Raw genomic sequence first — 54,834 nt, forward strand, 5'->3', positions numbered from 1 at the left:
CAAGCGCGGCATAGTCGCCTGTATCCCGTCCAAAGCCAACCGCAATCTGCCGATCCCGCACGACACCTTGCTCTACAAAAGCCGCCATAAGATCGAGAACATGTTTGGCAGGCTCAAGGACTGGCGGCGCATCCACACACGCTATGACCGCTGCGCCCACACCTTCATGTCCGCGATCTGCATCGCTGCAACCGTAATCTTCTGGCTCTGATCAATGAGTCCTGAGCCTAAGTTACGAGAAGTTTCCTCCCGTCAGCCCGCCGGTTCATACCGGCGGGTTTTTTCTTAGCCCGTCACACCGCAGGCAACAAAAAAGCGGAGCCAAAGCCCCGCTTCCTCGATATCGAGATTGCCGCCGGTTCATCCGCGGTCGGCCAATCGATCGACAATCGCTTTTTATCGTATCTATGCGACGGGAGTACGACAGAACTCCTGTCGACAACCTTTGCCCCTATGCGCGCTCGATACGGCATTGATAACAATTGTTGCGCGCCGAGCGGACATGCAGGTAGGCAATATCGTCGCGTTCGAACAGCGCCTCGGCCCGCGCAGCAATCGCCTCAGTCGGGATGACACCGCCGCTGCCGTAGACGATGCGGTTATCCCTGCCATAGCCGCGCACAATGTAGTCCGGGCTTTCGAGAATCTCGGGAAGCGCCCCGGTCACGTTGGCGCGGCCGCATTCCTCGGCATGCAGAAAAATCGGCCCGGTTTCAGCATAGGGCTGAAGGTCCGGAAATGGCCGGTAAGCCAAAATGAGATAGGCGTCGCCCGCGGCGATGTTCTTCAGACAGTGCCGGCAAGGCATGCCGTCACCGTCGGAAATCTTTCGCTCGGGCGTGTGGCCGTAGGCATCCGGGCCGCCAAACTGCAGGGCTCTAACATCCTGGGTCGGCAGGGCTTTGAACTGAATGGTCATGGTGAAATCTCCGTGTCGTTGCCGGAAATTATCCACTCAGGCCGAAACTTCCCACCCGATTCCTGCCAAGTGACGAAGGACCGATCGAGATCCTACGATCAGTCCTGGCCCGCTCAGTTCGAATTGGCGACCTCCCAATTCAAATAAATAAAGCCGGCTAATAAATTGGAATGAACGCTCGCAGGTCAACGGATAAAATCGTCAAAGCGGCGAAGCGTCACCCGGCGATTCTGCCAATTTTCGTTCTGCGTCTGGACGAGCAAAAACTCCTCACCATAGCCGACCGTCTCGAGTGCGTAGCCGGGCACGCCGAATTCGCGCACCAGCGTGCGCTTCAGCGAAGCGGCGCGCTGTTCGGACAGCGCCTGGTTCGACTGGGAGGAGCCGACGGCGTCGGTATGCCCCTCGATCAGCACACGGGCGCCGGGATCGCGGCGCAGGATGCGCTGCAGCGCGTCAGCGATATTCTCGATCTTGTCGTATTGCGAACTGGAGATGGCGGCCGAGCCGAAGGCGAAATTGATCGACTGGATATCGATGGAGCGCGCCATGCGGCGCAAATCCGGCCGGCGCTTGAATTCACGGATGGTGACGCGCTCGTTCGGCCGCAGCTTCACCCGGGGCGCGGCCTCGAGCTTTCGCTCGATCGTCGCGGCCGAAGGCGTTGTCGCTTGGGCTGCAGCAAGGCTCGGCAGGGCAATCGCTGCGATCGGCGCTGCGGCAAGTGTACGGCGGGTCAGCATGTCGTTTTCTCCTTCGGCGTCAGCCGCATTGATGGTGCGGGCAACATGCCAAAGGCAGGCTGAAGCGGCGATGAACGACGGGTTCAAGATCCGGCTGACGTCGGATTCCGGTTGAAATCAGGGCCGCATGACGCTGGCCGAGCGTTCGAGGAACGGCAGCGGATGCACAGTCTCTTTCTTTTGCGCCACCGGTGCAAAACCGAGCTTCTGGTAGAGCGGCAGAGCCGCGGGATGATCGAGCGTGCAGGTCTGCACCGTCACCCGCTTCGGCCCATACGACCATGCGGCGGCAATCGCAGAGCCCAGGAACCAGCGGCCGAGGCCCAGGCCGGTGGCATGTTCCATCATGCCGAAATAGGCAAGCTCCACTTCTTCGGGCAAATGCGGCTTGAGATCGAAGAACCCTGCCGGCGCGCCGTCGAGATAGAGCACCCTGATGTCGCGATCCTCACGGTGGATCCCGGCCGAAAGCTCGTCGTCGTCCAGCCTCAGAACATTCACCCAATGCCATTTGCGGCCGACCCGATCCATCAAATAACGGTAGAAATGCAAGGGAATGTCCTTGGTCTTCAGCAGTGCGACCTGCCTGTTATAGGGCACCGGCGGCGTATAGGTCGGCGGCACATGCATCTCGAGAAATGTAACGGTCACTTCTATGTCTTCCAGCACGCCATTTTGCATCGTCTTTATTCCTTGCCGGTCACCACAGGCGTGTCGGAGAGCCCGCCCCACTCGGTCCATGAGCCGTCATAGAGCCTGTTGTCTGTGTGGCCAAGCGTCTCCAGCGCCAGAGTGATCACCGCGGCGGTGACTCCGGAGCCGCAAGATGTGACGACGGGCTTCGAGAGGTCAATGCCGGCCTCCTCGATCACTTTGCGCAAACGGTCATTCGACAACAACACGCCGTTTTCCGACAGTGCGGAGTACGGCACATTGCGCGCGCCTGGCATGTGGCCGGAGCGGATACCCGCACGGGGCTCTGGCTCAGCCCCAGTGAACCGGCCCGGTCCACGGGCATCGGCGATCTGGCTCTCCCTGGTGTCGACGATCCGGCGCATGTCAGCGAGACTGGCAACGCGACCGGCGTCGCAATCAGCATGAAAGACGCTTGGCGCGATCTTCGTCGGTTCCGTCGTCACCGGTCGGCCGGCCGCTTTCCAGCCGTCGAAGCCGCCGTCCAGGATAAAGGTCTGGAAGACGCCCATAATCCGGAACATCCACCATGCCCGCGGCGCCGAGAAGAAGCCCGGACCATCATAGACGACGATGGTGTCATCCGCCGAAACGCCCATCGCACCGACATACTGGGCAAAATGCTGCGGTGACGGCAGCGTATGTGGCAAAGCAGAGTCCGGATCCGACACCGCGTCCTGATCGAGGAACCGGGCACCTGGTATGTGTGCCGCCTCGTATTCGGCGCGAGCGTCGCGTTTCTGCGCCGGAAGGTACCAGGACGTATCGACAATCGTCAGGCCCGGCTCGCCGAGGCGCGTCTGCAGCCAGTCCGCGTCGACGGTGAAAGGGCTGTCTTCGGCCATTCTTGTTCTCCTGCTTCGTCTTCGGCAAAACTTTGTTTAGCTTGACAATTTGGATGCGTTCCGGCCAGGCGACATTCTGTTTTGATACGCGACACAGTCAGCCGCAGCAGTCCATTGATTCCGATTGTTTTCATGTTTCGTGGCGAGTACGGATTGATCGTTATGATCTGGGGTGGGCGGGGTCAACAATCTCGGCATGAGCAATCTTCTGTTTTCGCGTATTCCCAGCAATCCGGTTTCGCTGGGACTCGTTTGCAACTTCATCGCGCATTATCCGCCGTTCGACGGTTACGAGTTCGGCCTGATGGTGAAGACGCTGCGCTACCAGTTGGATCAGCAGACACACATGATCGGCTCGATCGACGACGCCATCGTCGCCTATGTCGGCTGGATCCAGACCAGCCGCGAGATAGCCGAGGCCTGGGCGACGAATGGCGGGCCACTCAATCCCTTTCCCGGCGGCGACGCCACCGCGGTGACCGTTCTGGCAACGCGGTCCTCGTCCCACATGCTGCCGATGATCAAGGAAGCCAAGCGCATCAACCTGGACAGATCGGTATTCTGGAAACGCGACTTCATCGACAATCGCGGCTCGGTCAAGCGTGCCGTCCGCAAGCGCGACCTCTGATGCACCCGACCGGTACCGCCGAGGCACTGACGCAAGAGATCCTCATCCGGCTAGATGACCGCTACGCCGCGATGTTCGTGCGCATCCGGCGGCCGGCCGGCACGCCGCGCGCAACAGTGTTCTGCCTGCACGGTTTCACCGGTAACGGTGCCGACTTTGATTACCTCGCCACCTTCCTGTGCCGCAACGGCTTCCTGGTCGTCTGCCCCGATATGTTGGGGCGCGGGCGCAGCGCCTATCTGGGGTCCGGCTACGACATCAATGTCTATTCCAAATGCCTGCGTGCGCTGGGCGAGTTCGCCGGCACGGAAAACCACTTTATCGGCACTTCATGGGGCGGCACGATCTTGCTGTTGTTTCTGCACATGACCCGCTCCAAGGCCTCGAAGATCGTTCTCAACAATGTGCCCATGCTCGGCGGACCTAAGGTTGACGAGATGAGAAACGAGGTTCTGAAAGAGAGCGTGCTTGTATTTCCAACCCGCGCGGCGGCCAAGGAATATCTAAGCTCCACCAGAGACGTTATGGGGCGGGTCGAGGACACGGTGTTCAACCGCTATGTCGAGAATAGGATAACCGCCGGTCCGGATGGCTTCCGACTTGCCTTTGATCCGGCCACCACGGGAAAGTTCGGCGCCATGGCCAGCCGCGAATACGATCTGTTCCCGATCGCCGGCAAGATCGACGCCCACATCCTGCTGATGTACGGCCGCAACAGCCAGATCATTGCCCGGCAGGCCATCGAGCGCTCACGGCTGGCGCGCCCTGATCTGTGGCTTGTCGACAACATTGATGCGGGCGATCCACCATCGCTGATGTCGCTGGACCAGGCCCTGCTTATCCTGGGGTTCCTGTCCGCAGTCTGAAATTTGGATTCTAGTCGTGGCGGAGTTGGTTCCAAAAATGCATTTCGACGATTTGTACAGTGAATATGTCGCCGCGACCTATGATCGCCAAAGCTCAATCGAAAATCCCGCCAAGATCCTGATTTGCACGACCCCGCGAACGGCGGGGCATTCCTATTGTCAGGTGTTGCAGCAGTTTGGCCTAGGAATACCTACCGAGTATTTTCAGTGGCTGTATGCCTTGCCGTTGATGAGACGCTGGTCGGCTGACAACACCATGGACCTTGAAACACTCAATGAGCAGGGGCCGGCATACGGTCGCCATCTCATGGAGAAAAGAACCGAGAACGGCGTCTTCAGCGCAAAGATATTTTATGAGAACCTGCCATTCGCGCGCAGTTCAATCGGCGTCGACGACGACTACTCGTTCTACGTTTTCCTCTCCAGGAGAAACAAGGTCGATCAAACCATAAGCTTGCTCTCGGTGCTTCAAACGGGCCAGCCATTCGACAGCCAGGAGACACTGCCTGGAATTCCAAGGGTGACAGTTTTGAACGAGAGGGTGGTCCGAGATGCCGCGCAACACATTTTGAATGGCGAGATCAGGTGGAAGAATTATCTGAACACCGTTGATAAAAACAGAGTGGCTCACGTCTTCTATGAGGACTTTATCGCGAACCAACAGGAAAACGTATCCGCCACAATGAGCAACTGGCTCCCGGGCTTCGAGCTGAAGTCAAATGACACGTCGACAAGCAGACGCTATGCGCAAGGTGTCGACTTCAAGGACATGATCGGAAGGCAATTCGGCGCCTTGATCCGACGGTTTTGGCGAGACCATGCCTGATCTAACCTGTCATCTCATCGACACGAAACACCAACCGAAGATTCCTGCGCGGGCCGCAACGCCAGCGCATAGTCGAACCGGATTATATCGTCGGCACGACTGAATGCGAACTGCCGCACAACGGCCAGAATCGCCTCCTTGACTTCCAGCCGGCCCAGACGGGCACCACCACACATGCGCGGTCCGGTGAGAAATGGAATAAAAGCCCGTCGGTCGAAGCTGTTCTCCATGAATTCCTTGCGGCTGGCGTCGAAGACACGCGGGTTTGACCAGAAAGCCGGATGCTGGTGCACGCCGACGATCGATACCATGATCAGTTGCCCGGCGGAGAGGTCCCGGCCGTCGAGAACTGTATCGGCGCCGACTTCCCGGGTCAGGAACGGTATCGGAGGGAAATAGCGCATCGTCTCGTTGATGATGCAATCGGTGTACGGCGTTTGCGCCTCGCCCGAGAGAACCTCGGCATGGATGCGCTCCTGCACCTGCTGGTTGGCCCCCAGCCGATCGATCACCCAAAGTGCGGTCGTGACCGTTGTCTCGACGCCGGCGAAGAAATTCATGACGAACTCTTCCACCGGCGAAAAGCCTTCTACATCAGTGGCTTCGCTTCTGAAGCGGTCCATCTCCGCAGCGGCCCGGGGATCTACCATTAGCAGCGATGCGAAATCGGCGACCACCGCGCGAGCATCCTGGATGGCGTTCGCACGTTCGGCGGTCGTCGGCGTCACCCAGGAATAGTATTGGAGACGCCTCAGCACGTCGCGGGCCCTGTTGAGCAGCAACAGCGTCGCCGCCATGTCGGGAACAAGGCCGAAGGCCCGGTAAAATATCGTCATCGACGCGGCGAACAAAGCTTGCTGGATGGCTGGTAGCGTGGAGGCGCTACTGGACAGACAGGCGGTGAAGATTTCCGCCACGGCATGCTGCTGCGCTGGCCTGGCGGCCGCCAGATAAATATCCTGGGTGACGGCGCGCCGGACCGACCAGTCCTCATCATTGGTGTTGAAGCGGCTGAAACCCAGGGCCGAGATCAGGGAGAAGTTCTTTCGGAAGAGCTCCGGCGCCTTGACGATGACGTCGACGGTCTCGGGATTGTCGAAGACAGTCAGATTGCCGAGATCTCGGGCTTTCCCGTTCGGCCCCACCTGCCCGCTCTGGCCGAAAAGCACATAGACGAGGTTGTTGAGCACGCTTTCGATTTGCGCTGGATTGTCCACCAAACCCCCTGTCAGTCGCGGCTCGGTCAGCCCCAGCGCGACGCTTATCACATCTGTCCAACGGCGCTACCGAGCACCGTGGCAAAGCAGCAACATCACCTGGTAAAATTTCTGGCCAGACTTGCTGCAATGTGCCGTTAGGATATGTCTGTAATGTTAGATTCTGGGGCAGAATTTGGGCGGGGTTAAGTAATGCGCGCTAGGGCATCAAGTAAACTGTTGGCGACGGTCGCGGCATCCGCCGCTTCGGTGACTTCTGCGGGCGTGGTCGCGGCGCATGCAGAGGATGCGAAGGTCACGGACCCTTCGGTCATCGATTCGCGCGTCAAGATCGCCTTCGAGGGTGCGTTCTTTCAAAACAACGTCCACAGCGACGACAAGACCGGCGGCAGCGACAAGCTTGGAAACAGCAATGGTGACTTCTCAGGTTCGATCGCGCTAACCAAACAGATTTCTTCGGACATGGACTGGCGCCTTGCAGGTGCGTTTCACTTGGGCAAGAACCGGTCGTTCGATCGCAGCGGCCCGACAACCGGGTTCGGCAATCCGGGCACATTGACTATTGGCTACGGCGACGACTACAGCTTCCAGGCGTTCGATTTCGATGTCGGCAAGCACGTCAAGGTTCAGGCCGCCGATATCCGCTTCTTTGGCGGTCTACGCCTGGTGCATTCGGATGAAACAGGTGTTGTCTCCGAAAGCTTCGCCCCGGACAATCCGACCGACAAGGGGGGCTCAGCCGACAAGGTAGGATCGTCGGAATATTGGGGCATTGGGCCGCGTGTCGGTGCCGAGGCATACTACCCGCTGAGCGAAACCTGGGGGCTGACAGGCGCGGTTTCCGGCTCCGTCATGTGGGGCCGCCGCAACGACCGTGTCGGCGTGAATGTCACGAGTACCAATCCGGATAATCACGCATCCGTTACACTGTTCAGCCAGTCCTCCAGCCAGACAGTCACCAATCTCGACGCCTCGGCCGGCCTGAGCTGGACCCCCCTTGCCGGCGCCACCTTTACGGCTGGCTACAAGGTCGAGCAGTGGCACAATCTGCTTATCAATGCGGACAGCACCACCCAGACCTTCCACGGACCGTTCCTTCGTCTCGAAGTCAAAATGTGACCATAGCAACCGGCATACGGTGAGCTTGGGCGCGATGTTCGAATCCAGGATCGCGGTCAACGGCAACGTCAAATTGCACTACACGGCGGCGGGCTCTGGCCCGCCGATCGTCTTTCTACACGGCTTTCCGGATCATGGAATGGGCTGGCGCCGGCAGATGCAAGCGCTTTGCGACCGCTATCGCGTGATCGCTCCGGACCTGCGTGGCTTCGGACAAAGCGATGCGCCGCAAGGCTACGGCAACTATGTGCTGACCAATCTGGTCAACGACGTGCTGGCCGTTCTGGCCGCTGAAAAGCTGACCCAGGCCGCCATTGTAGGCCACGATTGGGGCGGTATCATCGCATGGTGGCTGGCCATACGAGTGCCGCAGGTCGTGCGCCATCTCGTCCTGTTGTCGACGCCGCACCCGCGCAATCATCTGCGTGCCCTTGCCGACCCGGCCAATGCCGAGATCACCGGCTATATACGCCGCTTCCAGGTACCGGGCGCAGCCCAGATGCTGGACATCAACGAACTCTGCGCCTGGGTCACCGATCCGGAGGACAGGCAAGCTCTGGTGGACTCCCTCGGTCGATCCGATCCGGAGGCGATGTTGGGCTACTATAGAGCCAATATACCGCTTGGCAGAGTGCCTGACTTAGGGCAGTTGCCTCTCGTCAAGGCGCCGACCCTGGTGCTGTTCGGCACCGATGATCCCTATGTCCCAGCCAGCGCCTTCGATGGCACGTTTCGCGAGGTCGACAATGTAACCGCGCTGGTGGCGCTACCCGGCGCCGGTCATTTCATCCACCATCAGGCAGCCAAGTTCGTCACCGAGCAGATCGAAGCGTGGGTGGAGCGACCACTTTCCAGTTTCCGACACCTTGGGTAGGCAAGGAGTCTCCGGACAGCCTGAGCAATTATAGACGGCTACACGATTTTAGTTCGCCGGCGCCGGACCAAAGCGTATCCGGAAGCGCCTGTTCTCGCGGCCCTTCTTTTCGATCTTGCCGATGTGGATTTCGCCGATTTCGCCGGTGCTTTTCACATGCGTGCCACCGCAGGGCTGGCTGTCCACCGTGCCGTTCTCACCGATGCAGACCAGGCGGATCTTGCCGGTGCCGACCGGCGGCCGGACATTCTTCGACTTCACCAGGCCAGGGTTCGCGGCGAGTTCCTCGTCGCTGATCAGCCTGGTGAAGATCGGATGATCGGCCCGCACCAGCTCCATCAGGCTCGCGGTTACATCTTCCCTGGTGAAGCCGGCGTCAGGAATATCGAAATCGACACGGCTGTCGTCCTCAGAAACGGAAGCGCCGGTGATCGGAAACGGGCAGACGACGGTGAGAAGATGGCAAGCCGCGTGCATACGCATCAGCAGATGCCGCCGCTCCCACAGAACCGCCAGTTTAACCTTCTCGCCGACCGTCAGGGCCGCCTGCGCCGGTGCCGGCACATGGATGATCTCATCCTTGGTCTCACCGGTGATGGTGGCGGCAATCTCGATGCGATTTCCGTCATCGCACTCCAATAGCCCGGAGTCACCCGGTTGGCCGCCCGAGGTGGCATAAAAGATCGTCCGGTCGAGGATGATGCCACCACGGTCGTTGATGGCGACAACCGTGGCGTCCGCTGTCTTCAGGTAGGCATCGTCGCGAAACAGTGTTTCGGTCTTGTACGCCATCAAGCGACCTTTTCGAATGGCACCGAAATGGTGCTCTTCAGCTCCATCCAATCCGGCACCGGCAGGTTCTTCTCGCGCAGGAATTCAGGGTTGAACAGCTTCGACTGGTAACGTGTGCCGTAGTCGCAAAGAATGGTCACGATGGTGTGGCCGGGACCCAATTCCCTGGCCAGCCGGATCGCGCCGGCGATGTTGATGCCGGTCGAGCCGCCGACGCAAAGGCCTTCTTCCTGGATCAGGTCGAAGACGATCGGCAATGCGTCCTCGTCCGTGATCTGGAAGGAGAAATCCGGGGTGAATCCTTCGAGGTTTGCGGTGATGCGCCCCTGCCCGATGCCTTCGGTGATCGAACTGCCTTCGGCCTTCAATTCGCCGCTGGTGTAGAAACTGTAGAGTGACGCACCCAGCGGATCGGCGAGCGCGATCTTGACGTTCTTGCTCCTGGCCTTCAGTCCGAAAGCGACACCGGCAAGCGTGCCACCCGACCCAACCGCCGAGACGAAACCGTCGACCTTGCCACCCGTCTGGTTCCAGATTTCCTCGGCGGTGGTGCGGACATGGCCGTCGCGATTGGCGACATTGTCGAACTGGTTGGCCCAGATGGCACCGTTCGGTTCGGTCCGCGCCAGTTGCGTAGCGAGCCTTCCCGACAGCTTCACATAATTGTTGGGATTCTTGTACGCCACAGCCGGCACCTCGATCAGCTCGGCGCCAAGCAGCCTGATCGTGTCCTTCTTCTCCTGGCTCTGAGTATCGGGAATGACGATGACGGTGCGGTATCCCAGCGCCTTGGCGACCAGCGTCAGCCCGATGCCGGTGTTGCCGGCCGTGCCCTCGACAATGACGCCGCCTGGCTGCAACAGGCCACGCTGTTCGGCGTCGCGGATGATGAACAGGCCGGCGCGATCCTTGACCGACTGTCCCGGATTCATGAACTCGGCCTTGCCCAGTATCTCGCAGCCGGTTTCTTCGGACGCTTTGTTGAGGCGGATCAGAGGCGTGTTGCCGATCGCGTCGATCACAGAACGAGGCATTCAGGATTCCTTGTGTGCATGCGCCGAAACCCTAGAAACCCGACGCTTCGGTTTCAAGGCAAGAATTTGTCTGGTCCAGTCGCATTTCCAGCACAGCCGAGCATGGACACCCCCAAGACCGGGTGGATATCGCACAGTTCATTTACACCTGGCGTCGAAAAGCACTCTTTTCATTCGATTCCTTCGTCGCTAGAGCAAGACACCAACAAGTGGCAGGGCACAGCATGACACTCTATAGGGCCGATCCGAAACACGGCGTCGCCTGGGTCACGGGCGGCTCAAGCGGCATTGGCCGCTCGCTGGCCAGGGATCTGGCGTCCCAGGGCTATGCTGTGGCGGTGACCGCGCTGGACGACGATCCGATCGACACGCTCATCGTCGAGACCGCGCAGATGCCAGGCAGCGTCACGGCTTTTCCCTGCGACGTCAGCGACGAGCCGCGCATGGAAAAGACGGTGGCCGCGATCGAGAAGGAACTCGGCCCCATCGTGCTCGCCGTCTTCAACGCCGGAAACTACATTTCCACGCCTGGAGAGGCTCTCGTCGTCAAGGATTTTCGCCGCTCCTTCGAGGTCAATTATTTCGGCATCATCAACGGGTTGGTACCGGTCGTGGACTATATGCGCGTTCGGTCGCGCGGCCATGTCGTGCTGGTTGGATCGGTCACCGCCTATTTCGGCTGGCCGACCACGGCCGCCTATGGCGGGACCAAGGCGGCGATCAACATCCTGGCCGAGTCGCTGAAATACGATTTCGACAAGATGAACATCCGCGTCCAGGTGATAAACCCCGGTTTTGTCGACACGCCGCTGACCGAGAAGAACATGCTGCCGATGCCCGGCCTGATGCCGGTTAGCCGTGCGACGCGCCGCATGATGAAGGGCATCAAATCCGGTGGCTTCGAAGTCACTTTTCCATACAGGACAAGCTGGCCGCTGAAATTTCTCAGCCTGTTGCCCAGGCCGGTGTGCAGAGGAGTGATCAGCCTGATGACCAGTTGGAAGGCAAGGCCGCTGAACTACGACCGCAAGCCACCAGGCGAATAGTACGCTGCCGAAATTGTTGTGTGCCGCGCTCCGGCCGGCCGTTGCCTGATTGTGGCCGCCGCCATACGTTGAGATCATCTTGCGTGGAGTTTGCCATGGGGCGACAGATCGTGCTGGCTGTGCTGGGTCTCGTCGCCATCCTTTCACTGGCCTTCCTGCTTGGCCCACGCGTTCCCGTCGACACCACGATCCGCTTCGATCCCTCCGTCATCGGTGACGATCCGCAGGCTTATGTGGCCAAGGTGGAGGCCGCCGTGCCCGGTATCCGCGACGGGCTGGAGAAGGAGATCGTCTGGGCCGATCCGATGGTGCATGCCAGGACGCCGCTGTCGATCGTCTATATCCACGGCTTTTCCGCATCGAAGGGCGAAGTCCGCCCCTTGCCCGACGATGTGGCCGACCAACTCGCCGCCAATCTGTTCTACACCCGGCTTACCGGTCATGGGCAGGACGGCGCGGCGATGACGCAAGGCAGCGTCAACGCCTGGATCAACGACTATGAGGAGGCGCTCGCCATCGGCCGGGCAATCGGCGACAAGGTGATCGTCATCTCGACCTCGACCGGCGGTTCGCTGGCGGCATGGGCGGCAACGCGGCCGGGCGCTTCGGATGGGGTGGCAGCCATTGCGTTCATCTCGCCCAATTTCGGAGTGAAGGCGTCCGGCGCCGAAATCCTCACCATGCCATGGGGCAAACAGATCGCCGAACTCGTTGCCGGCAAGGAACACAGCTTCGTCCCGCGCAATGCGCTGCACGAGAAATTCTGGACCACCAGATATCCGATCGCCGCGACCATGCCGATGCAGGCATTGACGGAACTTGCCTATGGCGCGCCGGTGGAGAAGGCTGATATCCCGGCGCTGTTTATTTTCTCGGATATGGACAAAGTCGTGCGGCCCGACCGCACGCGTGAGATCGCCGCCCGCTGGGGCGGCGCGCACGAACTGGTCCCTATCGAAAGCTCTGGCGATCCCGACAATCACGTCATTGCCGGCGACGCGCTGTCGCCATCGACCACGGCCTTCCTTGCGCAGCGGATTGCCGTCTGGATCGAGGCCGTGGCGAAGTAAGGGTTGGAGACGAAAAAGGGCGGCTGAAGCATCACTTCAGCCGCCCTTTCTTTCAGTCACAGTCAGTTAAGCCGGACCGACTGGTCCGCCCCAACAGATGATGGGTCAAGCAGCCCGGGCCGCCGGACGCTTGCCGCCGAAGCGGCGCTTGTTGTTGCCCTTGAAGGCCGGCTTGGCGCCTTCCGGCTTGCGCTCACCGGCAAAGGCCGGCTTGTCGCCGAAGCGCTTCTTGCCAAAACCGTTGCCCTTGTTCTCGCCGCCGGGACGCCTGCCATCGCGGCGACCGTTGCGGTCGTTGCGGTCATTGGCAGGCTCGAAGCGCTCGTTCTTTTCAGCCGGATTGCGCACAGGATCGGGGCTGCCGAGATGGTCGGCAACGATCGGCAGCTTGGTGCGGATGATGCGCTCGACCTGGCGCAGCTTGCTGTTCTCGGAAGGATCGCAAAGCGTGATCGCAATGCCGTCCATGCCGTTGCGGCCGGTACGACCGATGCGGTGGACGTAGCTTTCGGCTTCGTCCGGCAGATCGAAATTCACGACATGGCTGATGCCGGGGACGTCGATGCCGCGTGCGGCAATGTCGGTCGCGACCAGAATGCGAACCGAGCCTTCGCGGAAGTCGTTGAGTGCCTTCTGACGGGCATTCTGCGACTTGTTGCCGTGAATGACGGCGGCCTTGAAGCCGTCGCGCTCTAGGTCCTTGGTCACCCGGTCGGCACCATGCTTGGTACGCGAAAAGATGATGACGGACTTCATCGCCTCGTCGGCGAGCATCGTCGACAGAACCTGGCGCTTCTGCTTGGTGCGGGCGAAGACGACGCCCTGCACGATCTCGGCGGCTGCGGTGCTCTGCGGCGAGACTTCGATGCGCACGGGGTTCTTCAGGAGGCCCTTGGCCAGCTCGGCGATCTCGTCGGGCATGGTTGCCGAGAACAGCGCCGTCTGGCGATCAGGCGCGGTCGCCTTGGCGATGCGCTTGACGTCGTTGATGAAACCCATGTCGAGCATGCGGTCGCCCTCGTCCAGCACCAGCCATTTGGTGTCGGAGAGGATGAGGTCGCCCTCGCGCACCAGGTCGGTCAACCGGCCGGGCGTGGCAATGAGGATGTCGACGCCGGGAGCAACCTTCTTCACCTGGCTGAAGCGCGAGACGCCGCCCAGCACCAGTGCGGTCGAGACATGCTGGCCTTTTGCGAGGATCTTAATGGTGTCCTCGATCTGCACGGCGAGTTCGCGCGTCGGCGCCAGGATCAGCGCGCGGGTCGTCTTGGCGCGACGCTTGGTGCCAAGCGCGGTGATCTTCGAGAGAATCGGCAGTGCAAAGGCCGCAGTCTTGCCGGAGCCCGTCTGTGCAATGCCGAAAATGTCACGGCCTTCCAGCTGCGGCGGGATGGCCTGCGTCTGGATCGGCTTCGGCTCGGTGAAGCCGGCGTTATGGGTCGCCTTGAGCAGCGTACCTGTAATTCCCAATGCGGCGAAACCGGAGAGTTCCCCAGAGTCCGTACCGGGCAAAGTGTTTTCGTTGGTCAAAATAATCTTCTTTCATACGGCTTCTTGGCCGCAAACATCGATGGCGGCAGGGCGCAACCTGCCGTCGAAAAATTTGATATGAAACGACAAGGCGGGCGGACGGTAACGTCCACTCGGCTGCGCTGTCGTGCCCGCAGGCATCATGCCACGGGGCTTTTTCACCGCCTTGCCAACCAATCGGGGGCCGATTTGCCGGAAAGAGGGAAAACAGACGCAACCAGTCTCATTTGTCGAGAAGGCCGGAATCTCCCGGCCCAAGCGCCTATGGGCTGCATATGGCTGAGTTCGCCCCGGAATGCAAGGGGCGTCATGTTGCAACGCAGCAAAAACGGACCAAAAGCCAACGCTTGCGCTCCCCGGCGGGCATCATTACCACAAATGCAGCTTTCATGTGGGGACCGGGCGATGAAGGATGTGCTGAAGGAACTCGAGCGCCGGCGCGAGATCGCCCGCATGGGTGGCGGCCAGGCGCGCATCGACGCCCAGCACAAGAAGGGCAAGCTTACCGCGCGCGAGCGCGTCGAGGTGTTTCTCGACGAGGGTTCGTTCGAGGAGTTCGACATGTATGTCGAACATCGCTCGACCGATTTCGGCATGGAAAAGACCAAGATCCCCGGCGATGGCGTCGTCACCGGCTGGGGCACGGTCAACGGCCGCCCGGTCTACCTCTTCGCCAAGGATTTCACCGTGTTCGGCGGCTCGCTGTCGGAGGCGCACGCCGAAAAGGTCATCAAGGTTCAAGAAATGGCGCTGCGCAACCGCGCACCGATCATCGGCCTCTACGATGCCGGCGGTGCACGCATCCAGGAGGGCGTGGCAGCTCTTGGCGGTTATGCCGAGATCTTTCAACGCAATGTGCTGGCGTCCGGCGTCATTCCGCAGATTTCCGTAATCATGGGCCCGTGCGCTGGCGGCGACGTCTATTCGCCTGCCATGACCGACTTCATCTTCATGGTGCGTGACACCTCCTACATGTTCGTCACCGGGCCGGATGTGGTGAAGACCGTTACCAACGAGACGGTCACGGCCGAGAGCCTCGGCGGCGCCTCGGTGCACACGACGAAATCCTCGATCGCCGATGGCGCCTATGACAATGATGTCGAGACGCTCTTGCAGATGCGCCGGCTGGTCGATCTGCTGCCTGCTTCGAACACGTCGGAGATTCCCGAGATCGAATGCTACCAGTCGGTGACCGACCACGACCTGTCGCTCGACCGGCTGATCCCCGACAACGCCAACAAACCCTATGACATCCAGGAACTGATCCTGAAGGTTGCCGATGAAGGCGACTTCTTCGAGATCCAGCAGAATTTCGCCAAGAACATCGTCACCGGCTTCGGGCGCGTCGAGGGCCGCACGGTCGGCTTCGTCGCCAACCAGCCGATGGTGCTGGCCGGTGTTCTCGATTCCGACGCCAGCCGCAAGGCGGCCCGTTTCGTGCGCTTCTGCGACTGTTTTTCGATCCCTATCGTCACCTTCGTCGATGTTCCAGGCTTCCTGCCCGGCACCGCGCAGGAATATGGCGGGCTGATCAAGCACGGCGCGAAATTGTTGTTCGCCTATGCCGAGGCAACCGTGCCGAAGATCACCGTCATCACCCGCAAAGCCTATGGCGGCGCCTATGACGTCATGGCGTCAAAACACCTTCGCGGCGACATGAACTATGCCTGGCCGACGGCGCAGATCGCGGTGATGGGCGCCAGGGGCGCGGTCGAGATCATCTACCGCAAGGACATTGGTGACGCGAAAAAGATCGCAGCCCATACAAAGGCTTACGAGGATCGCTTCCTGTCGCCTTTTGTCGCCGCCGAGCGCGGCTATGTCGATGAGGTGATCATGCCGCACTCGACCCGCCGCCGTATCGCGCGCGCGCTGCGCATGCTGCGCAAAAAGGACATGCAGAACCCCTGGAAGAAGCACGATAACATTCCGCTATGAGGCGAGAGATGGGCGTCTGTCAGAGATAGCTGTCGAGCACTCACTCATCCTCAGCCGCCCCGAACCCCGCGCCCGTGGCGGTGGTGCTGGTAGGGCTCGCCCATGGTGTTGCGTGATTGTCGATGCGCATCTGGAAGATGAAATAGGTCGGTGAGCAGAAGCCGATGCCTTTCACTTTTGAAATGCCCGGCGTGTCGGGCGGCATTGATTGGCACATATAATCCTCGCGGCAGAAATGCTCGGCATCGCAGGCTGGCCGGTTGCCGCGATTGACCGCGCCGCCGAGGCACTGATCGAAATTGTTGGTGGCCACGCAGATGTCGAATTTCTTGCCGCCGACCAAGCCACAGATCTCGTTCGGCAACGGCTTGCCGGCTTTGAAGGCTGCGAAGGAACGGTCCTTGTCGTCGCAGCCGCGATAGGCGATGCCGGCCGGCACGCCGATCTTCGGCGGGCGGCACGTATAGGCGGTGCGCGAGACATCCGGCGCGAAGGCCGCGAACTGACCCGTGATGCTGTAGCGGTCGTTGAAGGGTTGCGCCGCGTTGCTGGCAATCGACCCGGTCAGGCAGGGATGGCCCGAGAACATTTTGGGGCTGTCCTTGGGCAACAGGCACTGCGCCAGAGTGGTGCGCACGCCTGATGCGGTTGCCAGCGGCGTACACACGGTGCCGCCGCCGCATTGCCAGGTCGCACCGAAGCGGGCGGCATCTTCCGGCATCAGGCATGGCATCGCCATCCCGGCTGGTGCGTAGTTGATGTCGCCGTTATCAATCCATGTGGCGGGTGGCGCGAAGGACAGCGGCCGGTAGCGGTTCGGCTCCTTGCCCTCTTGCGTTGCGCGCAGCCAGGCTACGCGTCGCGGGATTTCGGCGTGAAGATGCGGCGAGATGCCGACCTCTACGCGGTTCAAAGGCGACGTGGTCTTGTCGTCGAGGCCGATGAAATGAAAACCAGCGGTGGAGCCTGCCTGATGGCAACCCTGGCAGGCGCCATTGTCCAGCCGCTCGACCAGCGCCTCCGGCGTGCGCACCAGTTTCAGCGCCGTATAGTCCAGACCGGCGAAATCCGCTGGCTGGAACAACGGCGCGAACGGATGGTTGGCTTGTCTGGCGCTGCCGAAGGTCGACCACGAGATCACCTTCTTCGCCAGGAATTCGTCGGGGATTTCATAGACGCCGAGATCGACCGCTGTGACATTGGCGCTGACATAGTCGGCGAGCCTTTTCTTCAGCGCCGCATCGTCCGAGAGCCGCGCGACGTCAGGCGTGTTCTCCAGCGGCTTCTCGCTGATAGTCGCGCCATCGATGCCGAGTATCCGCATGAGGTAGGCGGCCTGCCCGCCGAATTCGGTCTCCTGGCCCGAGGGAAAGCGCACGACCTGCGCGTTGAGTTCAAGTTGCTTGAAGGTGAGCCCGGCTTTCTCCAGCGGTCCGCCGGTCAGCCAGCCGGCATCGACGGTCTCGTCCAGTTGCGGCGTCCAGCGCCCGGCGATGCCGACGCAGCCGCCATCGGCATCGGGTGCCACGCTGTAGACCGCATTGAAATTGAACGGCAGACGCGACGCCAGTTGCTTGCCGTTCTTCCGGAAACTGTAGGCCAGGCGGTAGATGAAACGGACCTCGCCGCAGCTCTTCTCACCCAGCACGACAGCAAAGTCGCGACGGTCGAGCCGGTTGACGACGCCGACCAGCCGGAAGCGCGCCACTTCGGTCTTCAGCCAGCGCATATCCATGATGCGACCGACATTGCCGTCGGTCACCTCGTAGAGCGGCCGTCCGCCGGCCTTCATCTCGGCGCGCAGCGTGGCAATATCTGATGCCACGGTATCGACGATCGCATGATAGGCTGGCGCCTTGTCGTAGAGGGTTTTCAAATCGCCCTCGCCCACCGCGCCAAAAAGTGCGGCGAAGCCGTAGTCCTTGGCATCGGGGGTGGCGAGCACCGCTGGGTCATCGACGATCGTCACCGGCTGCCCAGCTCGCACGCCATTCGACGCGAACAGCGCGATGATGGCCGCAACGGCGAGCGCGAACCAATTCACCCGACAGGCACTTTCTGCCTTGCTTCGACCAGTTCATGCAGCACCGGCAGCAGCGCCAGCGGCAGGTCCTCGGCAATCAGCCCCGGGCCGGACCGGCTGCCGGCTTCGGCATGGATCCATACCGCAGCGCAGGCCGCCTCGAACGCCGGCATGCCTTGCGCCAGCAGCCCGGCGGTGATGCCGGACAACACGTCACCTGATCCTGCGGTCGCAAGCCAGGCTGCGCCGTTGGCATTGACCGCCGCCCAGCCATCGGGAGCGGCGATCACCGTGTCGGCGCCCTTGTAGACAATAATGGTATTGGCACGTGCGGCCGCCGCACGCGCCTTGTCCAGCTTGGACGAGGTGATGTCGCCAGCGATGTCAGGAAACAGCCTGGCGAATTCTCCGTCATGCGGCGTCATCACCAGGGCGGGCGCGTCTTGCCGATGCGCGGCTTCGAACAAGACATCTGGCGCCTCGCGAAACGAGGTGATCGCGTCGGCGTCGAATACAAGGCCATCGATCCGTGCGGAAGCATCCTGTGGCTGGCCGGAGGCAAGGAGCGCGAGCCCGAAGGTCCGCGTTCTTTCACCAACACCAAAGCCAGGCCCGAGGACAAAGGCAGAAGGCCGGCGTTCGCCGACAAACGCCACTATGTCCGCGACGTCATCGGTCTTGCGCAGCATGATCGAGGTCAGGTGGGCGGCATTGACCTGCATGGCGTTGCCGGGAGACAGCACGGTCACCGCCCCTGCTCCGCTGCGAGCTGCCGCGAGCGCCGACAGCCGTGCCGCCCCGGTGGCGCTCGGCCCGCCGGAAAAGACCCCGACATGGCCACGCTTGTATTTGTGCGCGTCGACTGCCGGCACTGGGAAACGGCGCAGCCAGTTTGCCGGCTTGTTCTCTGACGTCCTGGGTTGGAGGCGTGCAATGATGTCGTCGCCAATGCCGATATCGGCGAGCACGATCTCGCCGCATCGCTCCCGACCCGGCAACAGCAGATGGCCGTGCTTCTTGCGAGCGAAGGTCACGGTGACGTCGGCGTCAAGTGCCTTGCCGAGCACTTTGCCACTGTCACCGGAAACACCGGAAGGCAGGTCGATCGCGACAACCGGCAAATGCAGATCCGTGGCAATATCGACCGCCCTGGCGGCATCGCCGGACAGCGGCTTGGACAGCCCTGCCCCGTAAAGCGCGTCGACGACGATAGAGCCGGCTTCGGCGGCAAATTCCGACAATGGCCGCGGTTTGATCGGGCATTCCGCCGCGGCGAGGGCCGCATCGCTTTCCCGCCTCGGCATGCCGCTTGCCCACACCGTCGTGGCAACGCTGCTGCCGGCCAGAATGAGGGCCACGACATAGCCATCGCCGCCATTGTTGCCGGGGCCACACAATACGTGGACGCGCATCGCTGTGGGATAGCGCGCCAGCACCACGGCCGCGACCGCCTCGCCGGCACGGCGCATCAGGCCGATACCGTCGATTGCGCCGGCGGCAATCGTCAGCCGGTCCGCCTCACTCATTTGGGCGGGAGAAAGAAGTTCGTTGCTCATGGATTGCCGATCCGCATTCGATCAAGCATTGTCCAGTTTGTGGTTCGAAGCAAACAGGAGGAGTTGCAACGATCTGCCGCCATACCGTTCAGATGGATGTCGCAGGCGCAGAGTTGCCCGCAATATGGGCGATACGCCTAATTTTTGTGCGGACAGCAGGGCGGCAACCGATCGGGCTTCAGCAGCCATGCCGCATCCGGTGCAGCGAATGACGCGAAAGTGCATCCCGGCGTGGCGCGGCTTTGAAATCATATGATACCGCTTCGAATCCGTCTATCTGGCACAGTTCGTGCTTGAAAGAGGCGCAAGCGGGGGGTCAAAACCCGTTTTTTGGCAGTGGAGGCCACTTTTTACATGAAAAAGATCGAAGCGATCATCAAGCCATTCAAGCTCGACGAAGTGAAGGAAGCGCTTCAGGAGGCCGGACTGCAAGGCATCACCGTGACCGAGGCAAAGGGTTTCGGGCGCCAGAAGGGCCACACCGAACTCTATCGTGGCGCCGAATATGTCGTCGATTTCCTGCCCAAGGTGAAAATCGAGGTCGTGCTCGGCGACGATGCTGTCGAAGGCGCGATCGAAGCCATCCGCAAGGCGGCCCAGACCGGCCGCATCGGCGACGGCAAGATCTTCGTCTCCAACATTGAGGAAGTGGTGCGCATCCGCACCGGCGAAACCGGAATGGACGCGGTCTGACCCGGCCATCTCCGAAGAAACGTCATCCATCAAAAAAAACGTCATCAAACAGGGATACATGACATGACGACAGCCAAAGACATCATGAAGCAGATCAAGGACAACGACGTGAAATTCGTCGACCTGCGCTTCACCGACCCGAAGGGCAAGTTGCAGCACGTGACGATGGATGTCGTCGAGGTCGAGGAAGACATGTTTGCCGACGGCGTCATGTTCGACGGCTCCTCGATTGCCGGCTGGAAGGCCATCAACGAGTCCGACATGGTGCTGATGCCCGATCCGGACACGGTCCACATGGACCCGTTCTTCGCGCAGTCGACCATGGTCATCCTGTGCGACATTCTCGACCCGGTCTCGGGCGAATCCTACAACCGCGATCCGCGCGGCACGGCCAAGAAGGCCGAGGCCTACATGAAGGCCGAAGGCATCGGCGACACCATCTATGTCGGCCCGGAAGCCGAATTCTTCGTCTTCGATGACGTCAAGTACAAGGCCGATCCCTACAACACCGGCTTCCAGCTCGATTCCACCGAATTGCCGTCGAATGACGACACCGACTACGAGACCGGCAATCTCGGCCACCGCCCGCGCGTCAAGGGCGGCTATTTCCCGGTGCCGCCGATCGATTCCGCGCAGGACATGCGTTCGGAGATGCTGACCGTGCTCGCCGAAATGGGCGTGCGCGTCGAAAAGCATCATCACGAAGTCGCTGCCGCCCAGCACGAGCTTGGCATCAAGTTCGACGCGCTGGTGCGCAATGCCGACAAGATGCTGATCTACAAATATGTCGTGCACCAGGTCGCCAACGCCTATGGCAAGACGGCAACCTTCATGCCGAAGCCGATCTTCGGCGACAACGGTTCGGGCATGCATGTCCACATGTCGATCTGGAAGGGTGGCAAGCCGACCTTCGCCGGCAATGAATATGCCGGCCTGTCGGAGAATTGCCTGTTCTTCATTGGCGGCGTCATCAAGCACGCCAAGGCGGTCAACGCCTTCACCAACCCGCTGACCAACTCCTACAAGCGGCTGGTGCCCGGCTACGAAGCGCCGGTGCTGCTCGCCTATTCGGCACGCAACCGCTCGGCCTCCTGCCGCATCCCGTTCGGCTCGTCGCCGAAGGCCAAGCGTGTTGAGGTCCGCTTCCCCGATCCCGGCGCGAACCCTTACCTCGCCTTCTCCGCGTTGCTGATGGCCGGTCTCGATGGCATCAAGAACAAGATCCATCCGGGACAGCCGATGGACAAGGATCTCTACGACCTGCCGCCGAAGGAGCTGAAGAAGATCCCGACCGTCTGCGGCTCGCTGCGTGAAGCACTACAGAGCCTCGACAAGGACCGCGGCTTCCTGAAGGCCGGCGGCGTCTTCGACGACGACCAGATCGACAGCTACATCGAGCTGAAGATGGCCGAGGTGATGCGCTTCGAAATGACCCCGCATCCAGTCGAGTACGACATGTACTATTCGGTCTAAGATCCTGCTGGGATAACAATGCAAAGCCCTTGAAGGTTTTCCGCCTTCAAGGGCTTTTTGCTGTCACCCAATGGCTATAGATCGCGCGGCCGGCCGCGCAACAACGGGCACTCTCTTCTGGTTTCTGGGATCGTTAGATAGCTGGACTTGCCTGGGCCTGTGGCCACCAGCAGAAGCCGCAAATGAGGCTGGCCGGCGTCTATCGAGCGCAATCGATCGCCAGGAGCGAGCGGCGCACTGCCTCAGGCTGCAATGCCCGCTCGTCCGGCGCCCCCGCCAATGCTGTCGTTCAAGAAACCCCGCCCCGTTCGAACAGCACCGCTTTGGCGTAACCCCGGCCACGAATACGCATGCCGCGGCGTGATCTGTCAACGCCGCCGGCCAGAGGTGTCGAACGTGGATTTCGGTGTTTGATCAGAGGCTTATATAACTGATCATTGGTGTACGGACGACCTGAAACAGGCTGTTTTCCGGGCTTTTTCAGGGAACACGGAAACGCACAGCACCAATGGTGGCCAGGAGCGTCAGCCAAAAGCCTCTCCATCAGGTGAATTTGCCCGATCCTTTTCAACCTGACTTTTTTTGGGGGAATTCGCTCCGCCGGGCCAGCACGGCAAAAAGAACCCCGGCCGAAGCCGAAGTTCTTGCAGGGACAGACCGTCGGAGGGTGACGCCTATCCGGCAAGTTCGTCGGGGCCGTGCAGGTTCCAGTCCGTTCGCCTGGCCAGCACCAGCACATAGTAGATCGCCGCCACGACCATGATCAGAAGCGTTGCAATCAGGCTCGGGCGCCCGAAGGCGGCGTCGAGCAGGTTCTGGTAGGCGACATAGACCAGCGCCACGAAGGCAAGGATGGCCGGAACCGGAAACAAGGGCATGCGGTAGTGCCCGCCAGCCGTGGTGCCGTTGCGGCGCCCGGCAAACACCGCCACGCACAGAAGCGCGTAGATCACCACCAGCGAGGTGCCGCTGACCACCAGCAGCAGGTTGATGTCGATGAAGCAGGCGATCGCCGCCAGTACCGACACGACAATGGTGGCAATCCATGGCGATGCGTAGCTGCCATGAACGGACGCGACCGCGGCATTGATCGGGCCGAACCAGGTCTTGTCGCGGCCGGAACTGAACAGCAGCCGCGCCGCCTGCAGGATGATGGCGATGACCGCGTTGAAGATGGCAACCGCGATGGCAAGGCTGATCAGCACCGTCAGCGCGTGACCGCCACGCGCCTCGAGGAAATATTCTATCTTCTGGGGCGCGGCGAGCAATGCTGCAACATCCGGCGACCCCAGCAACACGGCCGTCAGCGGAATGAGTTCCGCCGCGACGGTGATCAAAAGCGCCCAGACCACGACCTTGCCGATGTTGCGCTTGGCGTCCTGTGTCTCCTCGCCGAAATACGCGGCCGCGCCGTAGCCATTATAGGCGAATAGCGAAACGGCAGTGGCTGCCAGAATGATCCCGGCCGACGCCGGCACCAGCGTGTTGGTGGCATCGAGAAGTTGTGGCGACGTGAACAGGCTCGACAGCGGCCGCTCGACATGAGCGAAGCCGAGCCCGGTCAGGACCAACAGAGCCAGCATTTCGATGCCGAGGAAGATGCCGGTGACAAAGGCATTGAGCTTGATGCGCATGGCCGCGACCGTACCGGCTAGCCCGATCGTCACCACGCCGACCCATTGCGGGCTGAGGTTGGGAACAAGCACACCGAGATAGGTGCCGACACCAAGCGCGATGACGGCAACGATCAGCACGATCGAGACGAACACCAGCACCAGCGTGACAAAGCCCCAGAAGCGGCCGAGCGTGCGGCCGATCATGGTGTATTCGCCGCCGGCCATCGGATAGGCCGACGACAGTTCGGCATAGACGAAGGCCATGAACAGCCCGATGATCGCGGCAATGACGAAACTCAGGAATGAGCCGGTGCCGGCGAGCGCGATGACGCCGGGCACGATGATGAACACCGAGGATGCCGGCGTCACGGCCGACAGCACGATCATCAGCGTGCCGAGCGCATTGAGCGCCCGGTCCAGACCCTTGGCCGCTGGCGCGGCCTTGTCAGTCGCCCTTGTTGTTGCTTCGTTTGTAGACATCGTCCTCCCCTTTTTTTAATTAGATAAAAATTATCCTCCGCAGCGGAACCTATCGATGGAGTCAGATATCGTCAACAAATATGGTGCATTTGCGCTTGCAAAATTTCGCACGCTTGTTTTAAACTGAATCCTGTTCAGGAAACAAAAAATGGGACGACCCAAAACCCAGACCGATCGCCGCCTGACGCTGGTCGCGGCAGCAGAATCGATGATTGCCAGGCGCGGCCTTGCCGGCGTCACGCTGCGCGACGTTGCCAGTGAGGCAGGGATGAGTTCGAGCGCCCTGCTCTATTACTATCCCGGCCTGAAGGACCTGCTGGACGATGTGCAGCGCAAGGCTGTCGAGCGGTTCTGCACGATACGTGCGGCGTCGGTCACCGAGATCGCCGATCCCAGGCTGCGCCTGAAGACGATGATCGAGAACGGGCTGCCTACCGACGCGGATGATCAGCTCTGCCGGCTGCTGCTCGAGCTCGGCGCCTATTCACGCTCGGATGCGAGCTATGCAGCACGTCACATCACTTTGTTCGAGCGGCAGGTGTCGATCTATGTCGGCATTCTGGAGGCTGGTGCCGCGACCGGCATCTTCAAACTGCAGGCCACCAGCGAGACGATCGCGCGCAGCCTTGTAGTGCTCGAGGACGGGCTGGGGCTGCATCTCGTCAACGTCGTGCCGGCGGTCGACCAGGCTTCGGCGCTGGCGATCCTGACAAGCTATGCCGAGCTTGCGACCGGCTGCAGCCTTCGCTGAGCCGGCTTATATCAACGGAGCGAAACCCAAGCATGGACCAATTGCCGACCCAGACCACCAAGCCAGCCGGCAAAGCGCGGGCACGCGCGCTCGGCATCCCCTTGCAAGGCACGCCCGGCCCCGCCAATGCCATCACCGATGTCCGCAGCGTCCTGGTCGGTTATTCCACAATCATCAAGGGCGAAGGCAAGCTCAATGGACAAGGACCGGTGCGCACCGGGGTGACGGCCATCCTGCCTCTCGGCCATGACGGCGTCGGCGTCGCCTGCGCCGCCGGCTATCATTCCTTCAACGGCAATGGCGAAATGACCGGCGCATCGTGGATCGAGGAGGCCGGCAGCATCAGCCTGCCGATCCTGATCACCAACACCCATGCCGTCGGCCCCTGCCATCGCGGTACCATCGACTGGGTGGCCCGCAACAAGCCCGATGTCGCAAACCAGTGGCTGCTGCCGGTGGTGGCCGAAACCTGGGACGGCTATCTCAACGACATCAACGGCTCGCATGTCACGGTCGATCATGCGATTGCCGCGATCGACAACGCCGCGAGCGGGCGCATTGAGGAAGGCTCGGTCGGCGGCGGCACAGGCATGAACTGCTATGCCTTCAAGGGCGGCTCGGGTACGGCCTCACGGATCGTCGACTACGGCCATCGCTCCTACACGGTCGGCGTCTTCCTGCAGGCCAATTTCGGGTCGCGGCGCGAACTCACCATCGCCGGCGTACCGCTTGGTGAACAGCTGACCGACGACAACCCGATGGAGGCGTACTTCCGGGGTGGCCCGACGGGCGCTGGCTCCTGCATCGGCATCATTGCCACCGACGCGCCACTCTTGCCGGGCCAATGCAAGGCGCTGGCCCGGCGCGTGCCGCTCGGCCTGGCGCGGACCGGCACCACAGGCTCGCATTTCTCCGGCGATATTTTCCTCGGCTTCTCAACCGCCAACCGCGATGCGCTCAACGGCCGCTTTCCCAAAGGCCCGGCCAGCGAAGAGAGCTATAGCCGCATGGATTTCATTCCGTGGGGGCGCATGGACGATTTCTATGCCGCCGTCGTGCAGGCGACCGAGGAGGCAGTGCTCAACGCGCTCGTCGCCAACAGCGAGATGGTCGGCCGCGACGGCAACCGCAGCCCTGCCTTGCCGCATGCGAAGGTGCTGGCGGCATTGAAAGCACGCAGAGCTGTCGTCGCTTGAAGGCGGCAAGCTAGACGCCTTGCGCGAGCATCACGAAAAAGGCCCCGGCGTTTTGCGCCGGGGCCTTTCTTAATCGGTTGTCTCTCCTCGGCGAAGACCTTTGCGATCCCCGCCGCGAAAACAATCAGGCAGCGGCCGAAACCTTCGCGTCGGTCGCAACTTCCGAGATCGTCTTCAGGATCTGCGAGGCGATCTGGTAGGGGTCGCCTTGCGAATTCGGGCGACGGTCTTCCAGATAGCCCTTGTAGTCATTCTTGATAAAGGAATGCGGCACGCGGATCGACGCACCACGGTCGGCGATGCCGTAGCTGAACTTGTTCCACGGCGCGGTCTCATGCTTGCCGGTCAGACGCTTGTCGTTGTCCGGGCCGTAGACGGCGATGTGGTCCATCAGGTTCTTGTCGAACTGCGCCATCAGCGATTCGAAATACGCCTTGCCGCCGACTTCGCGCATATAGGAAGTCGAGAAGTTGGCATGCATGCCCGAGCCGTTCCAGTCGGTGTCACCGAGCGGCTTGCAGTGGAACTCGATGTCGATGCGGTATTTTTCGGTGAGGCGCAGAAGCAGATAGCGGGCGATCCACATCTGGTCGGCGGCCTTCTTGGAGCCCTTGCCAAAGATCTGGAATTCCCACTGGCCCTTGGCCACTTCGGCGTTGATGCCTTCATGGTTGATGCCTGCGGCAAGGCAGAGGTCGAGATGGTCTTCGACGATCTGGCGCGCGACATCGCCAACGTTCTTGTAGCCGACGCCGGTGTAGTACGGACCCTGCGGCGCGGGATAGCCGGTCTCCGGGAAGCCAAGCGGGCGGCCGTCCTTGTAGAAGAAATACTCCTGTTCGAAGCCGAACCAGGCGCCTTCGTCGTCAAGGATGGTGGCGCGCTTGTTGGAGGCATGCGGCGTCACACCGTCGGGCATCATGACTTCGCACATGACCAGCACGCCATTTGTGCGGGTCGGGTCCGGATAGGCCGCGACTGGCTTAAGCACGCAGTCGGAGCTGTGGCCCTCGGCCTGCATGGTGGAGGAACCATCGAAGCCCCACAGCGGCAGCTCTTCGAGGGTGGGGAATTCGGCGAATTCCTTGACCTGCGTCTTGCCGCGAAGGTTGGGGACCGGGGTGTACCCATCGAGCCAAATATACTCGAGCTTGTATTTCGTCATTCTAGCCTCTCGTTGCTTGTTCACCGAACACCAAACGGCGTCGACATGCGTCGTCCGTCAGCAGCCGGCGCTGCCGATTCCTAAAATGCAAATCGTGTGCCACTCCGGCATTAGCGGGTGCGGCAAAATGGCCGTGATATCGCGCTGAATTTGCTGAGCCGCCTCATCACTGGATCGAGATCGATCAGAGACACAAAATGCACAAATCATAGGCAAATGATGATCTTTTCCTAGGCATATTGCCTAAAGGAATCGCAGGACCTATCTTCTTGGAAAGTTGAATCGACAATCTCCTGAAGAAGAAAGGAGACCGACCATGGAAGTCGCTCTCTCCCGTCCGTCGGCAAAAATTCTGATGTTCCCTCTGGCAGCGCGCAAATCTGCCTCAAATTTAGGCGCCAAGGCGAAATTCGCGGCAGAGGTCGCTTCGCTGCATAACACGCACGCCGATTTTGACGGTTGGTATCACGAAGCGGCAGTCGAGGAAGAAAATCAGCGCAAGAGCTGATCGGCTTCTTCAGGTCTCAGACATGAAAAGCCCGGCGTGATTGCTCACGCCGGGCTTTTCATTGACCGATGATCCGTAGGCTACTCCTTGGAGTGCAGGTCGGTGCCAAGCGTATCCTTGACGAAGATCATGCCGATGACGAGCGTGAACGCCGCGATCACCACCGGGTACCAAAGGCCGTAGTAAATGTCGCCCTTATAGGCACTGAGCGCGAACACCGTCGCCGGCAGCAAACCACCGAACCAACCGTTCCCGATGTGATAGGGCAGAGACATACCGGTATAGCGGATACGGGTCGGGAACATTTCGACCAGAATCGCCGCGATCGGCCCATAGACCATGGTCACGAAAAGGATCAGGACGAACAGGATGCCGATCGTCATCGGCCAGTTGATCCCGGCCGGGTCAGCGAACATGGCAAAGGCGCCGCCACCCGGTATGTTGTAGACGGTGACCTCGGGCGCGCCCGCTGCCTCGTCAGCGGTCAAGAGCTTGTCCTTGACCGCCTGGTCGGTCGGCACCGCTGCCTTTTCGCCACTGCGGATCGCGGCTGCGTCGAGCTTGAGTTCAGGATTGGCAGCGACAAAGGCATCGAGTTTCTGATCCGCAACCTTGATCGCCGCGCGCTTCAGCGGATAACCGCCGTCCTGCAGGGACATGTTGACGGCCTTGACGAAGGCCGCGTCCTTGGCCTTGGCCTGATCACCGGCGGCGACCGCATCGTAGGATGCCACCGTCTCTGTACCGATCTTGACCGACGCAGCCGTCCCGGCCGGAGCCGTCGACAACACGTCGTACGGCACCGAGTTCTTGGTCAGGAATGAGGTCGCAATGTCGCAGGACGTCGTGAACTTGGCGGTGCCGACCGGGTTGAACTGGAACTTGCAGTCACCTGGCGCGGCGGTCACAGTCGCACGCGTGTTCTTCTGGGCGTTGGCGAGCGCTGGGTTGGCGGCCCAGGTCAGCGCCTTGAACAGCGGAAAGGTGCAGACGATCGCCAAGGCGAGACCCGCCATAATGATCGGCTTGCGGCCGATCTTGTCGGAAAGCCAACCGAAGACGACGAAGAAGATCGAACCGAGGGCGAGCGCGATGGCGATCATGATGTTGACCGACTGCGCGTCGACCTTGAGCACGTTCTGCAGAAAGAACAGCGCGTAGAACTGGCCATTGTACCAGACCACGGCCTGACCTGCGGTGAGACCGAGGAGCGCCAGGATCGCGATCTTGGCATTCTTCCACTGGCCAAAGGCTTCCGAGAGCGGCGCCTTCGAACCCTTGCCTTCGTCCTTCATCTTCTGAAACGTCGGAGACTCGGAGAGAGACAGGCGGATCCAGACTGACACGGCGAGCAGCAAGAAGGAAACGATGAAGGGAATGCGCCAACCCCAGGCGGCGTAGGTTTCCTTGCTCAGCGACGCCTGCACGATCAAGATGACGATCAGCGACAGGAAAAGGCCGAGTGTCGCCGTCGTCTGGATCCATGATGTATAGAACCCGCGGCGATCGTTAGGTGCATGCTCGGCCACATAGGTCGCAGCACCGCCATATTCACCGCCGAGCGCCAACCCCTGCAGCATGCGCAAGATGATCAGGATCACTGGAGCGGCAATACCCCAGCTTGCATAACCAGGCAGCAGGCCGACCAGGAAGGTCGACAGGCCCATGATCGACATGGTGACGAGGAACGTATATTTGCGACCGACAAGGTCGCCGATACGGCCGAACAGCAGCGCGCCGAACGGGCGCACCAGGAAGCCGGCGGCGAAAGCCAGCAGGGCGAAGATGTTTCGCGTCGCTTCGGGAATGGTCGGACTGAAGAAGGTCGAACCAATGAATACTGCCAGCGAGCCGTAGAGATAGAAGTCGTACCATTCGAAAACGGTGCCGAGCGAGGAAGCGAAGATGACCTTCTTCTCCTCTCGCGTCATGCCGCGGCTTGCTCCGCCGGCGGTTGATGCAATTGCCATTGAGTTGTCCTCCCGTGAGACCCTGTCCTCGATGCCAGGCAAAATCCGCGCTCTCCTCCGAACGCGGACTCGAAATGCCGAGCCATCACGGAAAAAATGACAGAAAGCGCCCGCCAACGGCAGAGCGACAATGGGATTATGACTTTGGTATTAGGTGCAGTGCGGCAAGGGCCTGAGGTCAGACCTTGAGCGCTTCCAGAAGGCCAACTGCAGCCATCATGTCGCGCTTGCGGTATGCACGGCGCGCGACGGCTTCGGCGTCCTGCCCCCACTGCTCGATCTGCCAGTCCTCGTCGACATGACCGGCGGCCCAGGCCGCTTCCGCGTCCAGCTCGCCCGTATCGACGGCGAGTGCCAGCAGTGCCGAACCGGTCAGCGACGTCATGACGTGGATGGCGGCCAGACGCAGCGGCTCGGCGCGCTGGCTGAGATGGACGCCCAGCACCGCAATGGTTTCGCGCGGCTGCTCGACATGAATGACCCCCTCGGCAAGGTTGAAGCGCGCCCCGAGTGCGGCACGCGCCCAATCGATGACCGGATCCCAGTGCTCGTTCTGCCGCTCAACCAGCCCTTGCGGCGCATCCGTGCGGTAACAGAGCAGATCGGACGAGGCAAAGCGCAGTATGTCTTCCAGCACCGCCTGCGGATCGCTGGCGACGCCATCGATGGCGGTATTGACCAGGCGCATCACCGGCATCGACACCGGATTGATCGTCTCGCCCTGCTCGGCGAACTCGTTTGCAACCAGCGTTGCAGCCGCTTCGGTCGGCAGCGCCAGCAGCGCCTTGCCCGGCGTGCGCACAGGCTTGCCGTCGAGATGCACGGCAAAACCGCCTTCCACCGGCGCAACCGAAACGGTCTTGTAGAAGCGCTTGGGCAGCGGTGTCTTCATCTGGATCTGGGCGCGACGCACCGGATCCGGATCGGAAAGATACTTGCCCGCTTCGAGGTCTTGGAGGATGTCACGCATGAAGAACCTCACTCACACCGGGGTCAGCTTGCGAGCCGACCGGTTGACGATGATCAGGCCCGCCGCAATCAAGCCAAGTGCCAGGAAAATGCGAATGGTCAGCGGCTCGTTCAAGATGATCGCGCCGCACAAAACACCGAAAACCGGCGACAGGAACGTGAAGCTGGACAGGCCGGAGGCCGGATAGCGGCGCAGCAGCCAGAACCACAGGACATAGGTGAAGGCAACGATAAAGATCGCCTGGAACAGCAGGGCCGACGTAGCCAACAGCGTGGGATCGCGAACTGGCGGACCGGCAAGAGGCATCACCAGCATACCAACGACCGCCGCGCCCGCGAGCTGGTAGAGCAGCAGTTTTTCGGCACTCGCCTCAACCAGTTTCGATCGCTTGATGAGGATATTGGTCAGCGCCCAGAAAAACCCGGAGCCAAGGCTCAGCAAGTCGCCAAACAGCATGTCGCCGCTGTCGCCGAGCTTATCCGAAAAGACGGCCGCAAGGCCGGCGAAGGCCAGCAGCAGGCCAAGGAACTTGCGCAAGGTGATCTGTTCGCCAAGCAGGAAGTGACCGCCAACCAGCATCCAGAACGGCATTGTGTTGACCAGCAGCGTGTTGCGGGCAACGGTCGTGTGCTCCAGGCCGACATAGAGGCAAAGGAACTCGATGCCGAAAAGCACGCCAACCAGGATGCCGGCCAGCAATGTGCCATCGCGCGTGAACAGCGCGATGCCGCGCCAGCGGCACCAGAGGAAGACGCAGAAGCCGCCGATGACCGAGCGCGCGATCGACAGGAAGACCGGGTCGTAGCCGATGTAGGAGATTTTCGCGGCGACGTAGTTCAGGCCCCAGGAAAAGGTCAGGCCGACCATGATGGCGGCGGCGGCCATGTCGACTGTGTCGCGCCGATCGAGCGCGTCGGCGGCGCCGCTCAAGATCAATCCTCCGCGCTGGCGTCGTCGAAGCCGATCAGGTTCCAGCTCTGGCGCATATGCGGCGGCATCGGCGCGGTGACATCGATGACGCCCTTGTCGGGATGCGGAATGATGATGCGGCGCGCATGCAGATGCAGGCGGTTCTGAATGCCACCAGGGAAATCCCAGTTGGTGTCGGCCTCGAAATATTTCGGGTCGCCGAGGATCGGACAACCAATATAGGCGGCATGAACGCGAAGCTGGTGGGTGCGGCCCGTATAAGGCTCCATTTCCAGCCAAGTCATGGTCTGCGCCGCCTGCTCGATGATGCGGTAGTAGGACACGGCATGGTCGGCGCCTTTTTCACCATGCGCGGCCACACGCACGCGATCGCCGTCCTCGGTCGGCTCCTTGATCAACCAGGTCGAAATCTTGTCCTCGCGCTTGGGCGGCACGCCTTTGACCAAGGCCCAGTAGGTCTTCTTGGTCTCGCGGGCGCGAAATGACTCGGAAAGCTTCATGGCGGCAAGCCGGGTGCGCGCGACGACCAGCACGCCCGACGTGTCGCGATCGAGCCGGTGGACCAGCCGCGGCTTCTCGCCCTTCGGGCTGCGCCAGGCTTCCAGCATGTCGTCGACATTGCGGGTGACGCCGGAACCGCCCTGCACCGCAAGGCCTGCCGGCTTGTTGAAGACGAAAACCTTCGGGTCTTCATGAATCAGCATTTTCGCCAGAACGTCGGCATCGCCCTGATTGCGGATCGAGTGGCCGGTCAGCGCGCTCTCGCCCTTCTTGTCCACCTCGAGCGGCGGAACACGGACCACCTGGCCAGGCTCGACGCGGCTGTCGGCCTTGACCCGGCCGCCATCGACGCGGATCTGGCCGGAGCGCAGCAGCTTCTGCAGGTGTCCGAAGCCGAGGCCCGGGAAATGGGTCTTGAACCAGCGATCGAGCCGCATGCCCGCCTCGCCGGCTTCCACCGTGATCTGTTCAACGCCTGCCATTTTGTCTTCGCGTATCCGTTTCCGAGCACGGTTTTGCCCGCACTTTGCGCGGCAATAGCACTAAGGCAGGCTTCTTGCGAGCCAAAGTCCCAGAAACAGGGCGATAATGGCGCCAATAACACTGGCCAGCGCGTATCCAAATGCCGGCAGCGTGGCTCCCCTCTCCCACAGCGTCGCGAAATCGAGCGAAAAGGCCGAAAACGTGGTGAAGCCGCCAAGGATGCCGGTGGCGACGAACAACCTGAGCTCGTTCGAACCGCCACGGCGCATCAGCGTGGCGATGAACAGGCCCATGGCAAAGGAGCCGACGATATTGATGGCGATCGTGCCCCAGGGATAATTGGGGCCGAAAAGGCGCAGTGCACCCATATTGGTGAGATGACGAATGCCGGCGCCGATGCCGCCGCCGACGACCACGAGAAGCAGATTGAACATTGTCGTTTTCTGCCCCTGCCGGGGCAGTGGCGTCAATCCCCTGACGGCGCTCCCGGAATTGCACAGACGGTCGAGCGCGTCAGGAATCGCCGCTCACGACCGTTGTCGAGCGAGAACATGCCGCCCCTGCCCGGCACCACGTCGATGATGAGGTCGGTGTGCTTCCAAACCTCAAACTGCGAAGAACTGATATAGACCGGCGTCTCGCCGATCTCACCCAGCATCACATCATTGTCGCCGACGATAAAATCGTTCTGGGGACAGCACATCGGCGAGGAGCCGTCGCAGCAACCACCCGACTGGTGGAACAGCACCGGACCGTGATCGGCGATGATTTCTGCCAGAAAAGCCCTGGCCTCCGGCGTCGCCGAGACTTTTCCGAGGGAAGCCTTGTCGAGCATGCCGTCCTCCTTCGTGAATGGATCAAGTCGAGGCCCGTGAGCCTCGCCTTCCAAGTGGAGCGCGCATGATCCCTCGGAAAGGATCATGCGCTGCCTCGGGAGGCTCTCAGAAGAGGCCGAGCTTCTTCGGGCTGTAGCTGACCAGCATGTTCTTGGTCTGCTGATAGTGGTCGAGCATCATCTTGTGGTTCTCGCGGCCGATGCCGGATTGCTTGTAGCCGCCAAACGCCGCGTGTGCAGGATAGGCGTGGTAGCAATTGGTCCACACACGGCCAGCCTGGATGGCGCGGCCGAAGCGGTAGCAGCGGTTCGCATCGCGGCTCCAGATGCCGGCGCCGAGGCCGTAGAGCGTGTCATTGGCGATCGACAGTGCCTCGTCGTCATCCTTGAAGGTGGTGACGGACACCACCGGCCCAAAAATCTCCTCCTGGAAGACGCGCATCTTGTTGTGGCCCTTGAACACGGTCGGCTTCACGTAATAGCCGCCGGCAAGATCGCCGGGCAGATGGTTCTGCTCGCCACCGATCAGCACCTGGGCGCCTTCCTGCTTGCCGATGTCGAAGTAGCTCAGGATCTTCTCCAGCTGTTCGCTCGATGCCTGTGCACCGACCATGGTCGCCGGGTCGAGCGGATCGCCCTGGACGATCGCCTCAACGCGCTTCAGCGCCTTCTCCATGAACTTGTCGTAGATCTTCTCATGCACCAGCGCCCGGCTGGGGCACGTGCAGACCTCGCCCTGGTTGAGCGCGAACATGACGAAGCCTTCGATCGCCTTGTCGAAGAAGTCGTCATCCTGCGATGTCACGTCCTGGAAGAAGATGTTGGGCGACTTGCCACCGAGTTCCAGCGTCACCGGGATCAGGTTCTGGCTGGCATATTGCGAGATCAGCCGGCCGGTCGTGGTCTCGCCGGTGAAGGCGATCTTGGCGATGCGGTTCGACGAAGCGAGCGGCTTGCCGGCCTCCAGGCCAAAGCCATTGACGATGTTGAGCACGCCGTCCGGCAACAGGTCGCCGATAAGGTCCGCCCACAGCATGATGGTGGCGGGCGTCTGCTCGGCCGGCTTGAGGACAACGCAATTGCCGGCGGCAAGTGCCGGCGCCAGTTTCCACACGGCCATCAGCAGCGGGAAATTCCAGGGAATGATCTGGCCGACGACGCCCAGCGGCTCATGGAAATGATAGGCGACGGTGTCCTCGTCGATTTGCGACAGGCTGCCTTCCTGAGCGCGCAAAGCACCGGCGAAATAGCGGAAGTGATCGACGGCGAGCGGCAGATCGGCGGCGGTCGTCTCGCGGATCGGCTTGCCATTGTCCCAGGTCTCGGCCAGCGCCAGCAGATCGAGATTGTCTTCCATGCGGTCGGCGATCCGGTTGAGGATCAACGCGCGCGCGGCCGGGCTGGTCCTGCCCCAGGCGTCTTTGGCCTTATGGGCGGCATCAAGTGCCAGTTCGATATCCGCCGCATTGCCGCGAGCGATCTCGCCCAGCGGGCGGCCGTTTACCGGGGATATGTTCTCAAAATACTGTCCCGATGACGGGGCGACCCATTTGCCGCCGATATAGTTGTCGTATCGCTTGGCGAAGGGAATCTTGGCCGTGCGGGAAAATTCAACTTTGTTCATCGTCTTCCTCCCAAGAAGCAGCGCCACGGAATGTGACGCGTCTTCTGTGAACAGTTGCCGATGGTATCCGGCTTGTCAGCCTGGCCGGCCACTCGCCGTGGCCGACTGTCGCAGATCTGCGACAGTCGTGAACCGGAAAGCTCAGTGCGGTCGGCGAATGCCGAAACGGGCAAGCTTGCGGTGCAAGGTCGCCCGCGAAATTCCGAGACTGCCGGCCGCCGCCGAGACATTGCCTTCGGCGCGCGCCATGGCGCGCTGCACCACGCCACGCTCGGCTTCATCCAGGTCTTCAGTTGCCTTGGCCGAGCCGCCGAGGATGTCGACGGCAGGCAGGCCCTTGGCCAAGGCCTGCTGTGTGATCCCAAGACCAAGGCGCGCCGAACGCGTTGCGCCGACCACCAGATCGTCGGCATCGACGGCGATCAATGCGCTGGCGCTGCGTTCGGCGACTGGCGCCAGCAATATCCTGGCATTGGAATATGTCAGCCGAAAATTCTCGGCCTCGATGCGACGCGCGGCATCGCCCACGGCCATGGCGATCAGGTTGACGAAGCCCTCGGTCAGGTCCGACCGGCAGGATGAAACATCGAGCGCAGCGGCCAGATTGCCTTCGTGATCGTAAATCGGCGCGGTGGTGCAACTGAGCAGTGTGTTGCGCGAGAAAAAATGCTGGTCGCGATGGATGGTGAGCGCGCGCTGGTCGGCAAGACAGGTGCCGATGCCGTTGGTGCCTTCGGAATCTTCACTCCAGACCGTGCCCGTATGCCGCTACTCACCGGTTCCCGGGTGAGGAATTCTGGTTTCCAGAGATAGTAGGTCGCGGCGGCGAGCGCGAGGCAACCGGCAATGTCCGGCAGCCCACGCAGCGTCGGCGCCCAGAACGGCGTATAGAGAAAGGCCGCGATCCAGACGGCAAGCAAAGTTCGCGATGAAGGAGCCTCGGAAACCGCCTCCATATGGCTCATTCTTCCCATGAAAAGAGCCGTGGGAATGAGGTAAACCGTGACGATCCCGGCGATGTATGAAAGCCTTGAACCGCCGAAACCGAGGTGAAACGGCATCAGCGGCGCCAGGATCAAATCTTCCGTCGCGATGGAAGTTTTCAATTGGCCGAGCCACAGAACGGGACTCGCGGCCAGGAGCGCGCCCTGTTCGTTGAACCTGTCGAAATAGCCGGCGAAATCCCAATAATAAACGGCGTCTTCGAGATTGAGGTAGATCGCAGTCAACGCTGCGCCAAGCAGCGCGCTGACGATGTAAATTCCCGACCAGAACCCGAAGACCTTGTTCTTTGTCACTCGAGGCCGCCACCCGCTCGAACCGTCACCATTGCGGCGTTGTCCAATCTGGATATTTCTTCCTGAATTCGCTGTAGAGCGCATCGATCTCGGCTTTGCTGACCGGGCGCATCTGCTCATAGAGATAACCGTTCACGCCGCCGGACAATTGGTACTGTGCAATGCGCTTGTATGCGGCACCGATGCCCTTGCCCTCGAAGATATACTGGTTGGGAATCGTGACGCAGATCTGTGCGCCCGGCTGCAGATGCGTAACAGGGCGGTCCGTCACGACGACATACCTGGATTTCAATGCGTCCGGCTGGAATCGATCACGACTGTCCACCTGGCAAATCCACCCGACATACGTAAACAGGTCCGGTTTCATGCCGAACAACAGCGCATCGCTCATGACAGGACCCGAGGCAAACACCGAAAAACGGTCCTCCGGTCCCATCCTGCCGACAAGGTCGTCGATCAGGCGCCTGTATTCGGGGAGATTGTCGAGGTGCAGTGGAAGTGTGGCCTCCCTGGCGAAGACGAAGCCAACCGGCGACAATAATTGACGACCGGCTGGAAAAAACGTGCCCAGAAAAGCCAACCCGGCGACAGCGGCCATGGCGGCGCTCGACCATCGTGATTTCAGGGCCGGCGCCGAGACGATGGAGACGATTGCCTGGGCATAGGCGGGAAAGAGCCAAAGAAACATCGGCAGCGAGTGATGTCGTTCCGGGTCCTGGGTCCGGATAAAGATCAAGAAGGTGATCACCGAGGCCATGGCGCAGAACAGGGCAAATCCATTGCGGCGCGCAACGGAGATGTAGAGGCCCGCAATGATCAGCGCCCAGTTCACATAGCCGAGCCGGGATCCGATTTCACCGAGTTGGGTGACAAAGTTTGTCCTGTATCCGCTGTAGAGGTCGGCGTAGCTGACTTGCAGGATCTTGGCGATCAGCGGCAGCTGGAAGTTCAACGCTGTCGCGGCAATGAGGAAAACCACACACACGCCGCCCAGAGCCGCGTTGCGGAAGGCCGGCAAATCCCGGTCCCTTGCGATCTGCAGCAAACCCAGCAATGCCGCCGAAACGGTGATCCCGATGGCGGCATAGGCGTACCAGCGGCGCAGCATGAATGCCAACCACAGGCATGCGCCAACGGATATTGCGCTCAACACGGGTTCGCGGGTCAGGAACTTCGATTTCCAGAGAAAATAGGTTGCCGCGGTCAAAGCGAGACAGCCCGCAACATCAGGCATCCCGCGAAGCGTCGGCGCCCAGAACGGAGTGTATAGAAAGGCCGCAATCCAGACCGCCACCCAACTTCGGGAAAGTGTCTCGGCGGTCGCCTCCAGATAACTTATTCGGCCGATGGAAAGAACCGCCGGGACCAGGTAAACCGCAACTATCCCGGCGACGAAGGAGAGCCTTGAACCGCCAAAGACGATGTGAAACGGCATCAAGGGCACCAGGATCGCCACGCCGTAATCTTCGGTCGCGATAGAGATGCTCAATTGGCTCAGCCACTTGAAGGGGCTCTCGACCATGAGAGTGCCCTGCTGGTTGAACATGTTGAAATAGGCAGCGTAATCCCAATAGTAGACGGACTCTTCGAGATTGACGTACACAGCGCTGAGGGCGACCCCAATCAACACTGTGCATAGGTAGGTACCCGTCCAGAATCCGAAGATCTTGTTCTTTGTCACTCGAAGCCGCCAAGGAGGGGAAGAGAACTGCCGGGACCGAACCGAAGCCATCCCATGACACCGCCAGGGGCCGCTCCAGCGAATCTTCTGACTAGATTCATATAGTGAATTGTTGAGAGCCCAAATGGGCCGATGCTTGAAACGCGCGCGTCGCAAGCATGGAGCACGCCCATAAAGGGCCCACGAAGCAGCCGGCAGCGGTGCTTGCTTGCAAACCGCTGCCGGCAGCGTTGACGGGTTCTCAGTTCAGGTGGTTTCGACCTTCTTCGGCTTGGTCGAGCCGATCATCTTCCAGTTCTTGTAGAACATCGAATTGATGCGCTCGACGCTGACCGAGACCACCGCGAGCATGCCTGCGATCAGCCCCGGGAACGGGGACGGCCGGATAATGTCCATGAACACGCAGTAGCGGCGGCCGTCAAATTCATTGACCGAACGATGCAGCAGCGTGTCGTCGAAAATGAACAGCGGATTGTCGTACCAGTAATTCTTGACGCTGCCGCATTCGACGAAGATTTCCGACTTCACCGGGACCAGATTGTAGAGGATGCGCAGGCTGAGCCGCAGCGGTCCGAAATGCCAGGAGGTCGATTCGCGCTTGCTGAAAACGGAAACGGCGATCGTCTTGATGTATTTGAAATCCTTGTTGAACTCGGCGACGTTGTCGATTTTGTGCTTGCCGTACCACTGGTAGACATACATGCCGCGTCGGCCGGCGCCGAAATTGGCGTCGATGTCGGCGATGATCTCGTCCTTGCGCGCTTTGAAGATGTCCAGGACCTCATTGACCTCGCGCTGATAGTCAGCGGGAAACTGCTCCAGCTTCCACACGCCGGGATTTCTGTAGCAGAAGAGATCGACCAGCAGATTGAACGGCGACAGCAGCCAGGTGAACAGGCCGTTGCCAAGGAAGTAGCCTGAGAACAGCGACAGGTCCTTCCTGTCGTTGCGCAGCACGTCGATCAGGCCGCAAACGATGAAGATCGTCGTCAGGATGGGGATGAAATAGAAGCCAAGGGCGAGAAGCGGGATGGCAATGGCGAATTTGCGAAGCGATTTGCGAAGGGTTTTTGTCATTTTTCCACGCGCGGAGCGCGATCCTGTTGCGAATGAGGTGCCAAAGTCTCGGCAACGACCACCGCCCGGTCGTGCGCTTTGATAAGGTTTTTTGGGTCACCACACAACGGCCACGGCATTGTGGCCAGGCGGCTGCCTGGTGGAGCCCGCCGGCATCAGGTCAATGCACCGCCGGCAAGCCAAGCTCGTCCCATTTTTCCCTGGCCACGGGATCGCCGACCAGGAACTCAAAGCCGATGACGCTTTCGCCGTCCTGTGCGAGCTGGCATTTGAATTTCAGACCATACCAGTTTCTGCTACTGCGGAAAGCCGCACCATTTGCTGCAATCGTGGTTCCTGCGATTTTTTCCTCAGCTGTCGCATAGGGCACGACGCGTTCCGGCTGAAAATCCGCGCGCCAGCGGCGAATCTGGTCCATGGCCTCGAGATTGCACAATTGCACCATGCGTTCGTCCGAAGCGAAGGTCGCGAGATCAGCGCGCGCCTGCCGGCTGCGCGGATCGGCAAGCGTCTTGGCCGACAGCATTTCGGTCGGATGGATCATGGCCGGAGCATAGGGCAGTTGAGTTTGAGGGGCATTCGGCGGTGGCGTTGGTGTTGGTGCTCGCGCCTCTGGCGCCGGAAGCGGTGCTGGCGCTGGCCGCGGCCTTGTCGAAGCCTCGAACTGCTGCGGTGTCAGAATGTCGACCGATACCCGCTCCTCCTCCAGCCGTTTCGGCCGCTTCGGCAGCGGCATCAGGGCCAGCGTGGCGGCCAGCAGCGTGTGGAGAACGACCGAGGCGGAGATGCCCCAGGGAGAAGCCTCGTTTCGCAGCGTGACGACCACCGGGCCGCGCAAGCCTGTTATTCCCGCTCTTTGCGCAACTTCGCCCAATAATCGAGCCGTTTTCGGATGTCGCGCTCGAAACCGCGCTCTGGCGGGTCATAGAAGGTCTGGCGGCCCATTTTCTCCGGAAAATAGTCCTGGCCCGAAAAGGCGTCCGGCTCATCGTGATCATAGCGATAGCCAGCGCCATAATCCTCTTCCTTCATCAGCTTGGTCGGCGCGTTGAGGATATGCTTCGGCGGCAGCAGCGAGCCATGCTCCTTCGCGGCCCGCGTGGCCGCCTTGAAGGCGTTGTAGACGGCATTGGATTTGGGCGCAGTGGCGAGATAGACGGTGGCCTCGGCAAAGGCGAGTTCGCCCTCCGGCGAGCCGAGATAATCGTAGGCGTCCTTGGCGGCATTGGCGATGACCAGCGCCTGCGGATCGGCAAGGCCGATATCCTCCATCGCCATGCGCACCAGCCGGCGGCCGAGATAGAGCGGATCCTCGCCAGCGTCGAACATGCGGGCGAGATAGTAGAGCGCGGCATCAGGATCGGAGCCGCGCACCGACTTGTGCAGCGCCGAGATCAGATTGTAGTGCCCGTCCTGGCCCTTGTCGTAGATCGGCGCGCGGCGCTGGACGATGCGCTGCAGCCCCTCGGGATCGAAGATCTCGCCAGGCTTGGCGGCACGCCAGACTTCCTCGGCGAGCGTCAGCGATGCGCGGCCGTCGCCGTCGCTCATGCGAATCAGCATCGTGCGCGCCTCGTCGTCGAGCGGCAGCGCCCTGCCCTCCGTCTCCTCCGCCCTTGTCATCAGCTTGGCGATGCTCTCCTCGCCCAGCGAATGAAAGACCATGACGCGCGCACGAGACAACAGAGCAGCGTTGAGTTCGAAGGACGGGTTTTCGGTTGTGGCGCCAACCAGGACGACCGTCCCATCCTCCATGACAGGGAGAAAGGAATCCTGCTGGGCGCGGTTGAAGCGATGGATCTCGTCAACGAAAAGCAGGGTCTGGCGGCCGTTGGCACGACGCAACTTTGCCCCCTCGAAGACTTTCTTCAGGTCGGCAACACCGGAAAAGACCGCCGATATCTGCTCGAAGGCCAGGCTGGTCTCGCCGGCAAGCAGCCTTGCCACCGTGGTCTTGCCGGTGCCGGGCGGACCCCAGAAAATCATCGAGCCGAGCGAGCCCGAACCGATCAGCCGCGTCAGTGCGCCATCGGGGCCTGTCAGATGCTCCTGGCCGACAACTTCGTCGAGGTTTTTCGGTCGCAGCCTGTCGGCCAGCGGCCGCCCGGGCGGCACCTTCTCCGGTTCGTCAACGCTGAACAGATCGGCCATTTATGTCTTCAGGTTGGGGCATATCTTCAGGTTGGAGCCCGGCCCTTCCGGATCGAGCTCAGTAACGCAATACCTGGCGCAGTATCTGCCCGCCGCGCTCGACGGTAAAGCGCCACCAGCGCGTATCCTGCTGGGCTACTTGCGCCAGCGTTGCGGCGGTGTCGATGGTGGTGCCGTTGACCTCGCGCACGATATCGCCCGGCAGGAAGCCGAAATCGGCGGCCGGCGAATCGCGATTGATGTCGATCACCGTCACCCCCTTGAGATCGGTGCGAAGGCCGAGCTTCTGGGCAAGTCGCGGCGACAATTCCGCGACCTTGGCGCCCGAGAACGGGCTGCGGCCATGCAGCGTCACTTCCGCGGCTTTCGCCCCCTCCGGCGCGCGCTCCAGGGCGATGTCCATCGCCGCCTGCTGGCCCTTGGTCAGGATCGCGAAATTCGCCTTAGTGCCGATCGACAACGTCGCCATGCGATAGTCCAGCGCCTCGATGCTCTCGACCGGCTTGCCGTTGATCTGCAGTACGACGTCACCCGGCTTCAACCCGGCCTTGCCGGCGGGTCCCGTGGCTTCGACAGAAGAGACAAGAGCCCCGGTCGGCTTTTCCATGGCAAGCGATTCGGCGATCTGCGGTGTCACCGCTTCGAACTCGGCGCCGATATAGGGCCGCTCGAAGAAATCGAGGCCGGCCTTGGCGGCATCGGCGAAAGCGCGCACCATGTTGGCGGGGATGGCAAAGCCGATGCCGATCGAGCCGCCGCTGCGGCTGTAGATGGCGGTATTGATGCCAACCAGCTGCCCGCCCATGTTGATCAGAGCGCCGCCGGAATTACCGGGATTGATGGCGGCGTCGGTCTGGATGAAGTAGCCCGAATCCGAGACGCCGATATGGCTGCGGGCGAGTGCTGAAACAATGCCGCTGGTGGTAGTCTGGCCGACGCCGAAGGGATTGCCGATGGCCAGCACCAGATCGCCGACCTCGAGCGCGTCGGAATCACCGATGGCGATAACCGGGAACGGCTTGTCGGACTCGATCTTGAGCACGGCAAGATCGAGCGTTTCGTCCTTGAGCATCACCTTGCTGGTGAATTCGCGGCCGTCGGCGGTCGCGACCTTGACCTCATCGGCATCCTTGATGACGTGGAAGTTGGTGACGACGACGCCGCTTGGGTCGACGAGCACGCCCGAGCCCAGCGACGACTGCGCCCGGGGCTGCGCACGGCCGAAGAACTCCTCGAAGAACGGATCGCCTTCAAAAGGCGATGTGACTTTGGCTGTCTGCGATGCATAGACGTTGACCACGGCGGGCGCGGTTTGCTTGACCAGAGGGGCAAACGAGAGCTGCACCTCCTCGCGGCCGAACGGCACGCGCTTGTCGGGCCCCGAGGTGCCATTCTCGCCCTCAACGCCATGCAACAGATCGGTTAGCACGTCCGACAAGCCCGGATCGGCAGGCTTTGCCGCGTCCTCGGCAAGCGCTTGCCTCACTGCCGGCGCGGCTGCGAACGCCATGAAGGCGCAGAGCAGAACAAGGGACAGTCTTTTGGCGCGCATTCGCGAATCCTCCAAGGCAAGTTCGGGCGCATTGTCCCGACGATTGTGCAAAATGAAAGGCTAAGCCGCTGAAATCCGATTATTTTTAGCAGCAAAAGAGCTACAGCTGAACTTGAAACCGAAACCTCGTCGGCCCTCATGAAAAAACAACTGGTGTCATTCCGTGACTTTTTGAAGACCGGCAGCTTGGGGCCGATCTCCCCCGACATGACAATGGCCGAGATTGTCGAAGTGCTCGGCATGCCTGAGCATGCCGATCCAGACTATTGGACGTTCGGAAAGCTCGAAATTTCCTTTGATGTCGAGCCGCCTAGCCAGATGAACTGGTTTCAAATCGAGGAAGCCGGTTACCTCAAAGGCGAGTTGGAGGTGATCACCGATCGCCTTGCACTTTCGCTGGATGGGTTCAGCGGAAAGACGAAGCCATCGCAATTCCTGGATGCCAGCCTATGGGCTCCAGATCAGGTCAAAATTTTCTACGCAGCTAGCGGCGATGACATCTTGCTGAACATCTGCGCCGGATCGATCCAGATCCACTTCCGCGTTGACACCGACTTCATCGGCGACCAGGACGCCGAAAGATATTTGAACAGTTCCGCCATTTCGCAATTGGTCGCGGAGATTGATTCTCACGCCGTCCTCGACAGTATCTATTCATATCCCTACCCGAAGGCTGAAGAGGTACCTGGAGCGTTCAACTGGACGCCGCTAAGCGGAACCGACTACCTGAATCTGCCCAATAGGCAAAAAAACACAGACAAGTAAAAAGGGGCCCGCAGGCCCCTTCAATTCACTCCGGAAAGACCGAGCCTTATGCGGCCGCAGCGTCCGCGTCGGTGCCTTCGGCTTCGATGCGGGCTCGGTCGCCGGCGCCCTTGGCCGAGGTGTCACGATCGACGAACTCGATGACGGCCATCGCGGCATTGTCGCCGTGACGGAAGCCCGCCTTCATGATGCGCAGGTAGCCGCCATTGCGGTTGGCGTAGCGCGGCGCGATGGTGTCGAACAGACGCTTGACGACGCCTTCATTGCCGATCTGGGCAATGACCTGGCGGCGGGCGTGCAGGTCGCCGCGCTTGCCGAGCGTCACCAGCTTCTCAACGATCGGACGCAGGTCCTTCGCCTTCGGCAAGGTGGTGACGATCTGCTCGTGCTCGAGCAGCGACACGGCGAGGTTGGCGAACATCGACTTGCGATGGCTAATGCTTCTGGCGAAGCGGCGGCCTTTGAAACCGTGGCGCATGGCTCTTTTCCTTCTTCAGTTGTTCAAGAGGCCGCGGCCTCTGATGGTTTTCCGCATGACCGTCGGATCGAGCGGCTTACGCCGCCGATCCTTGGAATTCATGCTCAATATTGGTCTTCGTAACGCTTAGCGAGGTCTTCGATGTTTTCCGGCGGCCAGTCCGGCACTTCCATGCCGAGGTGGAGGCCCATCGCCGCCAGCACTTCCTTGATCTCGTTCAACGACTTGCGGCCGAAGTTCGGGGTACGCAGCATCTCGGCTTCGGTCTTCTGGATGAGATCGCCGATGTAGACGATGTTGTCGTTCTTCAGGCAGTTGGCCGAACGCACCGAAAGCTCGAGCTCGTCGACCTTCTTGAGCAGCGCCGGGTTGAAGGCGAGCTCGGTGACGGCTTCGGCAGCGACTTCCTTCTGCGGCTCGTCGAAGTTGACGAACAGTCCGAGCTGGTCCTGCAGGATGCGGGCGGCGAATGCAACCGCGTCCTCGCCGGTGATCGAGCCATCGGTCTCGATGGTCATGGTCAGCTTGTCGTAGTCGAGAACCTGGCCCTCGCGGGTGTTTTCGACCTTGTAGGAGACCTTCTTGACCGGCGAATACAGGCTGTCGACCGGGATTAGACCGATCGGCGCGTCTTCGGCCCGGTTGCGTTCTGCCGGCACGTAGCCCTTGCCGGTGTCGACGGTGAATTCCATGCGGATTTCAGCGCCTTCGTCCAGCGTGCAGATGACGTGGTCGGGATTGAGGATTTCGACATCGCCAACCGTCTGGATGTCGCCAGCCAGAACCGCACCCGGTCCCTGCTTGCGAACGACCATGCGCTTGGGGCCATCGCCTTCCATGCGGATGGCGATTTCCTTGATGTTGAGGACGATGTCGGTCACGTCCTCGCGCACACCGGCGATGGACGAGAATTCATGCAGAACACCGTCGATCTGCACGGCGGTAACAGCCGCACCGCGCAGAGAAGACAGAAGCACGCGGCGCAGCGCGTTGCCCAGCGTAAGGCCAAAGCCACGCTCAAGCGGCTCGGCGACCAGCGTGGTCAGCGTCTTCTTCTTCGACGAGAACTCGATCTTGTTCGGCTTGATCAGTTCTTGCCAATTTTTCTGGATCATGATGCTTTCCTTCCGTTGACCCGCCACCATCCAATCGTGGCGGGCGACCTGGAATGCCGTGGAGGAGCGCCCCTAGGGCGCTCACGCGGCGTTCGATAAATTGCTTAGACGCGGCGCTTCTTGCGCGGGCGGCAGCCATTGTGCGGGATCGGCGTCACATCACGGATCGAGGTGATGGTGAAGCCGGCCGCCTGCAGGGCGCGCAGAGCAGACTCACGACCCGAGCCAGGTCCGCAGACCTCGACTTCGAGCATGCGCATGCCGTGTTCCTGGGCCTTCTTGGCAACGTCCTCGGCAGCCATCTGGGCAGCGAACGGGGTCGACTTGCGCGAACCCTTGAAGCCCTGGGCACCGGCCGACGACCAGGCAATCGAATTGCCCTGCGCGTCGGTGATGGTGATCATCGTGTTGTTGAAGGTCGAATTGACGTGGGCAACGCCCGACGAGATATTCTTGCGTTCGCGACGGCGAACACGAGCGGCTTCCTTGGCCATGATAGTCCTTTCAGTTGATCTCTACACCGCCGTAATGCCAGCGGCTCCACCTTTGAAAGCGAGTAGTGAGTAGGGAATAGCGAATAGGAGACCCCTACTCGCCAATGGCTACTCGCTATTCGCTCACTTACTTCTTCTTGCCGGCGATCGACTTGGCCGGGCCCTTGCGGGTACGCGCATTGGTATGCGTGCGCTGGCCGCGAACCGGCAGCGAGCGGCGGTGACGCAGGCCGCGGTAGCAGCCGAGGTCCATGAGACGCTTGATGTTCATCGACACTTCGCGGCGCAGGTCGCCCTCAACCTGATAGTCGCGGTCGATAGCCTCGCGGATCTGCAGCACTTCCGCGTCGGTCAGCTGGTTGACGCGACGCTCGGCCGGGATGCCGACCTTGTCGACGATCTCCTGGGCGAACTTCTTGCCAATGCCGTGAATGTACTGAAGCGCAATGACGACGCGCTTGTTGGTCGGAATGTTGACGCCGGCTATGCGAGCCATGTTCTTCTCTTCTCCATTTGGGCGGACCAACCCTCAAAAACGAGGTAGGCCCGGCGCTGTCAAAGTTGCCCCGCGTCCGGTGGAGGCCGGCCCTTGCGGGAGTTTCCAGTTCAAAGCGACCGCCTTGCCCTTGCGGACAAGCAAAGTGCGCATCTGATAGGAAGACGGGCCGCCATACCGCAGCGAACCGCCTTCGTCAAGTGCAATCTTTATTTTCCCCTAACGCGCCTTGGCGGCCGCAGCGAGAACGGCTTCGATCTCGGCGGTCACCGCGTCGATGCTGGCCATGCCGTCGACAGTCTTGAGCCTGCCCTTGGCGTAGTAGTAGCCGGTCAGCGGCGCGGTCTTCTTGTAGTACTCGCGCAGGCGCTCTTCGAACACCGCGGGGTTGTCATCCTTGCGAACTGGCTGGCCAGCGGCTTTGGCATCCTCGGCGCGCTTGACGATCCGGCCGACCAGGGCCCTGTCGTCGACGACCAGCTCGATGACCGTATCGAGGCTGATGCCACGATCCGAAAGCATCGATTCAACCGCATCAGCCTGGACCAGCGTACGCGGATAACCGTCAAGGATAAATCCCTTGGCGCAGTCGGCCTGGTCGATCCGCTCGGCAACAATGGCGTTGACGATGGCGTCAGATACCAGCTCACCGGCATCCATCACCGCCTTGGCGCGCTTGCCGACTTCGGTATCGGCCTGAACGGCGGCACGCAGCATGTCGCCCGTCGAAAGCTGGGGTATGCCGTATTTGTCTACCAGTCTTTGTGCTTGTGTCCCCTTGCCCGCCCCTGGCGGCCCAAGCAAAATCAACCTCATCTGGCTTTCTTCCCCCCGCGCAGCTTCGACTTCTTGATCAGGCCTTCATACTGGTGCGCAATCAGGTGGCCCTGAATCTGCGCAACCGTATCGAGCGTGACACTGACCACGATCAGAAGCGATGTGCCACCAAGGTAGAATGGTACGCCAGTCGCCGAGATCAGGAACTCCGGCAGCAGGCAGACCAGCACCAGATAGATGGCGCCGACGACGGTGATGCGGGTGAGAACGTAATCGATGTAATCGGCGGTGCGCTCGCCCGGACGATAGCCCGGGATGAAGCCCGAATGCTTCTTGAGCTGGTCGGCGGTGTCCTTCGGGTTGAAGACAATCGCTGTGTAGAAGAAGGCGAAGAACACGATCATCGCCGCATAAAACAGCATGTAGAGCGGCTGGCCGTGGCCAAGCGAGGCCAGAATGGTGCTAGCCCAGGCAGGCATGTTGGTCGTCTGCGAGAAGCCCGCAACGGTGGCAGGCAGCAGCAGCAGCGACGAAGCGAAGATCGGCGGAATGACGCCTGACGTGTTGAGCTTGAGCGGCAGGTGCGAGGTGTCGCCCTGGAACATGCGGTTGCCGACTTGCCGCTTCGGATACTGGATCAGCAGGCGGCGCTGGGCGCGCTCGAAGAACACGATGAGCGCGATGACGACAATGGCCAGAACGATGATCGCCAGGATCAGGCCAGTGGACAAGGCGCCGGTGCGGCCGAGTTCCAGCGTACCGGAGATGGCATGCGGCAGGCCGGCGACGATGCCGGAGAAGATGATCAGCGAAATGCCGTTGCCGATGCCACGCGCGGTGATCTGCTCGCCGAGCCACATCAGGAACATGGTGCCGCCAACCAGCGTGACGACGGTGGAGATGCGGAAAAACATGCCGGGATCGCTGACGATGCCGGCGCCGTTCTCAAGCCCCACTGAAATGCCGTAGGCCTGCACGAGCGCCAGCAGCACGGTGCCATAGCGCGTGTACTGGTTGATGACCTTGCGGCCCTGCTCGCCTTCCTTCTTCAGCGCTTCCAGCGAGGGAATGACCGATGTCATCAGCTGCATGATGATGGAGGCGGAGATGTAAGGCATGATGCCGAGCGCAAAGATCGCCATGCGCTGCACGGCACCGCCGGCGAACATGTTGAACATGCCGAGCACGCCCTTGCTCTGCGAGGAGAAGGCCTGGGCGAAGGCGTCGGGATTGATGCCGGGAAGCGGGATATAGGTGCCGAGGCGATAGACGAGCAGCGCGCCGATGGTGAACCAGATGCGCTTCTTCAGGTCCTCCGCCTTGGCGAAGGCCGAGAAATTCAGATTCGAGGCTAGTTGTTCAGCAGCCGAAGCCATGCCTGATTCTCCGCTTGGTAACGCTTGATGGCCCGTGAGGTCAGGCGGTGCGTTTCACCGAAGCTCACGAGATAAGCTCCGGGCCCTAAACATGCAAGCGGCCGCGTTGACGCGGCCGCCTAATTGAGCACATCAAAGCGCAATCGTGAGCAAAAACGGGATCCCATTCCTGCCGATCGCGCCTCAAATTGCCGTTACTCGGCAGTTGCCTTTTCCGGCAACTTGACCGAACCGCCAGCCTTTTCGATCTTCTCGATCGCGGCCTTGGAGGCACCAGCGACGTCGAAGGCGAGCTTCGCCTTGATCTCGCCGTCCGAGAGGATGCGCACGCCATCCTTGACGCGGCGGATGACGCCGGCGGCAACGAGCGATTCAGCCGTCACGGTAGCCTTGGCATCGAGCTTCTTGGCATCGATGGCGACCTGGATGCGGGCCAGCGAGACGACGGTGAAGCTTTTGGCGAAGATGTTGTTGAAGCCACGCTTCGGCAGGCGCCGGTAGAGCGGCATCTGGCCACCCTCGAAGCCGTTGATGGCGACGCCGGAGCGCGCCTTCTGGCCCTTGACGCCGCGACCGGCGGTCTTGCCCGAGCCGGAACCGATGCCGCGGCCGAGACGCTTCTTGGAGTGCGTCGCGCCGTCCTTGTCACGCAGATCGTTGAGTTTCATCTGGGTTCTCCTGCGCTTTGGCTCAGCCCTCGTCCACAACGCGGACGAGATGCTGAACGGCGGCGATCATGCCGCGCACGGAAGGCGTATCTTCCAGGGTGCGCTGCTTGTGCATCTTGTTGAGGCCGAGGCCGACCAGCGTCGCGCGCTGTTCCTTCGGACGGCGGATCGGTGAACCGATCTGCTCAACGGTGATGGTCTTGGTTGCTTTCTTGGCCATGGTCAAAATCCCTGGTCAGATCGACTATTCTTCAGCCGCAACGGCGGTGCCGCGGCGGGCCTGAAGGGTCGAATACTTGATGCCGCGAGCAGCAGCCACATCCTTGGGATGCATCTGGCTCTTCAGCGCGTCGAAGGTGGCGCGAACCATGTTGTAGGGGTTCGACGAACCCATCGACTTGGCAACCACGTCATGCATGCCGAGCGTCTCGAAGACAGCGCGCATCGGGCCGCCGGCGATGATGCCGGTACCCTGCTTGGCAGCGCGCAGCAGCACGCGTCCAGCACCCCAGCGTCCTTCGACGTCATGATGCAGCGTACGGCCCGAACGCAGCGGCACGAAGATCATGTCGCGCTTGGCCGATTCGGTTGCCTTGCGGATAGCCTCAGGCACTTCGCGCGCCTTGCCGTGACCAAAGCCGACACGGCCCTTCTGGTCGCCGACGACGACGAGTGCCGCAAAACCGAAGCGACGGCCGCCCTTGACGACCTTGGCGACGCGGTTGATGTGGACAAGCTTGTCCACCATCCCGTCATCGCGTTCTTCACGATCGCGGCCGCGGCCGCCATCCCTACGTTCCTGTGCCATATCCTGTTCCTTGTTTTTTTCCGGAAGCACGGTTGCTGATAAGATCCGGTGCCTCGCCCCGAAAAAATCGGGAAACGGTCACCGGGGGCGAAGCTATTTTTTCCTTCGCATAATCCTTATCCGAAAAGTCTGCAACTTTTCGGGATCATGCTTAGAAGCTCAAGCCACCTTCGCGGGCGGCTTCGGCCAGCGCCTTGACGCGGCCGTGATAGATGTAGGCGCCGCGATCGAAGACGACTTCCTTGACGCCGGCCTTGGTGGCGCGCTCGGCGATCAGCTTGCCGATCGCAGCAGCTGCTGCGGTGTCGGCGCCAGTCTTGAGCGAACCCTTGAGGTCCTTCTCGAGCGTCGAAGCAGCAGCGATGGTGTGACCCTTGGCGTCGTCGATGACCTGAACGTAGATGTTCTTCGACGTGCGGTGGACCGAGAGACGCGGACGCTCGCCGGCGACCTTCTTGATCTGACGGCGGACGCGCTGCGCGCGACGCTGGATGGATTCCTTGGTAGCCATGATAGTTCCTTGCCTTCAAAAAACGGGGGCCGCCATATGCGGTAGGCGAAAGCGCCTCCCGCGACCGCTCCCCGCGGCGTTACGTTTCCTTGGCTTGGCCCCTTCCGAAAAGTCTGCAACTTTTCGGGGCCAAGCCCATTACTTCTTCTTGCCTTCCTTGCGGACGATCTTCTCGCCAGCGTAACGGACGCCCTTGCCCTTGTAAGGCTCGGGGCCGCGGTATTCGCGGATCTCGGCAGCCACCTGGCCAACCTGCTGCTTGTCGATGCCGGCGATGGTGATTTCGGTCGGCTTCGGCACGGTGATGGTGATGCCTGCCGGCGTCTCGTAGACGACGTCATGGCTGAAGCCAAGAGCCAGCTGCAGGTTCTTGCCCTGAAGTGCGGCGCGATAGCCGACGCCGGTGATCTCGAGCTTCTTTTCGAAGCCGTCCTTCACACCCTGCAGGATGTTGACGATCTGCGTGCGCGACATGCCCCACTTGGAGCGAGCCGTCTTGGTCTGGTCGCGCGGCTGCACAGCAATCTCGCTGCCTTCCAGCTTGACCAGGACTTCGTCGTTCACCACGAACTTCAGCTCGCCCTTGGGGCCCTTCGCCGTCACGGTCTGGCCGTTGACGGTCGCGGTCACGCCCTGCGGCAGCGAAACGGGTTTCTTTCCAATACGAGACATTTTGTTGTCCTCGTCACTTCTCTTGTTTCAGGTCTCTGTCTTCGGAAACGATCCGAAGACCGGATTCCACTTTGCGGGTCAACTGCCAGATCAGAAGATCTGGCAGAGGATCTCGCCACCGACGTTCTGTTCGCGTGCTTCGTGATCGGCCATCACGCCCTTCGGCGTCGAAAGGATGGCGATGCCGAGGCCGTTGGCGACGTGCGGGATCGACTTGGCCGAGACGTAAACGCGGCGGCCCGGCTTCGAAACGCGCGCGATTTCACGCACGACCGGCGCGCCGTCGAAATACTTCAGCTCGATTTCGATTTCGGACTTGCCGTTATCGAAGTCGGTCTGGCTGTAGTCGCGGATGTAGCCTTCAGCCTTCAGCACGTCGAGGACGCGGGTGCGCAGACGCGAAGCCGGGGTCGAGACACTCGACTTCTTGCGGCCGTAGGCGTTGCGGATGCGGGTCAGCATATCGCCGAGAGGATCGCTCAATGACATGTTATGTGCTCCTTACCAGCTCGACTTGACCAGGCCCGGGATCTGGCCGTTGTTGCCGAGATCACGAAGCGCGATGCGCGATACTTTGAGCTTACGATAGTAGGCACGCGGACGGCCGGTGACTTCGCAGCGGTTGCGGATGCGGATCTTGGCCGAGTTGCGCGGCATGGCGGCAAGCTTGAGCTGAGCGCGGAAGCGCTCTTCCATCGGCTTGGACTGATCCATGATGATCGCCTTGAGCGCAGCGCGCTTGGGACCGTACTGGTCGGCAAGCTTGCGGCGCCTGTTGTTCTTCTCGACTGAGCTGGTCTTTGCCATTTCAGATTTTTCCTTTTCTCGCTGCCGTTACTGGCGGAAGGGGAAGTTGAAAGCCTTGAGCAATGCCCTGGCTTCGTCGTCCGTCTTCGCAGTCGTACAAACGATGACGTCCATGCCCCAGATCTGATCAACCTTGTCGTAGTTGATCTCCGGGAACACGATGTGTTCCTTGATGCCCATGGCATAGTTGCCACGGCCATCGAAGCTCTTCGGATTCAGTCCGCGAAAGTCGCGGACGCGTGGCAGCGCGATGTTCACCAGGCGGTCGAGGAACTCGTACATGCGTTCCTTGCGCAGTGTGACCTTGGCGCCGATCGGCATGTTCTCGCGGACCTTGAAGCCAGCGATCGAATTGCGGGCGCGGGTGACGACGGCCTTCTGGCCGGCGATCATCGCCAGGTCCTCGGCGGCAACCGAAGGCTTCTTCGAATCGGCGGTCGCTTCGCCAACGCCCATGTTCAGCACGATCTTGTCGAGGCGCGGAACCTGCATTTCGTTGTCGTAGCCGAACTGCTCCTGCAGCGCCTTGCGAATGGTCTCGTTATAGACCTGCTTGAGGCGCGGCGTGTTGGCGGCAGTCGCCTGCTTGGTTTGAGCCTTAGCCATTGATGACTTCTCCCGAGCGCTTGGCGACGCGCACCTTCTTGCCGTCCTTCTGGAAGATGAAACCGACGCGGGTCGGCTTGCCATCCTTGGGATCAGCCAGCGCGATGTTCGACAGCTGGATCGGCGCTTCCTTGGTGATAATCCCGCCCTCTTGGGACTGGGACTGCTTCTGGTGACGACGGATCATGTTGACGCCGCGCACCAGCGCGGTGTCTTCCTTCGGCTGAACCGAGAGGACTTCGCCCGAACGGCCCTTGTCCTTGCCGGCCAGCACGACGACCTTGTCGCCTTTTCTAATCTTTTGCATTGGTCCGGCTCCTTACAGCACTTCAGGCGCGAGCGAGATGATCTTCATGTGGTTCTTGGCGCGGAGTTCGCGCGGAACCGGTCCGAAGATACGCGTGCCGATCGGCTCTTTCTTGTTGTCGACGAGAACGGCCGCGTTCTTGTCGAAACGGATCACGCTGCCGTCCGGGCGGCGGATGTCCTTGGCCGTGCGAACCACGACCGCCTTCATCACATCGCCCTTCTTAACGCGGCCGCGCGGAATGGCTTCCTTGATCGACACCACGATGATGTCGCCCACGGAAGCGTATTTCCGCTTCGAGCCGCCCAGCACCTTGATGCACATGACACGACGCGCGCCGGAATTATCCGCCACGTCGAGGTTTGTTTGCATCTGAATCATGACTGGCCGCCTTCTTCTTTTCTAACGGGACGAGCTCGAAGCCCCTCCCCGGTCTGTCCAAAATTCGTTTGTTTACGCCTGGTCCGAAGACACAACGATCCAGCGCTTATCCTTGGAAATCGGCTTCGATTCCTGGATGAACACCTGATCGCCAACCTTGTGGGCGTTGTTCTCGTCGTGCGCCTTGTACTTCTTGGTCATGCGCACGGTCTTCTTCATCACGGGATGCGTGAAGCGCCGTTCGACCTTGACGACAACCGTCTTCTCGTTCTTGTCGCTGACGACGGTGCCCTGCAGAATGCGCTTTGGCATGGTTTTCGTCCTTAAGCCTTCTTAGCCGCGGACTTTTCCGCAGCGATGGTCTTGATGCGCGCAATGTCCTTACGGACCTGTCTCACGCGTGCGGTCTTCTCGAGCTGGCCGGTGGCCTTCTGGAAGCGCAGGTTGAACTGCTCCTTCTTCAGGCTGGCCAGATCGTCGGTCAGCTGATCCTGGGTCTTGGTCCGGATGTCTTCGGCTTTCATGATCAGCCCGTCCTTATTCTGCGATGCGCTGTACGAAGCGCGTCTTGACCGAGAGCTTGGCCGCGCCGAGACGCAGCGCCTCACGGGCGGTTTCTTCATTGACGCCGTCGATCTCGAACATGATGCGGCCCGGCTTGACGCGCGCCGCCCAGTAGTCGACCGCGCCCTTGCCCTTACCCATGCGGACTTCGGTAGGCTTCGAAGTGACCGGCACGTCCGGGAAAATACGGATCCAGACGCGACCAGCGCGCTTCATTTCACGCGTGATCGCGCGGCGGGCCGCCTCGATCTCACGTGCAGTGACGCGGTTCGGCTCAAGCGCCTTCAGCCCGAAACCACCGAAATCCAGATTGGTGCCGCCCTTTGCGGTACCATGGATACGGCCCTTGAACTGCTTGCGGAACTTTGTGCGCTTTGGCTGCAGCATCGTTCTAACTCCAAATTCCTAAATGTCTCAGGCGTTTTCGCGACGACGACCGCGTTCGCGATCACCACCACCGCCATGCGCAGCATCACCCTCGGTCGCGCGGCGCTCCGAAGCCATCGGATCGTGCTCGAGGATCTCGCCCTTGAATACCCAGACCTTGACGCCGCAGATGCCGTACGCCGTATGCGCTTCAGCCGTGCCGTAGTCGACATCGGCGCGCAGCGTGTGCAGCGGAACGCGACCTTCGCGGTACCATTCCATGCGCGCGATCTCGGCGCCGCCGAGACGGCCGGAGCAGTTGATGCGGATGCCTTCGGCACCGAGGCGCATCGCGGACTGAACGGCGCGCTTCATGGCACGACGGAAAGCGATACGGCGCTCGAGCTGCTGGGCGATCGACTGGGCGACCAGGGTCGCGTCGATTTCCGGCTTGCGCACTTCGACGATGTTGAGGTGCGTCTCGGACTTCGTCATCTCCATCAGCTTCTTGCGAAGCTTCTCGATGTCGGCGCCCTTCTTGCCGATGATCAGACCCGGGCGCGCGGCATGAATGGTGACGCGGCACTTCTTGTGCGGGCGCTCGATCACGACCTTCGAGATCGCGGCCTGCTTGAGTTCCTTCTCAAGATACTTGCGGATCTTGATGTCCTCATGCAGCAGCTTGCCGTACTCGCCCGTGTTCGCGAACCAGCGCGAATCCCAGGTGCGGTTGATGCCGAGGCGCAGACCGATCGGATTGACTTTCTGGCCCATTATGCGGCCTCCCCTTTTTCTTCGACTTCACGAACGACGATCGTGAGGTGCGAGAACGGCTTCTCGATGCGGCTGGCGCGACCACGGCCACGGGCGTGGAAACGCTTCATGACGATCGACTTGCCGACATAGGCTTCCGCCACCACCAGCGCATCGACATCGAGGTCGTGGTTGTTTTCCGCGTTGGCGATCGCCG

Annotated in this window: 60 protein-coding genes and 1 pseudogene (1 of these 61 only partly in view); 15 read left to right on the forward strand and 46 right to left on the reverse strand. The window is 61.0% G+C overall.

The features are described from left to right. On the forward strand, nt 1-211 hold a 211-nt coding region (locus A3A9_RS0100005; RefSeq protein ID WP_027056974.1), incomplete at its 5' end, for a transposase. Between the two features lie 240 nt (nt 212-451). On the opposite strand, the gene A3A9_RS0100010 is transcribed toward A3A9_RS0100005, so the two are convergent. From A3A9_RS0100010 to sseA, 4 genes are all read right to left on the reverse strand, one after another. Continuing rightward, the gene (locus tag A3A9_RS0100010; protein WP_027056975.1) at nt 452-919 is read right to left on the reverse strand and encodes a DUF1203 domain-containing protein; all 468 of its coding nucleotides are present in this window, start codon (nt 917-919) and stop codon (nt 452-454) included. Nucleotides 920-1,104: 185 nt separating this feature from the next. Then, a complete protein-coding gene (locus A3A9_RS0100015; protein ID WP_027056976.1) occupies nt 1,105-1,662 on the reverse strand; it encodes an OmpA family protein in 558 nt (185 codons plus the stop codon). A 117-nt stretch (nt 1,663-1,779) separates the two neighbouring features. Continuing rightward, nucleotides 1,780-2,343: a GNAT family N-acetyltransferase gene (locus tag A3A9_RS0100020; RefSeq protein ID WP_027056977.1), complete on the reverse strand. Its 564-nt coding sequence runs from the start codon at nt 2,341-2,343 to the stop codon at nt 1,780-1,782. Nucleotides 2,344-2,348: 5 nt separating this feature from the next. Then, complete coding sequence (gene sseA / locus A3A9_RS0100025; RefSeq protein ID WP_027056978.1) at nt 2,349-3,200, reverse strand: 3-mercaptopyruvate sulfurtransferase; 852 nt, start codon at nt 3,198-3,200, stop codon at nt 2,349-2,351. A 196-nt stretch (nt 3,201-3,396) separates the two neighbouring features. On the opposite strand from sseA, the gene A3A9_RS44740 reads away from it, so the two are divergent. The 3 genes from A3A9_RS44740 to A3A9_RS0100040 are packed head-to-tail and all read left to right on the forward strand — an operon-like array spanning nt 3,397 to nt 5,520. After that, nucleotides 3,397-3,828, forward strand: coding sequence for a hypothetical protein (locus tag A3A9_RS44740; RefSeq protein ID WP_161634462.1), 432 nt, complete (start codon nt 3,397-3,399; stop codon nt 3,826-3,828). Beyond that, nucleotides 3,828-4,694: an alpha/beta fold hydrolase gene (locus A3A9_RS44745; protein WP_027056980.1), complete on the forward strand. Its 867-nt coding sequence runs from the start codon at nt 3,828-3,830 to the stop codon at nt 4,692-4,694. The genes A3A9_RS44740 and A3A9_RS44745 overlap by 1 nt, the downstream gene beginning before the upstream one ends. Nucleotides 4,695-4,731: 37 nt before the next feature. Then, a complete protein-coding gene (locus A3A9_RS0100040; protein WP_027056981.1) occupies nt 4,732-5,520 on the forward strand; it encodes a Stf0 family sulfotransferase in 789 nt (262 codons plus the stop codon). 14 nt (nt 5,521-5,534) lie between these two features. On the opposite strand, the gene A3A9_RS0100045 is transcribed toward A3A9_RS0100040, so the two are convergent. Beyond that, entirely contained in the window at nt 5,535-6,788 is a 1,254-nt protein-coding gene (locus A3A9_RS0100045) for a cytochrome P450 (RefSeq protein WP_027056982.1), read from the reverse strand. A 168-nt stretch (nt 6,789-6,956) separates the two neighbouring features. Between A3A9_RS0100045 and A3A9_RS0100050 the strand changes: the two genes are divergently transcribed. Together A3A9_RS0100050 and A3A9_RS38000 are read left to right on the forward strand one after the other, a co-directional pair. Next, a complete protein-coding gene (locus A3A9_RS0100050) occupies nt 6,957-7,856 on the forward strand; it encodes an Lpg1974 family pore-forming outer membrane protein (protein ID WP_027056983.1) in 900 nt (299 codons plus the stop codon). 34 nt (nt 7,857-7,890) lie between these two features. Further along, nucleotides 7,891-8,730 (forward strand): alpha/beta fold hydrolase, encoded by an 840-nt coding sequence (locus A3A9_RS38000; RefSeq protein ID WP_033838245.1) that lies wholly within the window; start codon nt 7,891-7,893, stop codon nt 8,728-8,730. Between the two features lie 48 nt (nt 8,731-8,778). Here the strand turns inward: A3A9_RS38000 and A3A9_RS0100060 are convergent, their stop codons facing one another. Both A3A9_RS0100060 and A3A9_RS0100065 read right to left on the reverse strand, forming a co-directional pair. Next, entirely contained in the window at nt 8,779-9,522 is a 744-nt protein-coding gene (locus A3A9_RS0100060) for an alanyl-tRNA editing protein (protein ID WP_027056984.1), read from the reverse strand. Beyond that, a complete protein-coding gene (locus tag A3A9_RS0100065; protein WP_027056985.1) occupies nt 9,522-10,556 on the reverse strand; it encodes a cysteine synthase A in 1,035 nt (344 codons plus the stop codon). Before A3A9_RS0100065 ends, A3A9_RS0100060 begins: the two co-directional genes overlap by 1 nt. 224 nt (nt 10,557-10,780) lie before the next feature. Here A3A9_RS0100065 and A3A9_RS0100070 point away from each other — a divergent pair, with 224 nt between their 5' ends. Continuing rightward, nucleotides 10,781-11,602 (forward strand): SDR family oxidoreductase, encoded by an 822-nt coding sequence (locus A3A9_RS0100070; protein WP_027056986.1) that lies wholly within the window; start codon nt 10,781-10,783, stop codon nt 11,600-11,602. Between the two features lie 95 nt (nt 11,603-11,697). After that, nucleotides 11,698-12,672 (forward strand): alpha/beta hydrolase, encoded by a 975-nt coding sequence (locus tag A3A9_RS0100075; RefSeq protein ID WP_027056987.1) that lies wholly within the window; start codon nt 11,698-11,700, stop codon nt 12,670-12,672. A 105-nt stretch (nt 12,673-12,777) separates the two neighbouring features. Here A3A9_RS0100075 and A3A9_RS0100080 read toward each other — a convergent pair whose 3' ends face one another. Then, complete coding sequence (locus A3A9_RS0100080) at nt 12,778-14,202, reverse strand: DEAD/DEAH box helicase (protein ID WP_027056988.1); 1,425 nt, start codon at nt 14,200-14,202, stop codon at nt 12,778-12,780. 405 nt (nt 14,203-14,607) lie between these two features. Between A3A9_RS0100080 and A3A9_RS0100085 the strand changes: the two genes are divergently transcribed. Further along, nucleotides 14,608-16,140, forward strand: a complete 1,533-nt coding sequence (locus A3A9_RS0100085) for an acyl-CoA carboxylase subunit beta (protein ID WP_027056989.1) — start codon at nt 14,608-14,610, stop codon at nt 16,138-16,140. Nucleotides 16,141-16,180: 40 nt separating this feature from the next. Here A3A9_RS0100085 and A3A9_RS0100090 read toward each other — a convergent pair whose 3' ends face one another. Both A3A9_RS0100090 and A3A9_RS0100095 read right to left on the reverse strand, forming a co-directional pair. Further along, on the reverse strand, nt 16,181-18,184 hold the full coding sequence (locus A3A9_RS0100090; protein ID WP_027056990.1) for a hypothetical protein: 2,004 nt from the start codon (nt 18,182-18,184) through the stop codon (nt 16,181-16,183). After that, nucleotides 18,181-19,719, reverse strand: a complete 1,539-nt coding sequence (locus A3A9_RS0100095) for a bifunctional ADP-dependent NAD(P)H-hydrate dehydratase/NAD(P)H-hydrate epimerase (protein ID WP_027056991.1) — start codon at nt 19,717-19,719, stop codon at nt 18,181-18,183. The genes A3A9_RS0100090 and A3A9_RS0100095 overlap by 4 nt, the downstream gene beginning before the upstream one ends. A 354-nt stretch (nt 19,720-20,073) precedes the next feature. Here A3A9_RS0100095 and A3A9_RS0100100 point away from each other — a divergent pair, with 354 nt between their 5' ends. After that, entirely contained in the window at nt 20,074-20,412 is a 339-nt protein-coding gene (locus tag A3A9_RS0100100; protein WP_006205430.1) for a P-II family nitrogen regulator, read from the forward strand. 63 nt (nt 20,413-20,475) lie between these two features. Continuing rightward, the gene (gene glnA / locus A3A9_RS0100105; RefSeq protein ID WP_027028868.1) at nt 20,476-21,885 is read left to right on the forward strand and encodes a type I glutamate--ammonia ligase; all 1,410 of its coding nucleotides are present in this window, start codon (nt 20,476-20,478) and stop codon (nt 21,883-21,885) included. 674 nt (nt 21,886-22,559) lie between these two features. On the opposite strand, the gene A3A9_RS0100110 is transcribed toward glnA, so the two are convergent. Then, a complete protein-coding gene (locus tag A3A9_RS0100110) occupies nt 22,560-23,981 on the reverse strand; it encodes an APC family permease (protein ID WP_051370630.1) in 1,422 nt (473 codons plus the stop codon). 148 nt (nt 23,982-24,129) lie between these two features. Here A3A9_RS0100110 and A3A9_RS0100115 point away from each other — a divergent pair, with 148 nt between their 5' ends. Both A3A9_RS0100115 and A3A9_RS0100120 read left to right on the forward strand, forming a co-directional pair. Further along, nucleotides 24,130-24,732: a TetR/AcrR family transcriptional regulator gene (locus tag A3A9_RS0100115; RefSeq protein WP_027056993.1), complete on the forward strand. Its 603-nt coding sequence runs from the start codon at nt 24,130-24,132 to the stop codon at nt 24,730-24,732. Nucleotides 24,733-24,764: 32 nt separating this feature from the next. After that, nucleotides 24,765-25,928, forward strand: coding sequence for a P1 family peptidase (locus tag A3A9_RS0100120; protein ID WP_033838246.1), 1,164 nt, complete (start codon nt 24,765-24,767; stop codon nt 25,926-25,928). A 124-nt stretch (nt 25,929-26,052) separates the two neighbouring features. Here the strand turns inward: A3A9_RS0100120 and A3A9_RS0100125 are convergent, their stop codons facing one another. After that, the gene (locus tag A3A9_RS0100125) at nt 26,053-27,093 is read right to left on the reverse strand and encodes a glutamine synthetase beta-grasp domain-containing protein (RefSeq protein ID WP_027056995.1); all 1,041 of its coding nucleotides are present in this window, start codon (nt 27,091-27,093) and stop codon (nt 26,053-26,055) included. Between the two features lie 316 nt (nt 27,094-27,409). On the opposite strand from A3A9_RS0100125, the gene A3A9_RS0100130 reads away from it, so the two are divergent. Further along, nucleotides 27,410-27,601, forward strand: coding sequence for a DUF2735 domain-containing protein (locus A3A9_RS0100130; protein ID WP_027056996.1), 192 nt, complete (start codon nt 27,410-27,412; stop codon nt 27,599-27,601). A gap of 80 nt (nt 27,602-27,681) precedes the next feature. On the opposite strand, the gene A3A9_RS0100135 is transcribed toward A3A9_RS0100130, so the two are convergent. The 13 genes and pseudogenes from A3A9_RS0100135 to A3A9_RS0100200 form a co-directional block, all read right to left on the reverse strand. Further along, a complete protein-coding gene (locus A3A9_RS0100135; protein ID WP_027056997.1) occupies nt 27,682-29,571 on the reverse strand; it encodes an MFS transporter in 1,890 nt (629 codons plus the stop codon). Between the two features lie 178 nt (nt 29,572-29,749). Further along, the gene (locus A3A9_RS0100140) at nt 29,750-30,541 is read right to left on the reverse strand and encodes an ATP12 family chaperone protein (protein ID WP_027056998.1); all 792 of its coding nucleotides are present in this window, start codon (nt 30,539-30,541) and stop codon (nt 29,750-29,752) included. A gap of 12 nt (nt 30,542-30,553) precedes the next feature. Next, nucleotides 30,554-31,426, reverse strand: a complete 873-nt coding sequence (locus A3A9_RS0100145; protein WP_051370714.1) for a DMT family transporter — start codon at nt 31,424-31,426, stop codon at nt 30,554-30,556. A 47-nt stretch (nt 31,427-31,473) separates the two neighbouring features. Continuing rightward, nucleotides 31,474-32,454 (reverse strand): RluA family pseudouridine synthase, encoded by a 981-nt coding sequence (locus A3A9_RS0100150; protein WP_027057000.1) that lies wholly within the window; start codon nt 32,452-32,454, stop codon nt 31,474-31,476. 60 nt (nt 32,455-32,514) lie between these two features. Then, nucleotides 32,515-32,889: a fluoride efflux transporter CrcB gene (gene crcB, locus A3A9_RS0100155; RefSeq protein WP_027057001.1), complete on the reverse strand. Its 375-nt coding sequence runs from the start codon at nt 32,887-32,889 to the stop codon at nt 32,515-32,517. Nucleotides 32,890-32,921: 32 nt separating this feature from the next. After that, nucleotides 32,922-33,290: a DUF779 domain-containing protein gene (locus A3A9_RS0100160; protein WP_027057002.1), complete on the reverse strand. Its 369-nt coding sequence runs from the start codon at nt 33,288-33,290 to the stop codon at nt 32,922-32,924. A 106-nt stretch (nt 33,291-33,396) separates the two neighbouring features. Beyond that, nucleotides 33,397-34,914, reverse strand: coding sequence for an aldehyde dehydrogenase (adh, locus tag A3A9_RS0100165; RefSeq protein WP_027057003.1), 1,518 nt, complete (start codon nt 34,912-34,914; stop codon nt 33,397-33,399). Nucleotides 34,915-35,055: 141 nt separating this feature from the next. Then, a pseudogene (locus A3A9_RS38005) lies at nt 35,056-35,676 on the reverse strand (helix-turn-helix domain-containing protein); the annotation flags it as partial. Nucleotides 35,677-36,237: 561 nt separating this feature from the next. Further along, complete coding sequence (locus A3A9_RS0100180; protein WP_027057005.1) at nt 36,238-37,893, reverse strand: hypothetical protein; 1,656 nt, start codon at nt 37,891-37,893, stop codon at nt 36,238-36,240. A gap of 246 nt (nt 37,894-38,139) precedes the next feature. After that, on the reverse strand, nt 38,140-38,970 hold the full coding sequence (locus A3A9_RS0100185; RefSeq protein WP_027057006.1) for an aspartyl/asparaginyl beta-hydroxylase domain-containing protein: 831 nt from the start codon (nt 38,968-38,970) through the stop codon (nt 38,140-38,142). 160 nt (nt 38,971-39,130) lie between these two features. Beyond that, the gene (locus tag A3A9_RS45600) at nt 39,131-39,808 is read right to left on the reverse strand and encodes a DUF930 domain-containing protein (protein WP_245278947.1); all 678 of its coding nucleotides are present in this window, start codon (nt 39,806-39,808) and stop codon (nt 39,131-39,133) included. 5 nt (nt 39,809-39,813) lie between these two features. Further along, nucleotides 39,814-41,121 carry a replication-associated recombination protein A gene (locus A3A9_RS0100195; RefSeq protein WP_027057008.1) on the reverse strand — a complete coding sequence of 436 codons (1,308 nt, stop codon included), beginning with the start codon at nt 41,119-41,121 and terminating at the stop codon, nt 39,814-39,816. 58 nt (nt 41,122-41,179) lie between these two features. Next, nucleotides 41,180-42,673 carry a DegQ family serine endoprotease gene (locus A3A9_RS0100200; protein ID WP_027057009.1) on the reverse strand — a complete coding sequence of 498 codons (1,494 nt, stop codon included), beginning with the start codon at nt 42,671-42,673 and terminating at the stop codon, nt 41,180-41,182. A 138-nt stretch (nt 42,674-42,811) separates the two neighbouring features. Here A3A9_RS0100200 and A3A9_RS0100205 point away from each other — a divergent pair, with 138 nt between their 5' ends. Next, nucleotides 42,812-43,438 (forward strand): hypothetical protein, encoded by a 627-nt coding sequence (locus tag A3A9_RS0100205; protein WP_027057010.1) that lies wholly within the window; start codon nt 42,812-42,814, stop codon nt 43,436-43,438. Between the two features lie 46 nt (nt 43,439-43,484). Here A3A9_RS0100205 and rplQ read toward each other — a convergent pair whose 3' ends face one another. The 21 genes from rplQ to rplV all read right to left on the reverse strand — a co-directional run. Continuing rightward, nucleotides 43,485-43,916: a 50S ribosomal protein L17 gene (gene rplQ / locus A3A9_RS0100210; RefSeq protein ID WP_027057011.1), complete on the reverse strand. Its 432-nt coding sequence runs from the start codon at nt 43,914-43,916 to the stop codon at nt 43,485-43,487. A 104-nt stretch (nt 43,917-44,020) separates the two neighbouring features. Next, the gene (locus tag A3A9_RS0100220; protein WP_027028847.1) at nt 44,021-45,031 is read right to left on the reverse strand and encodes a DNA-directed RNA polymerase subunit alpha; all 1,011 of its coding nucleotides are present in this window, start codon (nt 45,029-45,031) and stop codon (nt 44,021-44,023) included. Nucleotides 45,032-45,135: 104 nt separating this feature from the next. Further along, nucleotides 45,136-45,525 (reverse strand): 30S ribosomal protein S11, encoded by a 390-nt coding sequence (rpsK, locus tag A3A9_RS0100225; RefSeq protein WP_006205444.1) that lies wholly within the window; start codon nt 45,523-45,525, stop codon nt 45,136-45,138. Nucleotides 45,526-45,652: 127 nt separating this feature from the next. Next, on the reverse strand, nt 45,653-46,021 hold the full coding sequence (gene rpsM / locus A3A9_RS0100230; RefSeq protein ID WP_023757968.1) for a 30S ribosomal protein S13: 369 nt from the start codon (nt 46,019-46,021) through the stop codon (nt 45,653-45,655). 219 nt (nt 46,022-46,240) lie between these two features. Further along, nucleotides 46,241-46,837: an adenylate kinase gene (locus tag A3A9_RS0100235; protein ID WP_027057012.1), complete on the reverse strand. Its 597-nt coding sequence runs from the start codon at nt 46,835-46,837 to the stop codon at nt 46,241-46,243. Further along, nucleotides 46,834-48,174, reverse strand: a complete 1,341-nt coding sequence (gene secY / locus A3A9_RS0100240) for a preprotein translocase subunit SecY (RefSeq protein ID WP_027057013.1) — start codon at nt 48,172-48,174, stop codon at nt 46,834-46,836. Before secY ends, A3A9_RS0100235 begins: the two co-directional genes overlap by 4 nt. Before the next feature lie 194 nt (nt 48,175-48,368). Then, on the reverse strand, nt 48,369-48,842 hold the full coding sequence (gene rplO, locus A3A9_RS0100245; protein WP_027057014.1) for a 50S ribosomal protein L15: 474 nt from the start codon (nt 48,840-48,842) through the stop codon (nt 48,369-48,371). A gap of 22 nt (nt 48,843-48,864) precedes the next feature. After that, nucleotides 48,865-49,062 (reverse strand): 50S ribosomal protein L30, encoded by a 198-nt coding sequence (rpmD, locus tag A3A9_RS0100250; protein WP_006205449.1) that lies wholly within the window; start codon nt 49,060-49,062, stop codon nt 48,865-48,867. A gap of 24 nt (nt 49,063-49,086) precedes the next feature. Then, a complete protein-coding gene (gene rpsE / locus A3A9_RS0100255) occupies nt 49,087-49,650 on the reverse strand; it encodes a 30S ribosomal protein S5 (protein WP_006333394.1) in 564 nt (187 codons plus the stop codon). A gap of 151 nt (nt 49,651-49,801) precedes the next feature. After that, a complete protein-coding gene (gene rplR, locus A3A9_RS0100260; protein ID WP_032925343.1) occupies nt 49,802-50,161 on the reverse strand; it encodes a 50S ribosomal protein L18 in 360 nt (119 codons plus the stop codon). A 138-nt stretch (nt 50,162-50,299) separates the two neighbouring features. Beyond that, a complete protein-coding gene (rplF, locus tag A3A9_RS0100265) occupies nt 50,300-50,833 on the reverse strand; it encodes a 50S ribosomal protein L6 (RefSeq protein WP_027057015.1) in 534 nt (177 codons plus the stop codon). Nucleotides 50,834-50,923: 90 nt separating this feature from the next. Beyond that, entirely contained in the window at nt 50,924-51,322 is a 399-nt protein-coding gene (gene rpsH / locus A3A9_RS0100270) for a 30S ribosomal protein S8 (RefSeq protein WP_006205453.1), read from the reverse strand. A 12-nt stretch (nt 51,323-51,334) separates the two neighbouring features. Continuing rightward, nucleotides 51,335-51,640: a 30S ribosomal protein S14 gene (rpsN, locus tag A3A9_RS0100275; protein ID WP_013895695.1), complete on the reverse strand. Its 306-nt coding sequence runs from the start codon at nt 51,638-51,640 to the stop codon at nt 51,335-51,337. A 27-nt stretch (nt 51,641-51,667) separates the two neighbouring features. Further along, complete coding sequence (rplE, locus tag A3A9_RS0100280; protein ID WP_027057016.1) at nt 51,668-52,246, reverse strand: 50S ribosomal protein L5; 579 nt, start codon at nt 52,244-52,246, stop codon at nt 51,668-51,670. Continuing rightward, nucleotides 52,239-52,553: a 50S ribosomal protein L24 gene (gene rplX / locus A3A9_RS0100285; RefSeq protein ID WP_013531428.1), complete on the reverse strand. Its 315-nt coding sequence runs from the start codon at nt 52,551-52,553 to the stop codon at nt 52,239-52,241. The genes rplE and rplX overlap by 8 nt, the downstream gene beginning before the upstream one ends. Nucleotides 52,554-52,565: 12 nt before the next feature. After that, nucleotides 52,566-52,934: a 50S ribosomal protein L14 gene (gene rplN, locus A3A9_RS0100290; RefSeq protein ID WP_006205457.1), complete on the reverse strand. Its 369-nt coding sequence runs from the start codon at nt 52,932-52,934 to the stop codon at nt 52,566-52,568. Nucleotides 52,935-53,006: 72 nt separating this feature from the next. Further along, nucleotides 53,007-53,246 carry a 30S ribosomal protein S17 gene (rpsQ, locus tag A3A9_RS0100295; RefSeq protein WP_010909280.1) on the reverse strand — a complete coding sequence of 80 codons (240 nt, stop codon included), beginning with the start codon at nt 53,244-53,246 and terminating at the stop codon, nt 53,007-53,009. Between the two features lie 11 nt (nt 53,247-53,257). Further along, nucleotides 53,258-53,458: a 50S ribosomal protein L29 gene (gene rpmC / locus A3A9_RS0100300; RefSeq protein ID WP_006205459.1), complete on the reverse strand. Its 201-nt coding sequence runs from the start codon at nt 53,456-53,458 to the stop codon at nt 53,258-53,260. Nucleotides 53,459-53,471: 13 nt separating this feature from the next. Next, on the reverse strand, nt 53,472-53,885 hold the full coding sequence (gene rplP / locus A3A9_RS0100305) for a 50S ribosomal protein L16 (RefSeq protein ID WP_013531427.1): 414 nt from the start codon (nt 53,883-53,885) through the stop codon (nt 53,472-53,474). A 27-nt stretch (nt 53,886-53,912) separates the two neighbouring features. Next, nucleotides 53,913-54,638 (reverse strand): 30S ribosomal protein S3, encoded by a 726-nt coding sequence (gene rpsC, locus A3A9_RS0100310; protein ID WP_027028840.1) that lies wholly within the window; start codon nt 54,636-54,638, stop codon nt 53,913-53,915. Further along, nucleotides 54,638-54,834, reverse strand: the 3' portion of a protein-coding gene (rplV, locus tag A3A9_RS0100315; protein WP_010909277.1) for a 50S ribosomal protein L22. It continues 193 nt past the right edge of the window; the window shows 197 of its 390 coding nt (coding positions 194-390); its start codon lies beyond the right edge, outside the window; its stop codon occupies nt 54,638-54,640. Before rplV ends, rpsC begins: the two co-directional genes overlap by 1 nt.

It is taken from the genome of Mesorhizobium loti CJ3sym, from assembly GCF_000472785.1.
GTDB lineage: Bacteria > Pseudomonadota > Alphaproteobacteria > Rhizobiales > Rhizobiaceae > Mesorhizobium > Mesorhizobium loti_E.

What these genes read in the sequence shown, in the direction of transcription:
- rplE (WP_027057016.1), bottom strand. Translation starts at nt 52,246, where the DNA reads ATGGCTAAGGCTCAAACCAAGCAGGCGACTGCCGCCAACACGCCGCGC.
- A3A9_RS0100075 (WP_027056987.1), top strand. Translation starts at nt 11,698, where the DNA reads ATGGGGCGACAGATCGTGCTGGCTGTGCTGGGTCTCGTCGCCATCCTT.
- A3A9_RS0100220 (WP_027028847.1), bottom strand. Translation starts at nt 45,031, where the DNA reads ATGATCCAGAAAAATTGGCAAGAACTGATCAAGCCGAACAAGATCGAG.
- A3A9_RS0100140 (WP_027056998.1), bottom strand. Translation starts at nt 30,541, where the DNA reads ATGCGTGACATCCTCCAAGACCTCGAAGCGGGCAAGTATCTTTCCGAT.
- A3A9_RS0100070 (WP_027056986.1), top strand. Translation starts at nt 10,781, where the DNA reads ATGACACTCTATAGGGCCGATCCGAAACACGGCGTCGCCTGGGTCACG.
- rplO (WP_027057014.1), bottom strand. Translation starts at nt 48,842, where the DNA reads ATGAAACTCAACGATCTGCGTGACAAGGACGGCGCGACGCACTCCAAG.
- A3A9_RS0100150 (WP_027057000.1), bottom strand. Translation starts at nt 32,454, where the DNA reads ATGGCAGGCGTTGAACAGATCACGGTGGAAGCCGGCGAGGCGGGCATG.
- A3A9_RS0100100 (WP_006205430.1), top strand. Translation starts at nt 20,074, where the DNA reads ATGAAAAAGATCGAAGCGATCATCAAGCCATTCAAGCTCGACGAAGTG.
- A3A9_RS0100125 (WP_027056995.1), bottom strand. Translation starts at nt 27,093, where the DNA reads ATGACGAAATACAAGCTCGAGTATATTTGGCTCGATGGGTACACCCCG.
- A3A9_RS0100160 (WP_027057002.1), bottom strand. Translation starts at nt 33,290, where the DNA reads ATGCTCGACAAGGCTTCCCTCGGAAAAGTCTCGGCGACGCCGGAGGCC.
- rplN (WP_006205457.1), bottom strand. Translation starts at nt 52,934, where the DNA reads ATGATTCAGATGCAAACAAACCTCGACGTGGCGGATAATTCCGGCGCG.
- A3A9_RS44745 (WP_027056980.1), top strand. Translation starts at nt 3,828, where the DNA reads ATGCACCCGACCGGTACCGCCGAGGCACTGACGCAAGAGATCCTCATC.
- A3A9_RS0100015 (WP_027056976.1), bottom strand. Translation starts at nt 1,662, where the DNA reads ATGCTGACCCGCCGTACACTTGCCGCAGCGCCGATCGCAGCGATTGCC.
- A3A9_RS44740 (WP_161634462.1), top strand. Translation starts at nt 3,397, where the DNA reads ATGAGCAATCTTCTGTTTTCGCGTATTCCCAGCAATCCGGTTTCGCTG.
- secY (WP_027057013.1), bottom strand. Translation starts at nt 48,174, where the DNA reads ATGGCTTCGGCTGCTGAACAACTAGCCTCGAATCTGAATTTCTCGGCC.
- A3A9_RS38000 (WP_033838245.1), top strand. Translation starts at nt 7,891, where the DNA reads ATGTTCGAATCCAGGATCGCGGTCAACGGCAACGTCAAATTGCACTAC.
- A3A9_RS0100200 (WP_027057009.1), bottom strand. Translation starts at nt 42,673, where the DNA reads ATGCGCGCCAAAAGACTGTCCCTTGTTCTGCTCTGCGCCTTCATGGCG.
- A3A9_RS0100095 (WP_027056991.1), bottom strand. Translation starts at nt 19,719, where the DNA reads ATGAGCAACGAACTTCTTTCTCCCGCCCAAATGAGTGAGGCGGACCGG.
- A3A9_RS0100110 (WP_051370630.1), bottom strand. Translation starts at nt 23,981, where the DNA reads ATGTCTACAAACGAAGCAACAACAAGGGCGACTGACAAGGCCGCGCCA.
- A3A9_RS0100130 (WP_027056996.1), top strand. Translation starts at nt 27,410, where the DNA reads ATGGAAGTCGCTCTCTCCCGTCCGTCGGCAAAAATTCTGATGTTCCCT.
- rplP (WP_013531427.1), bottom strand. Translation starts at nt 53,885, where the DNA reads ATGCTGCAGCCAAAGCGCACAAAGTTCCGCAAGCAGTTCAAGGGCCGT.
- A3A9_RS0100205 (WP_027057010.1), top strand. Translation starts at nt 42,812, where the DNA reads ATGAAAAAACAACTGGTGTCATTCCGTGACTTTTTGAAGACCGGCAGC.
- rpsK (WP_006205444.1), bottom strand. Translation starts at nt 45,525, where the DNA reads ATGGCCAAGGAAGCCGCTCGTGTTCGCCGTCGCGAACGCAAGAATATC.
- rplX (WP_013531428.1), bottom strand. Translation starts at nt 52,553, where the DNA reads ATGCAAAAGATTAGAAAAGGCGACAAGGTCGTCGTGCTGGCCGGCAAG.
- A3A9_RS0100020 (WP_027056977.1), bottom strand. Translation starts at nt 2,343, where the DNA reads ATGCAAAATGGCGTGCTGGAAGACATAGAAGTGACCGTTACATTTCTC.
- crcB (WP_027057001.1), bottom strand. Translation starts at nt 32,889, where the DNA reads ATGTTCAATCTGCTTCTCGTGGTCGTCGGCGGCGGCATCGGCGCCGGC.
- rpsC (WP_027028840.1), bottom strand. Translation starts at nt 54,638, where the DNA reads ATGGGCCAGAAAGTCAATCCGATCGGTCTGCGCCTCGGCATCAACCGC.
- A3A9_RS0100115 (WP_027056993.1), top strand. Translation starts at nt 24,130, where the DNA reads ATGGGACGACCCAAAACCCAGACCGATCGCCGCCTGACGCTGGTCGCG.
- A3A9_RS0100060 (WP_027056984.1), bottom strand. Translation starts at nt 9,522, where the DNA reads ATGGCGTACAAGACCGAAACACTGTTTCGCGACGATGCCTACCTGAAG.
- A3A9_RS0100085 (WP_027056989.1), top strand. Translation starts at nt 14,608, where the DNA reads ATGAAGGATGTGCTGAAGGAACTCGAGCGCCGGCGCGAGATCGCCCGC.
- rpsM (WP_023757968.1), bottom strand. Translation starts at nt 46,021, where the DNA reads ATGGCTCGCATAGCCGGCGTCAACATTCCGACCAACAAGCGCGTCGTC.
- A3A9_RS0100135 (WP_027056997.1), bottom strand. Translation starts at nt 29,571, where the DNA reads ATGGCAATTGCATCAACCGCCGGCGGAGCAAGCCGCGGCATGACGCGA.
- A3A9_RS0100120 (WP_033838246.1), top strand. Translation starts at nt 24,765, where the DNA reads ATGGACCAATTGCCGACCCAGACCACCAAGCCAGCCGGCAAAGCGCGG.
- A3A9_RS0100195 (WP_027057008.1), bottom strand. Translation starts at nt 41,121, where the DNA reads ATGGCCGATCTGTTCAGCGTTGACGAACCGGAGAAGGTGCCGCCCGGG.
- rpsQ (WP_010909280.1), bottom strand. Translation starts at nt 53,246, where the DNA reads ATGCCAAAGCGCATTCTGCAGGGCACCGTCGTCAGCGACAAGAACGAG.
- rpsH (WP_006205453.1), bottom strand. Translation starts at nt 51,322, where the DNA reads ATGTCATTGAGCGATCCTCTCGGCGATATGCTGACCCGCATCCGCAAC.
- sseA (WP_027056978.1), bottom strand. Translation starts at nt 3,200, where the DNA reads ATGGCCGAAGACAGCCCTTTCACCGTCGACGCGGACTGGCTGCAGACG.
- A3A9_RS0100235 (WP_027057012.1), bottom strand. Translation starts at nt 46,837, where the DNA reads ATGAGGTTGATTTTGCTTGGGCCGCCAGGGGCGGGCAAGGGGACACAA.
- A3A9_RS0100065 (WP_027056985.1), bottom strand. Translation starts at nt 10,556, where the DNA reads ATGCCTCGTTCTGTGATCGACGCGATCGGCAACACGCCTCTGATCCGC.
- rpsN (WP_013895695.1), bottom strand. Translation starts at nt 51,640, where the DNA reads ATGGCAAAGACCAGCTCAGTCGAGAAGAACAACAGGCGCCGCAAGCTT.
- rpmD (WP_006205449.1), bottom strand. Translation starts at nt 49,062, where the DNA reads ATGGCCAAGAAAGCAACCAAGACCATCACCGTTGAGCAGATCGGTTCA.
- rplQ (WP_027057011.1), bottom strand. Translation starts at nt 43,916, where the DNA reads ATGCGCCACGGTTTCAAAGGCCGCCGCTTCGCCAGAAGCATTAGCCAT.
- rpsE (WP_006333394.1), bottom strand. Translation starts at nt 49,650, where the DNA reads ATGGCACAGGAACGTAGGGATGGCGGCCGCGGCCGCGATCGTGAAGAA.
- A3A9_RS0100185 (WP_027057006.1), bottom strand. Translation starts at nt 38,970, where the DNA reads ATGACAAAAACCCTTCGCAAATCGCTTCGCAAATTCGCCATTGCCATC.
- A3A9_RS0100010 (WP_027056975.1), bottom strand. Translation starts at nt 919, where the DNA reads ATGACCATTCAGTTCAAAGCCCTGCCGACCCAGGATGTTAGAGCCCTG.
- A3A9_RS0100040 (WP_027056981.1), top strand. Translation starts at nt 4,732, where the DNA reads ATGCATTTCGACGATTTGTACAGTGAATATGTCGCCGCGACCTATGAT.
- glnA (WP_027028868.1), top strand. Translation starts at nt 20,476, where the DNA reads ATGACGACAGCCAAAGACATCATGAAGCAGATCAAGGACAACGACGTG.
- A3A9_RS0100145 (WP_051370714.1), bottom strand. Translation starts at nt 31,426, where the DNA reads ATGGCCGCCGCCGCCATCATGGTCGGCCTGACCTTTTCCTGGGGCCTG.
- rplF (WP_027057015.1), bottom strand. Translation starts at nt 50,833, where the DNA reads ATGTCTCGTATTGGAAAGAAACCCGTTTCGCTGCCGCAGGGCGTGACC.
- rplR (WP_032925343.1), bottom strand. Translation starts at nt 50,161, where the DNA reads ATGGCTACCAAGGAATCCATCCAGCGTCGCGCGCAGCGCGTCCGCCGT.
- adh (WP_027057003.1), bottom strand. Translation starts at nt 34,914, where the DNA reads ATGAACAAAGTTGAATTTTCCCGCACGGCCAAGATTCCCTTCGCCAAG.
- rpmC (WP_006205459.1), bottom strand. Translation starts at nt 53,458, where the DNA reads ATGAAAGCCGAAGACATCCGGACCAAGACCCAGGATCAGCTGACCGAC.